Origin of the sequence: Embleya sp. NPDC056575 (assembly GCF_042793325.1) — a bacterium.
Lineage (GTDB): Bacteria > Actinomycetota > Actinomycetes > Streptomycetales > Streptomycetaceae > Embleya.
Genome location: NZ_JBHTVA010000063.1, coordinates 1 through 57671, shown reverse-complemented (window position 1 = coordinate 57671; position 57671 = coordinate 1). Strand labels below are relative to the sequence as shown.

Sequence of the window (57671 nt, the reverse complement as noted above, 5' to 3'; positions counted from 1 at the left end):
CCGGTCGGTAATCTTGTTCCGAGCGTGCGGTTACCGGATGATTACCCCGGGCGAGAGAAACCGTGCCAGGCTGCCGACACCCAGTCGCGTCCGCTTTCCGGTACGGAGGCAACTCGTTGTCGGGCTATTCGATATCGCAGGCCACCATTCCCGCGCCACGACAGATAACGTCCACCTATTCCCTGCTCCACCTACTTCAACCCGTCGACGATTCCGTACTCCACTTACCGGCGACGAACCCGCAGCTGATCGAGGAGGTCGTCGCCCGCGTCGGCTCCGGGGCGACCGGTTGGGCCATCGAGAACAGTCGGCTGTTACTCGCCGAATTGTCCGAGGAACCGTTCGCCCGCTTCGATCGCAAGCCGTGCGGCGAAACCCGGTTGGTCGAGGCAATCGCGCTGTGGGTCGTCCTGCGACTCAGCGGCGTGCGGGCCATCACCGGCCTGCTTTCCGCCGAACTCACCAACGCCATCCGGGAACGGATCGCCGACAACACGACCGTCGACCTCCTGCTCCGCTACGTCCGGGCCACGCACGCGAGCTTCACCCGCGAGTTGTTCGAGTTCCGCGAGACGATGATCCCCGCCGAGGACCAGCCGGCCATGATGCGCTCCATCTCGGCCGATCTGTTCGAGGGCATGGAGACCCTGTCCGCCTCGGTGACCGAGAAGTTCGCCGCCGAACGCAACCGCTGGTTCGCCGGATCCGTCGGCGAGCGCTTCGAGTTGGTCCGCGCGATCCTCAAGGGCAAGCCGATCGACACCCGCAAGGCGCTGCACCAGCTGCGTTACGACCTGACGCTGCATCACGTCGCGCTGATCCTGTGGCAGGACGAGATCACCCCGGACAGCAGACGCGACCTGGAGACCACCGCGCTGCGCCTGCTCGACCAGGTGGGCTGCTCCTCGATGTTGCTGCTCCCGGCGGGTCCTGGACGCCTGTGGGCGTGGGGTGGGCGCGCCACCGATCATCCGGGCGAACTGCGGCGCTCCGCCAAGCCGATGGACCTGCCCGCACACGTGCATGTCGCCTCGGGGCTGCCCGGCGACGGCATCGCGGGTTTCCGGCGCTCGCACCAGCAGGCGATCACCGCCGAGCGGGTCGGCCGCATCACCGAGCCCGGCCCGTCGAGGTTGTGCGACTACGGCGACCTGGAACTGGTCATCCTGCTCGGCAACGACGCCGATGCCACCGCCGACTTCGTGCGCCGCGAACTCGGACCGCTCGCCGCCGACAACCGCACCATGGCCGCGTTGCGCGAGACCGTGCGGTGCCTGCTGGACAACGAGCGGGGCGTGGCGACCACGGCCAAACACCTGCACATCGCGAAGAACACCGTGGTGTATCGGGTCAAGAAGGCGGAGCAGCTGCTCGGGCGGTCGTTGCGCGAGGACCACCTGCGCCTGCACTTCGCGCTGTACCTGGCGGAGCGGCTCGGCTCGTCCGTACTGGTCAGGCAGGGCCCTGCGGCGGGACTGGAGCACTCGATTCGGGCGGTGTCCTCATGAGCGGTGGTGGGCGTGGGATGAACGGCGGTCGGGACATGAACAAGGACGAGAAGCTGCTCGACTATCTCAAGTGGGTCACCACGGACCTGCACAAGGCCCGAAGCCGGGTCGAGGAGTTGGAGTCGAGCCGGACCGAACCCATCGCCATCGTGGGCATGGGCTGTCGCTACCCCGGGAGCGTGTCCACGCCCGAGGAGTTGTGGCGCCTGGCCGCCGAAGGCGTCGACGCGATCTCGGGTTTTCCCACCGATCGCGACTGGGACGTCGAGGGCGGTTACGACCCGGACCCCGACGCCATGGGCAAGTTCTACGCGCGGGAGGGTGGATTCCTCGACGACGTGAAGGGATTCGACGCGGCCTTCTTCGGCATCTCGCCGCGCGAGGCACTGGCGATGGACCCCCAGCAGCGACTGCTCCTGGAGACCACCTGGGAGGCCGTCGAACGGGCCCGGATGGACCCGCGGTCCCTGCGCGGCACCGACACCGGGGTGTTCGTCGGCGTGATGTACACCGGCTACGCCTCGACGGTCAGCGCGTCGGCGACCGGCATCGAGGGCTACGCGATGACCGGAATGTTGACCAGTGTCGCGTCCGGTCGGCTCTCCTACGTCCTGGGCCTGGAGGGGCCGACGGTCAGCATGGACACGGCCTGCTCGTCGTCCCTGGTGTCCATCCACCACGCCGTCACCGCGCTGCGCAACGGCGAGTGCTCGCTCGCGCTCACGGGCGGCGCGATGGTGATCCCGGTACCGGACGGCTTCGTCGAGTTCTCCCGGCAGCGCGGACTGGCGCCCGACGGCCGCTGCAAGGCGTTCGCGGCGGCGGCGGACGGCACCGGGTTCTCCGAGGGTGTCGGAATGCTGGTGCTGGCCCGACTGTCCGACGCGCGGCGGCTCGGCCATCCGGTGCTCGCGGTGATCCGGGGCAGCGCGGTGAACTCCGACGGCGCGTCCAACGGCCTGACCGCGCCGAGCGGTCCGGCGCAGCAACGGGTGATCCGTCGTGCACTGGCGAACGCCGGCCTCTCCCCCGCCGAGGTCGACGTCATCGACGCACACGGCACGGGCACGATGCTCGGCGATCCGATCGAGGCGCAGGCGCTGTTGGCGACGTATGGGCAGTCGCGACCGGCGGGCGAGCCGCTGTTGTTGGGCTCGTTGAAGTCGAACATCGGACACACGCAGGCCGCCGCGGGGGTGGCCGGGGTGATCAAGATGGTCATGGCCATGCGCCACGGGGTGGTGCCGAAGACGCTGCATGTGGACGCGCCGACACCCGCGGTGGACTGGTCGTCCGGGGCGATCGAGCTGGTCACGGAGCGGCGCGCGTGGCCGTCGACCGGGCGGCCGCGGCGGGCGGCGGTGTCGTCGTTCGGGGTGAGCGGGACGAACGCGCATCTTGTCGTCGAGCAGGCGCCCGTCGACGACCCGGAGCGGGTGGAGCCGGTGGCCGGGTCGGTGTTGCCGGTGGTTCCGGTGGTGTTGTCGGCGCGGTCCGCCGGGGCGTTGCGGGCGCAGGCGGAGCGGTTGGTGTCCGTGGTGGACGGCGTCGACGGCGCGTCGTTGCCGGATGTGGGTTTGTCGGCGGCGGTGTCGCGGTCGACGTTCGAGCACCGTGCGGTCGTGGTGGCCGGGGATCGTGACGAACTCGTCGCGGGGTTGCGGGCGTTGACCGCCGGTGAGTCGGCGGCGGGGCTGGTGTCCGGGCCGGTGGGCGAGGGGCGCCTGGCGTTCCTGTTCACCGGTCAGGGGGCACAACGTGTCGGCATGGGCCGGGAGTTGTACGAGACGTTCCCGGTGTTCGCGGCGGCGTTCGACGAGGTCTGTGGTCACTTCGACGCCGTGTTGCCCGCGATGGTGAAGGACGTCGTCTTCGGGGACGGCGAGGGGCTGGATCGGACCGGGTGGACGCAGCCGGCGTTGTTCGCGGTCGAGGTGGCGATGTTCCGGCTGCTGGAAGCGTGGGGCGTACGGCCCGACTTCGTGACCGGGCACTCGATCGGGGAGTTGGCCGCCGCGCATGTCGCCGGTGTGCTGGGCTTGGCCGACGCGTGCCGGGTCGTCGCCGCTCGTGGTCGGTTGATGCAGGCGTTGCCCGCCGGCGGGGCGATGGTCGCGGTGCGGGCCACCGAGGCCGAGGTGCGCGATCTGTTGCGCGGGCGTGAGGACCGGGCCGACATCGCGGCGGTCAACGGGCCGACGTCGGTGGTGGTCTCCGGCGCCGAGGACGTGGTCCTGGCCGTCGCCGAAACGCTGCGCGAGCGCGGCCACAAGACGAACCGGCTCACCGTGAGCCACGCCTTCCACTCGCCGGCGATGGATGCGATCCTCGACGAGTTCGCCGGTGTCCTGGACACGGTCGAACTGGGCGAGCCCGGCATTCCCATGGCGGCCGACCCGGCCGATGTGCGCTCGGCGCGGTATTGGGTCGACCACGTCCGCGAGCCGGTGCGCTTCGCGGAGCACATCGCGCGCCTGCGAGAGCAGGGCGTCACGCGGTTCCTGGAGATCGGCCCCGACGGTGTGCTCACGGCCCTGGGCCCGGAGACCGCGCCGGACGGGTTGTTCGTCGCCCTCCAGCACCGCGACCGCTCGCAGGCCCGCACGGCTCTCACCGCGCTCGCCCGCCTGCACACCCACGGGCACACCGTCGACTGGCGACGCCTGTTCGCCGGCACGAACGCCTCGCTCGTCGATCTGCCCACCTACCCCTTCGAGCACCGGCCGTACTGGCTGGACGGCACCTCCCCCGGCGGACGCCGGACCACCGGCCTCGGGCCGATCACGCCGGAGCACCCGCTGCTGACGACCGCCATCGAACTCGCGGGCGGCGCCGGGCTCGTGCTCACCGGTCGGATCTCCCTGCGCACCCATCCCTGGCTCGCCGACCACCGCGTCGACGACACCGTGACGCTGCCCCCGGCGGCCCTGGTCGAGTTGGCGGTCCGGGCCGGTGACGAGGTGGGCTGCTCCGGCGTCGCGGATCTGACGACGCATGCCCCCCTGGCCGTCCCGGAGAGCGGCGGAGTGCAGGTCCAGGTGACGCTGGGTCCGCCCGACGAGGACGGTTGTCGACCGATCACGATCGGCTCTCGGCCGGATCGGGACGATCCGGGCGCCGAGTGGCTCGTGCACGCCGGCGGGCTGCTCACCGAGCCGGCGCCGGCGCCGCTCATCTCCCTGGCCGCCTGGCCCCCGCCCGACGCGGTCCCGGTCGGGCTCGACGACCTCTACGCGCGGCTCGACGGGGAGGGTCGTGCGTACGGGCCGGTGTTCCGGGGGCTGCGGGCCCTGTGGCGGCAGGGGGCGGATCTGTTCGCCGAGGTGCGGCTCCCCGACGACACGGACCCGGACACGTTCGGGATCCATCCGGCGCTGCTCGACGCCGCGCTGCACGCGTTGCTCGCGGTGGGGCGGGACGCCGCCGAGCTGTCGTGGCGCGGGTTCGACCTGTACGCCGCCGGTTCGCGTGCGCTCAGGGTTCGGATCAGGCCCGGGGAGCGGGACGGATTCCGGGTGTGGCTGGCCGACGAGGCGGGTGAACCGGTCGCCGAGGTGCGTGCGTTGCGGCGTCGGCGGGCTCCCGTCACCCGCCGGCACGACAGGGTGATGGCGAACTCCCTGTTCCACACGGCCTGGTCGCCGATCACCCTCCCCGATCCGGACGACCTCGACCCCACCGGCTGGGCCGTGCTCGGGGATTCACCGCCCGTCGGGCACGCGCGACGCGTCGGGCGGGTCGCGGAGGCCGCCGGGGACGTCCTCGTCGCGATGATCGACGAACCGGCCGGGGCCGATCTCGCGGACGCGGCGCACCGGGCCACCGTTCGCGCGCTGGAACTGGTCCGGGAGGGCCTGGCGTTCGGCACCTCCCGTCTCGTTGTGGTCACGCGCAACGCGGTCGCCACGCACGAGTACGCGGACGTCGAACTCGGCTCGGCCCCGGTCTGGGGTCTGGTCAGGTCGGCCCAGGTGGAGAACCCGGGGCGGATCACGCTGATCGACGTCGACGACAGCCCGGCCAGCGCCGCGCGGCTCGGCGCGGCGATCGTGTCCGGGCACGAGCAGGTGGCCATCCGCGGCGGGCACGCGAGTACTCCCCGGCTGGCCAGGGTGTGCCCGGAGGCCGTGGCCGGGCCGGAGTTGAAGCCCGACGGAACGGTCCTGGTCACCGGCGGAACGGGCGCGCTGGGCGCGCTGTTCGCCCGCCACCTGGTCACCGAGTACGGCGTGCGGAACCTGGTCCTGACCAGTCGACGCGGGCCAAACGCGCCCGGGGCCCGGGAGTTGCGGGACGAACTCGCCGCGCTCGGGGCCCGGGTCACCGTCGTCGCGGCCGATATCACTGACCGCGACGCCGTGGACCGGGTGCTCGCCGCGATCCCCTCGGAGCACGCGCTGACCGGCATCGTGCACACCGCCGGGGTCATCGACGACGGCATCCTCACCGCGCTCACGCGCGAGCGTGTCGCCTTCGTACTGCGGCCCAAGGTCGACGCCGCGCTGCATCTGCACGAGGCGACCCTCGACGACGACCTGGCCATGTTCGTGCTGTTCTCCTCCGTCGCCGGTGTGGTCGGGTCGCCGGGGCAGGCGAACTACTCGGCCGCCAACCAGTTCCTGGACGCGCTCGCGCAGCACCGTCGGGCCAATGGGCTGCCGGCCCACTCGCTCGCCTGGGCGGCATGGGCGCAGGAGCACGGCATGGCGTCCCGGCTGTCCGAGGTGGACCGGAGTCGGGCGACGCAGGCCGGGCTGCGTCCGATCGAACCGGCCGAGGGCCCCGACCTGTTCGACGCGGCGCTGGTGACCGTGCACCCGACGACGGTGCCGATGCATCTCGACATCGCCCGGATCGAGCGGCAACCCGGCCCGGTCATGCCCGTGTTGCGCGGCCTGGTGCGCACGTCGGCCCGGCGGGTGATCACCGCGACGACCCGGGACACCGGGCACCTCGCGGAGCGCTTGGCGCCGCTCGACGACGCCGGTCGACGCGAACTCCTGCTCGATCTGGTGCGCGCCGCCGTGGCCGCGATCCTGGGTCACCGCGGCACCGACCACATCACCCCCGGCGTCGTCTTCACCGAGTTGGGATTCGACTCGCTGACCGCGGTCGAGTTGCGCAACCGGCTGGAGGGCGAGACGGGGCTGCGCCTGCCGCCGACCCTGCTGTTCGACCACGACACCCCGGCGGCGCTGATCGATCACCTTCTCACCGAACTCTCCAGCCGTGCCGATTCCCCGGCGCGCTCCGGCGTGGACTTCGCGGCCGAGGTGCGGCTGGCCGAGGATGTGGTCCCGGCCGCGGAGGTGGTCGAGGTGGTCGCCGATCCGGGGCGGGTGTTCCTCACCGGAGCGACCGGGTTCGTCGGCGCCTTTCTGCTCCGGGACCTGATGCGCGAGACCGGAGCCGTCGTGCACTGCCTGGTCCGGGGTGCCGACGAGGCGTCCGCGCTGGAGCGGCTGCGGGCGAATCTGAGCTGGTACGGCATCTGGGACGAGATCGACCGGGACCGGCTTGCGGTGGTCACCGGTGACCTCGCCGAGCCGCGCTTCGGGTTGGACGCCGAGCGGTACGAGCGCCTGGCCCGCGAGGTCGACGTGGTGTACCACGCGGGCGCGACGGTGAACTGGCTGCACCCGTACACGTCGTTGAAGGCGGCCAACGTGACCGGTACGGAGGAGGCGCTGCGGCTCGCCGCGCTGTACCGCACGGTGCCGCTGCACTACGTGTCCAGCACGGGCGTCTTCGCTCGGCCGGCACCCGGCGGCGCCGGGTTGACCCCGCAGGATCCCACCGGGCCGCCGGAGGAGTTGACCAACGGGTACCGGCAGAGCAAGTACGTCGCCGAGAAGGTGATCGGACTTGCTCGGGAGCGCGGCCTGCCCGTGTCGATCTATCGCGCCGACGTGGTCTCGGGCGCGCGGACCAACGGCGCCTGCCAGACCCGCGACTTCGTCTGGTTGAGCCTGAAGGGCAGCCTCCAGGCCCGGGCGGTGCCGGTGGGGGCGAACGCACTGTTCCCGATGGTGCCGGTGGACTACGTCGCCGCGGCCGTACTCGCCCTGTCCCGCACGACGACCGGGCGCACGTTCCACCTGTTCAATCCCGTGGCGATCGGATTCGCCGACATGGTGGGGCGGTTGCGGGAGTTGGGCCACGTCCTGGACGAGGTGTCCTGGGACGAGTTCGTCGCCGGTGTGCGTGCCGATCGGGACAACGCGCTGTTCCCGACGATCGACATCTTCCGGAGCTACATGACGGCGGGCGAGGCGCTGTACATGCGGATGGATGTGGCCGCGACGGAGGCCGCGTTGGCCGGTACCGGCATCTCCTGCCCGGAGATCGACGCGGAACTGTTCGGCAGGTACGCGCGGTTCTTCGCCGGGGTCGGCTACTTCCCGACGCCGGCGCGGGTCGGGTAGGTCGGTCGGGCCGCCTGCCGCGGCGCGCATGCCGAAGGGTCCGCCGGGGCGACGAAGCCCCGGCGGACCCTTGGTCGTTCGGTGCTACCGGCCGTCGAGGAACTGGAAGAGTTCCTCGTCCGTCGCGGCGGTGACGTCCAGCTTGGCGTCGGTGCGGTCGGCGGACTCGCGGAACGTGCGCAGCTTCAGGAGCAGGCCCTCGACGCGTTCGGCGATCTCGTCGCCCTCGGGACCGGTCGCCGAGTCCATGGTGAGCGCCGATTCGACCCGGTCCAACTCGACCAGTACCGACCCCGTCGGTGCCTGGCCGCGGGCCGCTGACGTGCGGGCCAGTTCGCGGGCCACCGCGGCGGCCGTGGGGTGGTCGAACACCAGCGTTTGGGCCAGCCGCAGGCCCGTCTCGGCGCCGAGCCGGTTGCGGAACTCGACGGCGGACACCGAGTCGACGCCGAGGTCGGAGAAAGCCCGGTCGGGGTCGACCGTGCGGCCCGCCGCGTACTGCAACACCTCGGCCATCCGGGTGCACACCAGGTCGAGCAGCACCTCGTACCGGGCGTCCTCCGGCAGGCCGGCCAGGCGGTCGGCCACCGGAACGGGGCCCGAGCCGACCGGGGCCCGTCGCGGTGTTCGGGCCACGGCCTCGCGCCCGGCCAGGCGGCGCAGCAGCGGCGGTACGTCCGCCTGGGCGCGTACCTGGGCCAGGTCGAGGGCGACCGGGACCAGCATCGGCTCGTCCAGGCCCAGCGCGGCGTCCAGCAGCGCGACGCCCTCCGCCGAGGAGGACAGGGTCACCCCGAGCCGGGCCAGTCGGGCCAGGTCGACGTCGGTCAGCCCCTCGGTCATCGTGCTGCGCTCGGCCCACATGCCCCAGGCCAGGGACACCGCGGGCAGCCCCCGGGCCCGTCGGTGTTGCGCGAGGGCGTCCAGGTAGGTGTTGCCCGCCGCGTAGTTCGCCTGACCGGCCGGGCCGATCAGGCCGGACATCGAGGAGAACAGCACGAACGCGGACAGGTCGAGGTCACGGGTCGCCTCGTGCAGGTTCCGGGCGGCGACGATCTTGGGGTTCAGTGCCGCGTCGAGCCGCTGCGGGGTCAGTTCGGTGAGGATCCCGTCGTCCAGGACGCCGGCCGCGTGCACGACCGCGGTCAGCGGGACCTCGGCCGGGATGTCGGCCAGGACCCGGGACAGCGCGGCGCGGTCGGTCGTGTCGCAGGCGGCCAACACGACCTCGGCGCCCGCCGCGGTCAGTTCGGCCGCGAGTTCCGCACCCCTCGGGGAGTCCGCGCCGGCGCGGCTGACCAGCACCAACCGCCGCACCCCGTGGGTGGCGACCAGGTGGCGGGCGACGATCACGCCGAGTGTGCCGGTCCCGCCGGTGACGAGTACCGTCCCGGACCCGAACGCCGTTGCCGGCGCGGTGCCGGAGCCGACCTCCGCGCGGACGAGCCTGGGTACCAGGACCCGGCCGGACCGCACGGCCAGTTGTGGCTCCTGCGGAATCAGCGCGGCGAGGGTGTCCCACGGCGGCGACGCGGAGTCCGTGGCCGTGTTCGTATCCGTCATCGCGTCGGCGTCGACGTCGACCAGACCGAATCGACCCGGGTTCTCGGTCTGCGCGGACCGTACGAGACCCCACACGCCCGCCTGGGCGAGCCCGTCGACCGGATCCTTCGCGTCGGCGCCCACCGCTCCCCGGGTCACCGGGACGAGCGTCGCGGAGGCGTACCGCTCGTCGGCCAGCCACTCCTGCATGACCGCGAGCACCGCGCCGGTGACCTCCCGGGCGTCCGGTCCGACCGGACAGCGCAGGAACACCACGCCCGGGTCGGCGGGCACCTCCGCCAGGGCGGAAACGAGCGTCCACCGGGCGGGCCGCGTCAATGGCGTCGGCCGCGTCGGCGCCGGTGACCAGTCCACCCGGAACATCGACTCCGCGGGCGTGCCCCGGCCGCCGGCCGGCATCCGCCGAAAGCGCAGGCCCTCGACCGACGCCACCGGCGCGCCGGTCGGGTCGGCGAGCACGATCGAGACCGTGTCCGGGCCGGCCGCCGACATCCGCAGGCGCAGCGCCGACGCGCCGACCGCCGACAGGGACACACCGGACCAGGCGAACGGGAGCACGGCGCCGTCCATGCCGGCCAGGAACGAGCCGTACCAGACCGCATGCAGCGCCGCGTCGAGCAGCGCCGGATGCAGGCCGAATCGCTCCGCGTCCCCCATCGACTCCACCGGCGGGGCGATCTCGGCGAAGACCTCGTCCTCGCGCCGCCACACCGCCGTAAGCCCCCGGAACGCCGGGCCGTAGTCGTAGCCGCGTGCGGCGAGGTCCGCGTACACATCGCCGATCGCGACCTCCTCCGCCCCCTCCGGCGGCCACTCGGCCGCGTCGAACAGCGCCGGTTCGGCCCGCTCGATGAGCGAACCGGCGGCGTGCCGGACCCACTCGCCGCCGTCCTCGTGCCGGGCGTACACCGACACCGCCCGCCGGCCCGACTCGTCGGCGTCCTCCACCACGACCTGGACCCGGACCCCGTCCCGCTCGCCCAGGACCAGCGGGGTGTGCAGGGTCAGCTCGTCGAGCAGGTCGCAGTGCACCTCGCGGGCGGCGCGCAGCGCCATCTCCACGAACGCCGCACCGGGGACGATCACCCGGCCGAGGATCGCGTGGTCGGCCAGCCAGGGGTGGGTCGCCAGGGACAGTCGACCGGTCAACACCGCACCGCCGGCCTCCGGGCGGGCCAACACCGCACCCAGCAACGGGTGTTCGCCGGCGGACAGGCCGACCGACCGCAGGTCGCCCGGCGACGCGGACGCGTCCATCCAGTAGCGGTCGTGCCGGAAGGCGTAGGTCGGCAGGGTCACGGTGGTCGCGCCGGTACCGGCGAACACCCGGTGCCAGTCCACCTCCACGCCGTGCACGTGTGCCGTGGTCAGCGCGGTCAGCGCGGTGTGCGGTTCCGGGCGGTCGGCACGCAGCACCGGCACCGCGAAGGGGGCCGGGTCCGGTTCGGGGGACGTGGTGAAGCAGCCCTCGGCCATCGTGCTCACCGCGGCGTCGGGGCCGATGCCGACGAAGCGGGTGACGCCGTCGTGCCGCAGCCGGCGGATCGCGGCGGCGAATCGCACCGGCTCGCGGACCTGGCGCACCCAGTACTCGGGCGCGCACACCGTCCGCGCCGCCAACGGCTCGCCGGTGACGGTCGACACGATCGGCAACACGGGTTCGTGATAGGTGACTTCGGCGAGAACCTTCCGGTAGGACGCCAACATCGGGTCCATCAGGGGCGAGTGGAACGCGTGGCTGACCCGAAGGCGCCTGGTGCGGCGGCCGAGGGAGGCGAAGTGTTCGGCGAGGCGCAGTACGGCGTCGCACTCGCCGGAGACGACCACCGACTCGGGTCCGTTCACGGCGGCGATGCCGGCCGGGCCGTCCGCCGAGGCCGCCGCGACCTCGTCCTCCGTGGCCTGGATCGACACCATCGCGCCGCCCTCGGGCAGCCGTTCCATCAGCAGTCCGCGCGCCGCCACGACGCGGCAGGCGTCCTCGAGCGTCCACAGGCCCGCGACGAAGGCCGCGGACAGTTCGCCGATGGAGTGCCCGGCCAGTACCTCCGGGCGTACGCCCCACGAGCCGAGCAGCCGGGTCAGCGCCACCTCGATCGCGAACAGCGCGGGTTGCGCCCAGCCGGTGCGGTCCAGCAACTCCGCCGCGTTCTCCGGTGGTTCGATCAGGAGTTCGCGCAGCGGACGGTCGAGGTGGCCGTCGAAGCCGGTACACACCTCGTCCAGGGCCGTCGCAAAGGCCGGGAAGGCCGCGTACAACTCGCGCCCCATGCCGAGCCGTTGGGTGCCCTGGCCGGCGAAGACGAACGCGGTGCGGCCGGGGTGGGCGACTCCCCGCAGGACGCCGGGGCCGGATCCGCCGACGGCGATCTCCCGGAGACCGGCGCGCATCTCGTCACGATCCCCGGCCATGATCGCGGCCCGATACTCGAACGCCGTCCGGGTGGTGGCCAGCGAGAAGCCGGCGTCGAGCGGATCGATGGCGTCGGCCGTGGACAGCAGCCGCGCGGCCTGGCGGGCGAGCGCTTCGGGGGTGGGGCCGGAGAGGATCAGCGGGACGAGCGGCAACTCGGCGCGGGTCCGCGGCGCGGCCGGTTCGGGCTCCGGGGCCTGCTCCAGGATCAGGTGTGCGTTGGTGCCGCTGATCCCGAACGAGGACACCGCGGCCCGTCTCGGCGCGCCCGTCACCGGCCATTCCCGACGCTCCGTCAGCAGCCGTACCGGGCCCGTCGACCAGTCCACGTGCGAGGACGGGGTGTCCACGTGCAGCGTCCTCGGCAACACGCCCTGGCGCAGCGCGAGCACCATCTTGATCACGCCGCCGATCCCGGCGGCGGCCTGGGTGTGGCCGATGTTGGACTTCAACGAGCCCAGCCAAAGCGGGCGTTCGCGGTCGAGGCCGTAGGTGTCCAGGACGGCCTGGGCCTCGATCGGGTCGCCGAGGCCGGTACCGGTGCCGTGTGCCTCGACCGCGTCCACGTCGGACGGCGACAGGTCGGCGTCGTCGAGCGCCTGGCGGATCACCCGTTGCTGGGCCGGGCCGTTCGGGGCGGTCAGTCCGTTCGAGGCGCCGTCCTGGTTGACCGCGCTGCCGCGGAGCACGGCCAGCACCGGGTGCCCGAGCCGTCGGGCGTCGGAGAGGCGTTCCACCAGAAGCATCCCGACGCCCTCGGCCCAGCCCGTGCCGTCGGCCGCGTCGGCGAACGACTTGCACCGCCCGTCGGCGGCCAGTCCGCGGTGTCGGCTGAACGCGACGAGCATGCCCGGCGTGGACATCACGGTGGCGCCGCCGGCGAGGGCCATGGTGCACTCGCCCCGGCGCAGGGAACGCATCGCCAGGTGCAGGGCGACCAGCGACGACGAGCACGCGGTGTCGACGGTGACGGCGGGGCCCTCGAATCCGAGGGTGTACGCGATGCGGCCGGACGCGGCGCTGTTGGCGGTACCGGTGAGCAGGTGCGCCTCCGCGCCGCCGACGGCCTGGTGCAGCCGGGGGCCGTAGTCCGGGGCCATCGCCCCGGCGAACACCCCCACTCCGGCGCCGCGCAGCGAGGCGGGGCGGATCCCGGCGCGCTCCAGCGCCTCCCAGGAGGTTTCCAGGAGCAGGCGCTGCTGTGGGTCCATGGCTGTCGCCTCGCGAGGCGAGATGCCGAAGAACTCGGGGTCGAACTCGGTTGCGCCGCGCAGGAATCCGCCGCGCCGCGTGTAGGTGCGGCCGGGGGTGTCGGGGTTCGGGTCGTAGAGCGCGTCCAGGTCCCAGCCCCGGTCTGCGGGGAAATCGCCGATCGCGTCGCCGCCGGCGTCGAGCAGCCGCCACAGGTCCTCGGGGGAGCCGATGTCGCCGGGGAATCGGCAGGCCATGCCGACCACGGCGATCGGCTCGCGGGTCGCCTGTTCGGCGTCGCGCAGCCGCTGCTTGGTCTGCTGCAACTCGGCCGTGACCCGCTTGAGGTATTCCACCAATTTCTCTTCGTTGCTCACAAGCGCTCCGTTCGGGACGGGCCGAGTTCTCAGGACAGCCCGAGTTCGCTGTCGATGAGGTCGAACAGTTCGTCGAGTTCCAGCCCGCTCAACTCGGGTGCCGGCCGGCCGGATTGCTCGGGTTGATCGGGTTGCCCGGATTGCGCGAGTTGCACGGGTTGCCCGAGTCGCGCGGCCGGCTTCGCCGGGGCGAGTGCCGTGCCGAGGTGGCCGGCGAGGGCCGACGGGGTCGGGTAGTCGAAGACCAGCGTGGCGCGCAGCCGCAGTCCGGTGGCCGCGCCGAGTCGGTTGCGCAGGTCCACCGCCGTCAGCGAGTCGAACCCGAGTTCCTTGAAGGTGCGGCCGGGGGCGATCGTGCCCGGGGTGCCGTGGGCCAGCACGGTGGCCGTGTGTTCGCGGACCAGGTCGAGCAGCGCCTCGGCGCGGTCCGCGTCGGGCATTCCCGCCAGGCGGTCGGCCAGGGGGGCGACGTCGGCGGTCGTGCCGCCGGCCGCCTCCGCCCGCCGGACCCGTTCGCGGATCACGCCGCGCAGCAGCGCCGGTACCGGGCCCTGCGCGTGGATCGCGGCCTGGTCGATCCGGGCCGGGACGAGCAGGGCGGCGCCGGAGGAGATCGCCGCGTCGAACAGGGCCAGGCCGTCGGCCGAGGTCAGCGGGGCCACTCCGGCGCGGCGCAGCCGGCTCAGGTCGGTGTCGGCGAGGCGGCCGGTCATCCCGCCGGGTTGTGCCCACAGTCCCCAGGCGAGTGAGAGGGCGGGCAGGCCGTGGGCGGCGCGGTGTTGGGCGAGGGTGTCCAGGAAGGTGTTGGCGGCGGCGTAGTTGGCCTGCCCTGGCAGTCCGAGGATGCCGGCGACCGAGGAGAACAGCACGAACATGGACAGGTCGAGTTCGCGGGTCAGTTCGTGCAGGTTCAGCGCGGCATCGACCTTCGGTCGTAGTACGCGGGCCAGTTGCTCGGGTCGCAGGGCCTCGATCACGCTGTCGTCGAGCAGGCCGGCGGCGTGCACGACGCCGGTCAGCGGGTGTTCGGCGGGGATCGACGCCAGCAGCGCGGCCAGTGCGTCCCGGTCGGCGATGTCGCAGCCGACCACGGTGGCGGTGGCGCCCGACGCGGCCAGGTCGGCGACGAGTTCGGCGGCGCCGGGGGTGTTCGGCCCGCGTCGGCCCGCCAGCAGGAGGCGGGTCACGCCGTAGTGGGCGACCAGGTGGCGGGCGAACAGGGCGCCGAGCGTGCCGGTGCCGCCGGTGATCAGTACGGTGCCCGCCGCGAGGTCGGGGCGCGGCGCGGCCGTCCCGGTGACCCGGGCCAGCCGGGGGATCAGCGAACGCCCCTTGCGCAGGGCCAGTTGCGGCTCCGTGCCGGCCAGGGCCAGGGGCAGGGCGGTGGTCGACGCCTCGTGGCCGTCCAGGTCGACGACGACGAAGCGGTCCGGGTGTTCGCGCTGGGCCGAGCGGACCAGGCCCCACACGCCGGCGCCCGCCATCCCCGTCGCGCCCGCCTCGGCGGACTCCACGACCATCGTGTCGCGGGTGAGCAGGACCAGCCTCGACGCGGCACAACGTTCGTCGGCGAGCCAGTCCTGGATCAGGCGCAGCGCGCGGCCGGCCACGGCGTGCGCACCGGCCGCGGTGGGCTCGCCGGTCAGCGGGGCGAGCACCAGATCCGGGACGGGGCCGGCAGCGGCCAGCGTGTCCAGGTCGGGGTGGGTGGGTGCGCCGAGCCCGAGGTCGTCGGCGCCGATCAGTGCCCACGGGCCGGTTTCGGGGGCGGCCTCCGGCAGGCGGGCCTCGATCCAGTCCACGCGAAACAGCGCGTCGGCCGGGCCGGTGATGGGTGTACCGGCCGGGATCGGCCGCAGGGCCAGCGATTCCACCGAGGCAACCGGCGCTCCGGTGGCGTCGGCGAGACGCAGTGTGACCGTGTCCTCGCCGTCGGGCGTGATCCACACCCGCAGGGCCGCCGCGCCGCCGGCCCGCAACGACACGCCCTGCCAGGCGAACGGCAGGCGGGGGTCAGGGGCGTCGCCGACCGCGGCGTGCAGTGCGGCGTCCAGCAGCGCCGGGTGCAGCGCGAACCGGCCCGCGTCCGCCTCGATTCCCGGCGGCAGCGCGACCTCGGCGAAGATCTCCGTACCGCGTCGCCACCAGGCGCGCAGGCCCTGGAACGCCGGACCGTAGTGGTAACCCAGCGCGGCCCAACGCGCGTAGTCGCCGTCCCAGTCGACCGCGACCGCCCCGGGCGGCGGCCAGGCGGTGAGGTCGAACTCCTCGGTGGGGCCGTGGTCGAGCAGCCCGCTCGCGTGCCGGGTCCAGTCGCCGGAACCGTCGGCCGGGCGGGCGTGGACGGCCAACGGCCGGCGTCCGGACCCGTCCGGCTCGGCGACCGTGACCCGAAGGTCCACCCCGCCGTGCGCCGGCAGCACCAGCGGGACCTCGCAGGTGAGTTCGGCCAGGCGCTCGCACCCGACCTCGTCGCCCGCGCGGATCGCCAGTTCGACGAACGCGGTGCCGGGCAGCAGGACCGTGTCGCCGAGGCCGTGGTCGAGCAGCCAGGGGTGGGTCCGGCGGGAGAGCTGCCCCGTGAGCAGCAGACCGCCGGAATCCGGCAGTTCGACCACGGCGCCCAGCAGCGGGTGCCCCGCGACGGCCAGCCCGGCCGCCGTGACGTCGGCCGTGCCGCCGTCGGGCGTCGGTTCGAGCCAGAACCGGCGCCGGCGGAACACCGTGGTCGGCACGTCGATCCGCCGTGCGTCGGGGAAGACGGCCCGCCAGTCGGGGGCCGCTCCGCGTACGTACGCCTCGGCCAGCGAGGTCAGGAAACGCGCGATGCCGCCCTCGTCGCGGCGCAACGAGCCGACGGCCGACGCGTGTTCCGCCACATCCTCGATCGCCGCCGTGAGCACCGGGTGCGCGCTGACCTCGACGAACAGCGAGTGTCCGCGCTCGGCCAGCACGTCGACCGTCTCGGCGAAGCGGACCTGTTCGCGGAGGTTGCGGTACCAGTAGCCGGCGTCGAGGGCGGTGGTGTCCAGGGGACCGGCGGTCACCGTCGAGTAGAAGGGAATCGCGGACGGACGCGGTGCGGTATCGGCCAGCACCTCGGCCAATTCATCGGCTATTGCGACGACTTGCCGCGAGTGGGACGCATAGTCGACCGGCAGTCGTTTGACCCGCACCTCGGCGGCCTCGCACTCGGCGATCAGCTCCTCCAGCGCGTCCACGTCGCCGGAGACCACGACCGACCCCGGGCCGTTGACCACCGCCGTCGAGAGCCGACCGGCGTGGCGGCGCAGGCGTTCGGCCACCTCGTCCTCGGACAGCGCGACCGAGACCATGCCGCCCGCGCCGGACAGCGCCAGGATGGCCCTGCTGCGCAGCGCGACGATCCTGGCCGCGTCCGCCAGGTCCAGCGCACCGGCGACGCACGCGGCGGCGATCTCGCCCTGCGAATGGCCCACCACGGCGGCCGGTTCGATCCCGTACGAGCGCCAGAGCGCGGCCAGCGACACCATCACCGCGAACAACACGGGCTGGACCACGTCCACCCGCTCCAGCGCGGCCGGGTCGCGCAACACGTCGAACAGGTCCCAGTCCACGTGGGACGCGAACGCATCCGAGCAGGCCCGCATCGACCGGGCGAACACGGGTGCCTCGTCCAGGAGTTCGGTGGCCATGCCGACCCATTGGGAGCCTTGGCCGGGGAAGACGAACACCACGCCGCCCGATGCCCGCGCGCTGCCGCGCACGAGGGTTGGCGTGTCCGCGTCGGTGGCGAGTGTGCTCAGGCCCCGGCGGCGCGCGGCCGGGTCGGCGGTGACCACCGCGGCGCGGTACGGCAGGCCGGAGCGGGTGGTGGCCAGGGAGAAGCCGACATCCGCCGGGTTCGCGTCGGGATCGGCGTCCAGAAAGGACAACAGCGCATCGGCCTGCGCCGCCAGCGCGTCCTCACTGCTCGCGGAGAGCACCCACGGGAGCACGGGTACACGGGAGCCGCCCGGCGCATCGCACCCGGGTCGCGCCGACTCGGCCCCCGGCCGCGACTCCGGCTCCGACTCCGGCTCCGGGTCGCCCTGTTCGAGGATCACGTGGGCATTGGTCCCGCTGATCCCGAACGACGACACCGCGGCTCGGCGCGGCCGTCCGGTCGACGGCCACTCGCGCGTCGCGCTCGCGAGCTCCAGTCCCCCGCCGGCCCAGTCCACGTGCGGACTCGGCTCGTCGGCGTGCAGCGTCCTCGGCACCACGCCGTGCCGCAGCGCCTGCACCGTCTTGATCACGCCCGCCACCCCGGCGGCGGCCTGGGCGTGGCCGATGTTGGACTTCAGCGAGCCCAGGAGCAGCGGGCCGTCGGCGGCCCGGCCGCGCCCGTACGTGGCCGCGAGGGCTTCGGCCTCGATCGGGTCGCCGAGGGTAGTCCCGGTCCCGTGTGCCTCGACCAGGTCGACGTCCGTCGCGGCCAACCCCGCGCCGGCGAGGGCCCGGCGGATCACCCGCTCCTGGGCGCGCCCGTTCGGCGCGGTCAGCCCGTTCGACGCACCGTCCTGATTGATCGCGCTGCCCCGGACCACGGCCAACACCCGGTGTCCGTCGCGCCGCGCGTCCGACAGCCGCTGCAGCACCACGATCCCGGCACCCTCGGCCCACCCGGTACCGTCCGCGCCGGCCGCGAACGCCTTGCATCGGCCGTCCTCGGCCAACCCGCGCTGCCGGCTGAACTCCACGAACATCCCGGGACCGGACATCACCGCGACCCCGCCGGCCAGCGCCAACGAGCACTCCCCCGCCCGCAACGCCTGCGCCGCCAGGTGCAGCGCCACCAATGACGACGAGCACGCGGTGTCCACGGTGACCGCCGGCCCCTGGAGGCCCAGCGTGTAGGCGATCCGGCCGGACGCGACGCTGATCGTGCTGCCGGTGAGCCGATACCCGTCCGACTCGGCGTGCGCGGCGTGCAGCGGGGGGCCGTAGTCCTGCGCCATCGCCCCGACGAAGACCCCCACGGATGTGCCGCGCCGGCCGACGGGATCGATGCCGGCCCGCTCCAGCGCCTCCCAGGACGTCTCCAGGAGCAGGCGCTGCTGTGGATCCATCGCCAGCGCCTCCCTCGGCGAGATGCCGAAGAACTCCGGGTCGAACAGGTCCGCGTCGTGCAGGAATCCGCCGTGCCGGGTGTAGGACGTGCCCGCCCGGTCCGGATCGAAGTCGTGGAGCCGGTCGAGGTCCCAGCCCCGGTTGCTCGGGAACTTTGTGACGGCGTCGATCCCTTCCGTCACCAGCCGCCACAGGTCCTCCGGCGACGTGACCTCGCCGGGCAGCCGGCAGGCCATTCCGACGATGGCGATCGGCTCGTCGCCGTCGGACACGGTTTCGCCGGCATCGCTCGACCGCTCGCCGCCGGAGGCCAACGTCCGCAAGTGTGCGGCGAGTTCGGTCGGCGACGGGTGCCCGAACAACAACCCCGCCGGCAGCACGAGCCCCGTCGCCGCGCCCAACCGGTCCCGCAGTTCCACGGACGACAACGAGTCAACCCCGAGGTCCTTGAACGTACTGTCCGGATCCACCGCGTCGCCGCCCGGGTATCCGAGCACGACCGCGACGATCGACCGCACCAGGCCGAGCATTTCCGGTCCGGCCGGGATCACGGCCGTGACCCCGGTCGGACCGGTCACCGAAGGCTCCGCGTCGGGTGCGACGGCCCGAACCGCGGACTCGGTGAGCCAGTGGCGCTCGCGCTGGAAGGCGTAGGTGGGCAGGGCCACCGTACGCGCGTCGCGCAGCGCGAACACGCGGGGCCAGTCCACCTCGACCCCGCTCACGTGCACCTCGGCGAGCGAGGTCAGGAACCGCGCCGGCCCGCCCTCGCCCCGGCGCAGCGAGCCGGCGACCACCCCGGAGCCGGTCCCGCCCTGCTCCATCGTGTCCCGCAGCGCGGGCAGCAGCACGGGGTGCGGGCTGCATTCGACGAGCACGCCGTGCCCGTCCCGGATCAGCGCCCGGGTCGCCCGTTCCAGCTCCACGGTCCGCCGCAGGTTGCGGTACCAGTACGCGGCGTCCAGTTCGGTGGTGTCGAGCAGGTCGCCGGTCACCGTCGAGTAGAACGGCACCGACGAGGGCATCGGCCGGATCCCGTCGAGCACGGTGTGCAGCCGCTCGCGGATCTGCTCCACCTGCGCCGAATGGGACGCGTAGTCGACCGCGATCCTTCGGGTCTCCACGCCCTCCTCGGTCCACCGCGCGATCAGCGCGTCCAGCGCGTCCGGGTCGCCGGAAAGCACCACCGACGACGGGCCGTTCGCCGCCGCGATCGACACGGCGCCGCCGTACTCGGCGATCCGCTCGCGCACCGCGTCGGCCGACCGCGGCACCGACACCATCGCACCGCCGCCGGAGAGCTCGCGCAGCGCCCGGCTGCGCAGCGTCACCACCCGCGCGGCGTCGTCGAGCGAGAGCGCCCCCGCCACACACGCGGCGGCGATCTCGCCCTGGCTGTGTCCGACCACGGCGGCCGGCTCGACCCCGCACGAGCGCCACAACCGGGCCAGCGACACCATCACCGCGAACAACGCGGGCTGGACCACATCCACCCGTTCCAGCGCGGTCGGATCGCCCAGCACCTCACGCAACGACCAGTCGACGTGCGGCGCGAACGCCCGCTCGCAGTCCCGGATCGAGGCGGCGAACTCCGTTACCGACGCGATGAGTTCGAGGGCCATTCCGGCCCACTGCGCACCCTGCCCGGGGAAGACGAACACGACCTTCCCGGTCGCCGCGGCCTGCCCCTCGACCACACCCGCGACGGCCGCGCCGGCGGCGAACTCGCGCAGGCGCCGCCGCAGTTCCGCCGGGTCGGCGCCGACGACGACCGCGCGGTGCCGGAAGGCGGTCCGGGTGGTGGCCAGCGAGCGGCCGATGTCGGCGGCGGACGACACCTCCTCGGCGAGGAACGCGGACAGCCGGTCGGCCTGACCCCGGAGCGCGCCGGCGGTACGGCCCGCGATCGGCCACGCCACCGCGCCCGCCTCCACCGGCCGGCCGATGGACAAGCCCACCTTCGAGACCGGGAGCGGCGCTTCCGTCAGCACCAGATGGCAGTTGGTGCCGCCCATTCCGAACGAGCTGACGCCCGCCACCAGCGGCCGGTCCGGCCGCGGCCACGGTGTCGGCGCGGTCTGCACCCGCAGGCCGAGGTCGTCGAGGGGGATCTCCGGGGGCGGCGCGACGAAGTGCAGGCTGGGCGGCAACATCCGGTGCCGGATGCTCAATGCCACCTTGAGCAGCCCGGCGATCCCGCCCGCGCCCTCCAGGTGGCCGATGTTGGTCTTGACCGAGCCCACCCGCAGCGGCGCGCCGGGCCGGCGGACCCGGCCGCCCAGTGCGGCGCCGAGCGCGGCGGCCTCGATCGGGTCGCCCACCTTCGTACCGCTGCCGTGCAGTTCCACGTACTGCACGGCGCGCCGGGCGATGCCGGCTCGCCGGTACGCCTGGCGCACGACCTCCTCCTGGGCGGATCGGCTCGGCACGGTGAGGCCGGTGTGTTCGCCCTCGCCCGCGCCGTCGTTGTTCATCGCGCCGCCGGAGACGACGCAGTAGATGTCGTCGCCGTCGGCGAGCGCGGCGTCCAGCGGTTTGAGCACCACCGCGCCGCCGCCCTCGCCGCGGACGAAGCCGTTGGCGCGGGCGTCGAAGGTGTGGCACCGGCCGTCGGGGGAAAGGCCGCCGAACCGTGCCGCGCCCAGTGTGGTCTCGGCCAGGATGTTCAGGTTCACCCCGCCGGCGACGGCCGTCGTGCACTCGCCGCGCCGCAGGCTCTCGCAGGCCAGGTGTACCGCCACCAGCGAGGAGGACTGCGCGGTGTCCACGGCCAGGCTCGGGCCGCGCAGGCCCAGGTGGTGGGAGACACGGTTGGCGATGATGGAGCGGCGGGTGCCGGTCATGGTGTGCCGGTCGATCCCGGCCGTGCCGAGCCGGTCCTGCAGTGCCGCGTAGTCGTCCCACATGACGCCGACGAACACCCCGGTGTCGCCGCCGGCCAGGTGCGCGGGCACGATCCGCGCGTCCTCCAGGGCCTCCCAGGCCAGTTCCAGCATCAGCCGCTGCTGCGGGTCCATCGCCGCCGCCTCGCGCGGCGAGATGCCGAAGAAGGCGGCGTCGAACCGGTCGATGTCGGCGACGAACCCGCCGATGCGGTGCGGAGGTTCCGCGCCGCGCAGGCGGTCCTCGGGGGCCTCGCGTATCGCGTCCGTCCCGTTCCGCAACAACCGCCAGAAAGCGCGGCCGTCGCCGGCCCCAGGCAACCGACAAGCCAACCCGACCACGGCGATCCGTCTCATAATCCCCAGTCAACGCCGTGTGCCCGCAAACGGCTTGTCCCTCCGGCCCAAAGTGCGCCGGCGAATCTGGTGAGCGAAACCAACAAGGGAATTCCGGAAGGAGCACATTCCCAAAGACAACGTCGGTATTGCCCGACGGCCACCGGACCTTCCCGGTCGCCGAGCAATACCGACGCATTCGATATCCGCTTCGGTGGAATCCGAATCCCTGGGTGAATCCCTCAGTAGAGCAGGGTGACCGCCGGGTGGATGTCCAGCGCCGCGCGGCTGTAGTCCTCCAGGATGATCGGCGCGTTGAGCGCGGTGTGCCGGCTCATCACCGAGATGTCCCGCCACAGCCGCTGGAGCGGGTTCGACAGGGCGAACGAGCTGCCGCCGACCACGTCGAGCATGCGCTCCACGGCCGCGCGCGACTTCTCCTGGGCGGAGCGCTGGTGCATGCGCAGCCGGGCCCGCTCGGCCCACGGCATCGGCGCGGTCTCCGGAATCCCGTCGAGCGAGCGGCCGATCTCGCGCAGGTGCAACTCGGCGGTCTCCACCAGGTGGGTGGCCTCGCCGAACCACATCTGTACCGACGGCGCGTCCATGGCCGCCTCGTAGTTCACGTAGGTGATCGGCCGCTTCTTGTCCAGCGCGCCCCGGGTGACCTCGAGGGCGCCCCGTGCCGCACCGACGATCGCGGCGAGCGACTGCGCGCTGCCCTGGACGAGCATGCTGTCCCGCTCGTCCTCGCCGACGAGGTCGGTGAGGCTGAACGCGGCGGCGTGCCGCTCCGGGAGGAACACGTCCTCGGCGAGGACCGTATGCGTGCCGGAGCCGCCCAGGCCGGCCGAGTGCCAGGTGCGCTCGATCCTCAGGTCGCTCATCGGCACGACACCGCCGACCAGGTCCGCGGTCTGCTCGTCGCCGTCGTACACGTGCACGACCGGGATGTAGGCCCAGTCGGCGATCTCACAGCCCGAACTCCACGGGAAGGTGCCGGTGATCCGCCACCCGCCGTCGGTCTTCCACGCCTTGGTGGTGCTCAGGTGGGCCGTGGAGATCACGTACGCGTCGGGGTTGCCCTCGAACATGTCGGACAACGCGGTCTCCGGCATCCCGTTCAGCGCGAACCGGGTGGAGGCGGTGTCGATGGACAGGTTCCAACCGGCCGAGCCGCACGCCCGGCCGACCTCGGCCACGATCGTCAGCAGGTCCGGCATGCGCAGGTCGTAGCCGCCGAACCGGGTCGGCGTGGTGAGCCGGAACAGCCCGGCGTCGCGCAGCGCCACGACGACCTCCTCGGCGAGCCGACGGTCCTCCTCGGTCTTCGCCGCGTGCTCGCGGATCAGCGGGGCGAGTTCGCGGGCACGGGTCACGAGTTCGGCCGGGTCGACCGCGGGCGCGGCCGTCTCCTCCGCCCGCTCACTGGTCACGGTTGTCACGAAATCCTCCTGCGATGGGGGTCGCCGGCGGGCCCGGGCCCCGATCGGGGCGGGCTCACGCACCGCGTCTCACGGTCGAGTCAATCCCCTGCGGCCGGCCGATCCCAGCGCCCCCGAAACCAAAAACCGGTCGCCCCGCTGGTACTGGGAACCAGTACCGCAGGACGACCGGTGCGTCGAAACCGATCAGGCGCCGACCGGTGTGGCCGGCTCCTCGATCTCCGGGTCGGTCTGCGCCGTCACGAAGCGGTCGAACAGCAGGCCGCAGACGATCGCCCCGCCGAGGAAGACCATCGCGCCCCAGAAGAAGGCGGTCGTATAACTCTCCACGGACGCCTCGGCGGCCAGTTTCGCCGTCTTCTCCTTGCCCTCGACGAACGAGTCGGCCGCGGTGATCGCCAGCGTGCTCAGCAGCGCGGTACCGATCGAACCACCCACCTGCTGCACGGTGTTCACCAGTGCCGACGCGGCGCCGGCGTCCTGCGGTTCGACCCCGACCGTGGCCACCGCGGCGCCGAGCGAGACCACCAGGCCGAAGCCGATGCCGGCGATGAAGGACGGGGCGAGCACGCCGGCGGCGTACGAGCTGTCCGTGCTCAGCCGGCTGAGCCAGAACGACCCGACCGCGGCCAGGAGCAGGCCCGCCGGGATCAGGATGCGCGCGCCGAGCTTGGGTTCGAGCACCGGCGGGACGGTGGTCGCGCCGATCGCGATGCCGAAGATCATCGGCAGGAACGCGAGGCCGCTCTCGATCGCGGTGAACTTCAGGATCAATTGCAGGTAGTAGGTCAGGAACAGGAACTGCACGAACAACCCGACGCCGAGCAGGAACATCGCCAGGTAGGCGCTGCCCCGGTTGCGGTGCAGCACGATCCGGATCGGCAACAGCGGGGTGCGCGACCGCAGTTCGAACACCACGAACGCGACGAGCAGGATCGCGCTCCCGATCAGGTAGCCCCACACGTCGGCGCCGCCCCATTCGCCGTCGGCGGCGTTGGACAGACCGTAGGCGAGGCAGAACAGGCCGACCGAGGCGGTCACCGTGCCGGGCAGGTCGAGCCGTTCCGGGCGCTGTGCGGCCTGTCGGTTCTGCATCGTCAGCAGCGCCCCGACGAAGACGACCGCGGTCAGGATCACGTTGACGTACAGGCACCAGCGCCAGTCCAGCCAGTCGGTCAGCGCGCCGCCCAGGATCAGGCCGAGTGCGAGCCCGCCGCTGCCCAGTGCGCCGTAGACCCCGAACGCGGTGACCCGCTCCTTCGGATCCTTGAACACGGTCAGCAGAAAGGACAGTGCCGCCGGCGCCACGAGCGCGGCGAACGCCCCCTGCAACGCGCGCGCGGTCACCAGCATCGCGAAGCCGTTGGCCGCGCCGCCCAGCACCGACATCACGCCGAAGCCGACGATCGAGATCATCAGCGAGCGTTTGGCCCCCACGAGGTCGACCAGTCGGCCGCCGAGCAGGAGCAGGCTGCCGAAGGCGAGCGCGTAGGCCGTGACGACCCACTGGCGGTCCCCGTCGGCGAAGCCCAGATCCGCCTGCGCCGACGGCAGCGCGATGTTGACGACCGTCGTGTCCAGGAAGATCGTCATCTGGGCGAGACCGATCACCGCCAGGATCAACCAGCGGTTGGTGTAGTGGAGATCCGGCGTGCCCTCCGCCGCCACTTTCGACTCGGAATCTGCTGACTCTGACATTCCGCGTACCTTCTGTTGATCGGGCCGGACCATCGGCCGATGGTCCGGCGAGCCGTGTCCGGCGGTTCTCAGGGGGTGACGGTCTCGAAGCCGTGAAGGCGCGCGAGGTCGACCATGGCCTGCACCCGCTCACCGGTGAGAGCGCCGGCGCCGCCGCGTACTCCGTCGCCCGCGGGTCCGCCGTCGCCGGACAACGCGAGCGTGATGGCCTCGACCACGCCCGCGAGCAGCTCACCGGTGTTCGGCGAGATGCCCAGGGCACGCGGCACTTCGGTCCCGTCGGATACGGAGAGCACGCCGGCGCGTACGTATCGCAGGTCGTCGCGGGCGACCGTCGCGGCGCATTCGGCGCCGGTGCCGAAGAAGGACACGTCGCCGAGCACGGCGCCGTCCGCGAGGTGTTTCCCCTCGAGCACGGGGACCGGGCTCGAATGAGCTGCGAAGACCACCTGGGCCCGGCGCACCGACAGCAGGTCGTCGGTGACCACGACGTACGGGTTCACGTCGTGCGTTTCGGCGAGGTGGGCGGCGATGGCCGCCCCGCTCGGCTCGTCGGCGGTGCGTCCCTCGGCCAGCCAGCCGGTGATCAGCGGCTCCGCGGACAGCGCCGCCGCCAGGCCCGTCGACGCGTCGCCGGCGGCGATCCGCGCCCACGCCTCCTGGTAGATCCACTGCTCCGTGGCCCGGAGTCGATCGGCAGAGCCGGATCGGCCGCTGCCCACGAGCACGATCACGGCGGCCTCGCGTGCGCTCAGTACGGCGAGCGCCGAGCCGATCCGGCCGCCGGCGCCGACGACCGCCACCGTCGATCCGGCGAACCCGCCCAGGCGCTCCGTCGCGGCGTGTCGGACGGCGGCCAGCGCCGAGCCGACCGCGAGCGCGCTGCCGGCGGTCACCGTGATCCCGGGAACGCGCAGCGCGCGACCGTGGCCGGCGACCGCGCCGAGCCCGAATCCGAGGCCGACGGTGTCGCAGCCGTCCGCCTTCGCCGCGCGCACCCGGCGGTCGAGGTCCAGGCCGATCAGGAAGGTCTGCCCGAAGACCTGGTACTCCCGCAACTGCTCCGAGGACACCAGCAGCGGGTGGACGGTCAGGTCCACCGACGTGCCCTGCGGCGAGTCGAAGCGGATCGGCGCGAACGCCGGAAGGTCCTTGAGCAGTTCGGACCGTCGGGAGTAGCCGAGCAGGTGTTCGTCGTCCAGGTCGGCGAGCGAGGGGTCGGCCTCCCGCAGCAGGTCCGGGGTCAGCGGGTAGCCGATCAGCGCGACGCGGCGGTCGGCCGGTTCGGCCGGCGTGGCCTGTACGCCCGACTCGGCCTGCACGACCGAATCGCCCCGCCGCGGCTTGAAGTCCGCGCTCTCCACGCGCGGCGGCCGGCCGCCGACGCCGGTCAGCGGGTGTACCAGGGGCAGTGCGTCCTGGTTGCGCAGGATCAGGCAGACCTGGGTGAGGCCGGTCCGCAGCCGATCGATCTCCTCGTCGCTGATGTGGATCGAGGGCTCGATCCGCAACATGGTCGGCGCACTGGCCGTGGGGCCGGTGCGGATGCGGTGCACCGCCTGGAGGTAGCTGCCCAGCTGGAAGACGAGCAGCCCGGCCTGTGCCTTGCCCCGGATGATCGCGGACGACGCGTTGCTCTGGTCGGCGAACTCCAGCCCGATCAGCAGTCCGCGTCCGCGCACGTCGGCCACCACGTCGGGGAATTCGGCGGCCAGTTCGCGCAGCATGCCCAGGATGCGCTCGCCGCGCTCGGCGGCGCGTTCGTACGCGGCTCCGCCGTCGGCCTCCAGGAGGTCGAGGGTGCGCAGCGCGAGGGCCGTGGAGAAGCCGTCCTTGGCGAACGTGGAACTGTGCACCAGCTCGAACTCGGGCCGGTAGCGCGACTGTCGCACGAGGAACGCGGAGGATTTGGCGATGCCGCCGCCGAGCGACTTGCCCAACACGTAGTAGTCGCCCAGCAGTCCGATGTGGCTGCTCGCGAAGAACCGGCCCGTGCGCCCCATCCCGGTCTGGATCTCGTCGACCACGATCGGGCACTCGACCTCGTCGCAGATCCGGCGTACGCGGGCGACGAACTCCTCGGTCAGTTCGTGGATTCCGCCCTCGCCCTGGATCGGCTCGACGATCAGTCCGGCGATCACCGGGAAGGCCCGCTCGACGAGGGTGACCCGGCCGTTGACCACCTCCACGTCGAGCACGGTGACCCGGTGCTCGGCGACGGCCTTCTCGAACGCCGCCGCGTCGTTGGGCGGCACGAAGGTGACCGCCGAGCCGAGTGTCGCGAACGCCGCGCGGAACAGGGGGTTGTAGGTGAACTGGGTGCTGCCCATCAGCTTTCCGTGGAAGGCCCGCTCCAGGGCGAAGAACACCGGGCCGGTGGCCGCGCGCGAGAGGTTGTGCGCGGCCATCGCGCCGAGCACGCCGGCGAACTCCTCGACGGTGGTGGGCACCGGCACGTCGCCGGGCAACAGCGACGTGTCGTCGGGTAGCGCCGCGCTTTTGTCGCTCACCGCGCGAAGCGCGACGTCGGCGTGCCACTCGATCTCCTGGACCAGGCTCTGGATCCGCAACACCCGGTCGAACTCACAGTGTTTGACCGCCGCTTCGACCGCCTCGGCACCGCTGTTCGCGAAGCCGATCGAATACGGCTCGGCGCCGGGGAACTCGCGGCCCAGGATGCCGTTGAGCACCGCGCCGACCTGGTCGGCGACCGGGTGCGCGGAGTGCTGGGAGTGCACCGGCCAACCGGTGTCCAGGAGTTCCTTCGCGTACGCCACGATCTCCGGGTGGTTGTGCCCGAGCATCAGCGAGCCCCAGCCCCCGATCAGGTCGAGCACGGGCACCTCGGTGCCGGTGTCGTCCAGGTAGTACAGCGAGTTGCGCTCCGCCCGGACGTACTGGACGTCCAGACCGAAGGTGCCGAGCATTCCGGTCAGCAGGGCCTCGGCGTAGCGGGTGGGTGCGTTCACCGTGTCTCCTTGTGGTCAGCGTTGCGGGTGGGTGGCGGAGCGGCCCAGTTCCCGGTCGATGAAGTCGAAGATCTCGTTCTCGGTCGCGGTCTCGATCGCGGTGGCCGGGTCGATCACGCCGCCGCCGGGGGCGTGCGAACGGGAGTCGGTCCGGGCCCTGTTCCAGCGGGTGAGGATGGTGTTCAGGCGGGCGGCGATCTCGGTGTGTCCGGTGTCCTCGTCGTCTGTCGGCTCGACCGGCACGGCCATCAACACCGCCTCCAGGCGGTCCAGTTCGGCCAGTGCCGCGCGGCGGTCCACTCCGTCGGTGACGGCGAGCCGTTCGAGGAGGTGGTCCACCAGTACGTCCGGTGAGGCGTAGTCGAAGACCAGCGTGGTGGGCAGCGACAGGCCGGTGCGCTCCCCCAGCCGGTTGCGGAACTGCACGGCGGACAACGAGTCGAAGCCGGAGTCCCGGAAGGACACCTCCCACTGCAATCGGTCCGGCGCCGCGTGGCCGAGTACGGCCGCGGCCTCGGTGCGCACCAGGTCCCGCAGGAACGCCTCGGCCTCGGCCCGGCTCATCGCGGCGAACCGGTCGGCCGGCGGCTCGGTGTTCGCCGTCCGGCGCTCGTCGCGCGGCGCCAGGTGCCGCAACACCGCCGGGACCTGCGCACCGTCGCGGCGCAGCGCGGCAAGGTCGAGCGGGGCGGGGGCGAGCACGGTGTGTCCGTCGGCGAGCGCGGCGTCGAACAGCGCGCACGCCTCGTCCTCGGCGATCACCCGCAGGCCGGATTGCGCGCTCGCCACCATCCGGCCCCACGCGAGCGACACGGCCGGCAGTCCGGCGGCCCGGCGGCGGGTCGCCAGCGCGTCCAGGTAGGCGTTCGCCGAGGCGAAGTTGGCCTGGCCCGGGCTGCCGAGCATGCCGACCACCGACGAGCACAGCACGAACAGCGCGGGCGGGGCGTCCACGGTCAGCTCGTGCAGGTGCCGGGCGCCGTCCACCTTGGGCCGTGACACGGCCGCCACGCGCGCCGGGGTCAGCGCGGTGAACACGCCGTCGTCCAGCACGTTCTCGGTGTGCACGATCCCGGTCAGCGGGTGCTCGGCCGGGATGTCCGCGAGCATCGCCCGGACCGCCTCGCGGTCGGCCGGGTCGCAGGCGACCACGGTGGCCGCGGCGCCGAGCGTGGCCAGTTCGTCCCGCAGTCGGGTGGCGGGCGAGTCGGGTCCGTTCGGGTCGGCCAGCACCAGGTGTTCCACCCCGTACGCGGTGACCAGGTGTCGCGCGAACAGCGCGCCGAGCGGCCCGCCGGCGCCGGTGACCAGCACGGTGCCGTCCGTCACCGGGGTCGGCGGGACCACGTCCGGCACGGACGTCGACGGCACCAGCCGCGGGGCGAGCAACCGTCCGGCGCGCACCGCGAGTTGGGGCTCCCCGGTCTGGGCCGCCACGAACAGCAGGTCGGTCGAGGCCGGATCGTCGTCCAGGTCGACCAGCACGATCCGATCCGGGTGCTCCGCCTGGGCCGATCGCAGCAGGCCCCACACGGCGGCGCCGGCCGGGTCGGGCACGTCCTCCCCGGCCTCGGCGGCCATCGCGCCCCGGGTCACCACGATCAGGCGGTTGTCCGGCAGGTTCTCCCGGGCCAGCCACGACTGCGCCACGTCGAGCGCCCGAGCCACCGCACGATGTACCTCGGCCGGGCCGTCGTCGACGGCGGGATCCTCCGGGGTCGACGGTTGCACCAGCAGTACGTCCCACGGGGTGAAGGCCGTCGCGGCCTCCTCGACGTCGCCGAAGCGCAGCGGCGCCATCGCGGCCAGGCCAGCGGGGTCGTCGCCGAGCAGGGCGAGCAGGCTCTCCGGCTCGTCGTCCGCCGGCGCCGCGACCGGGGTCCAGCGCAGCTCGAACAGCGAGGCGGTGTCGGCGTCGGCGCCTTCGGCGGGTTCGGGCGCGGCCGGCCAGTACCGCTCGTGTTGGAAGGGATAGGTGGGCAGGGCGATGCGGCGCGCCCCGGTGCCGGCGAACACGGCCGACCAGTCGACGGGCGCGCCGGCCACGAACAGTTCGCCGATCCCGTCGAGCACGGCGCGCACCTGCGGCCGGTCGTCCGGGAGCAGCGCCACCGAGCGCCGGAACACCGGTTCGGGGCCGCCCGATTCGACGACGCGGGTCACGCGCTGCTCGGCCATCCACCGCTCGGCGGCGGCGGCGCCCTCGGTTCCGGGTGATCCCGGCGCGTCGGCGGCGGCCGGCGGCCTGCCGGTGCGCAACGACACCACGGGGATGCGCGGCTCCCCGAAGGTCACCTCGGCCCGTTGCCCATCGGCCCGTTGCCCGTCGACCAACAACCGGCGCACGTCGGGCGTCGAGAGCGCCCCGGCGACGTACGCCGCGGCCAGCTCGCCGACGCCGGTCCCGGCGACGCAGCCGAAGCTCATGCCCCAGGACTCGACCAGGCGGAACAGCGCCACCTCGGCGGCGAACCGGTCCGCACCGTCGACCTCGGCGAGCGTGGCGTCGAACGCTCGGGCGTACACCGGCCACGTCTCGTACAGGGCCCGATCCGGGCCGGGCGCGGGGCGGTCGGTGAAGAGGTACGCCGTGCGCCCGTCCGCGGTGGCGAGCGCGTCCCGCCCGGGCCCGTTCTCGCGCTCGGGCTCGGGCTCGGCGATCGCCCGCAGTCCGGCCCGTGCCTCCGCGACCTCCCCGACCACGAGCACCGCGCGGTACTCGAACCCGGACCGGGCCGCCAGCGAGAACCCGACGTCGAGCGGACTCGGCGTGGCGGCGTCGGCGTCGTCCGCGGCGTGCAACAGCGACGACAGCCGATCGGCCAGCGCCCGCAGCGCCTGCGGCGACTTGGCCGACAACACCCACGGCACCGCCGGCAGGGACACCTCGGCCTCCGCCGGCACCGGCTCCTCGGGGGCCTGCTCCAGCACGACATGCGCGTTCGTACCGCTCATCCCGAACGCCGACACCGCGGCCCGACGCGGTCCGTCCACGTCCGGCCACGGGCGCGCCTCGGTCAACAACCGCATCGCCCCGGACGACCAGTCCACCGCCGACGTCGGCTCGTCCACGTGCAGCGTCTTCGGCATCAGGCCGTCGCGCATGGCCAGGATCGCCTTGATCAACCCACCTGCTCCGGCGGCGTGTTGGGTGTGCCCGATGTTGGATTTGACCGAACCCAGCCACAGGGGGCGATCCGCCGGCCGGTCCCGGCCGTAGGTGGCCAACAGGGCCTGGGCCTCGATCGGGTCGCCGAGCCTGGTTCCCGTCCCGTGCGCCTCCACCAGGTCCACGTCGGCCCCGGCGAGGCCCGCGTTCGCCAACGCCTGCCGAATCACTCGCTGTTGCGACGGCCCGTTGGGGGCGGTCAGGCCGTTGGACGCGCCGTCGGAGTTGACCGCGCTGCCCCGGATCAGCGCGAGCACCGGGTGCCCGTTGCGGCGGGCGTCGGACAGGCGTTCCAGGACGAACATGCCCACGCCCTCGGACCAACCGGTGCCGTCGGCGGACTCGGCGAACGCCTTGGCCCGGCCGTCGGGGGACAACGTGCGCTGCCGGGAGAACTCGATGAAGCCGATGGGCTGCGCCATCACCGTCGCGCCGCCCGCCAGGGCGAGCGCGCACTCGCCGCCGCGCACCGCGTTGGCGGCGAGGTGCAGGGAAACCAGCACCGACGAGCACGCCGTGTCGATCGACATCGTCGGGCCCTCGAGGCCCAGGACGTAGGAGATCCGGCCGGATCCGAAGGACGTGGTCGAGCCGGTCAGTCGATACCCTTCGACGCCCTCCTCGACCGTCCCGGCGCCCGCCTCGTACTGCTGTGCGGTCAGGCCGGTGTAGACACCCGTACCGCTGCCGCGCAACGAGTGCGGGTCGATGCCGCCGCTTTCCAGGGCCTCCCAGGAGGTCTCCAGCAACAACCGCTGCTGGGGGTCCATCGCCAGCGCCTCGCGCGGCGAGATGCCGAAGAAACCGGCGTCGAACCCGGCTGGTTCGTCGATGAATCCGCCGGCGCGCGGATAGAACGTGCCGGGTTTGTCCGGATCCGGATCCCACAACCGTGCGATGTCCCAACCCCGGTCGTCCGGTATGTCGGACATCGCATCGACGCCGTCCACGACCAGTCGCCACAACTCCTCGGGTGTGCCGGCCCCGCCCGGGAAGCGGCACGCCATGCCGACGATCGCGATCGGTTCGTTCGCGCCGCCGGGCCCGGGAACCGACGCCGCGACGGCCGTGGCCGAGGCGGGCACATCGCCGCTCAGCTCGGACACCACGTGCTCCGCGAGCGTCGCGACCGTCGGATAGTCGAACACCACCCCGGGCGACAGGCGCAGTCCCGTGGTCGCGGACAGCCGGTCCCGCAACTCGACGGCGGTCAACGAGTCGAAGCCCAGGTCCCGGAACGGCACGCTCTCGCCGACTCGTTCGCCCGCGCCGAACCCGAGCACCGCGGCCACCTCGGTCCGGACCAGGTCGACGACCCGCTCCTGCCGCTCCCGGAGCGACAATGCGGCCAGCCGCTCGGCCAGGGCCCGTTGGTCGGCCACGCCCGGCCGCACCACCCGGCGCGCCGGGCGCCCGACCAGGCTCCGCAACATCGACACGATCGGCACCGACCCGGCCCGCAACGCGCGCAGGTCGAATCGGGCGGGCAGGGTCACCGCACGGTTCGCCGCCAGGGCCCGGTCGAACAGCGCACACCCGGCCTCCGGCGTGATCGCCCGCAGGCCGCTTCGTCGCACCCGATCGGCGCCGCCGGCCCGCATGCCGCCCTCGGTGTCCCACAGCCCCCAGCCCAGCGAGACCGCGGGCAGGTCGTGGGCCCGGCGGTGGTGCGCGAGCGCGTCGAGAAAGTGGTTGGCCGCCGAGTAGTTGGCCTGTCCGGCGTTGCCCAGCGTGCCGGCCAGCGAGGAGAACACCACGAACATCGTCAGCGGGTGCTCGCGGGTCAACTCGTGCAGGTGCCAGGCGGCGTCGACCTTGGGCCGAAGCACCGCGTCGACGCGCTCGGGGGTGAGGGCGGTGAGGATGCCGTCGTCGATCACGCCGGCGGTGTGCACGACACCGGTGAGCGGGTGTTCGGCGGGGATCGCATCGAGGATCGCCGCGAGTGCGGCCCGGTCGGCCACGTCACATGCGGCGATCCGTACGGTGGCGCCGAGTTCGGTCAGTGCCTCGACCAACTCTCCGGCGCCCGGCGCGTCTTGCCCCCGGCGGCTGGTGAGGATCAGGTGCCGGACCCCGTACTCGGTGACCAGGTGTCGGGCGAACAACGCGCCCAGCGCACCGGTACCACCGGTAACCAGGACGGTGCCGTCGGGCGCGGGCACCGGCCGGGACGCGTCCGCCGGCGCGGGCCGCCGCACCAGGCGGGGTACCGTCACCGCTCCGGCGCGCACCGCGACCTCGTCGTGGCCGGCCGCCAACACGGCGGGCAGAGCCGCGAGCGAGGCCGGGGCGTCGTCGACGTCCACCAGCACGATCCGGTCGGGGTGTTCCGCCAGCGCGGACCGCAACAGGCCCCACACGGCGGCGCCCACCAGGTCCGGCGCGGCATCGGTCGCCACCGCACCACGGGTGACCACGACCAGGCGGCTCGACAGGAATCCGTCGTCGGCCGACCATTCCCGAAGGAGGTGCAACACCCGGATCGTCGTGTCGTGCACCGATGCGACGACGTCGCCGTCGTCGCCACCCGGGGGTGCGGTGTACGCGGCGACCACCACGTCGGCCCCGGCCGCCTCCCGCAACGTCTCGTGGCGCTCGACGGGCAGTGCGTCCTCGATGGCGCCGTCGGACGCACCGAGCAGAACCCAGCGCCCGGTCGGCTCCGTCGGGGTCGGCTCGATCGGAACCCATTCCACCTCGAAGAGGGAGCCGGCGCCCTCGTCCCGCGCGGCCGACCGGTCGGTCGACACCGGACGGGCCTCGACCGAGCGCACTTCGGCGACCGGTTGCCCTGCCTGGTCCGCGAGTTGCACCCGGCAGGAGGTCCCGTCGGTCGGGTCGTCGATCAGGACCCGTACCCGCAACGCGGTCGCGCCCGTGGCGTAGAGGCTGATCCCGTTCCACACGAACGGCAGCAGGAGCGTGAAGTCCTCACCCGCGTCGGCGATCGCGGCCACGACCCGGGGATGGATCGCCGCGTCGAACAGGGCGGGGTGGATCCCGAACCGGGCCGTTTCGGCGTGTTCCGGCAGCGCGACCTCGGCGAAGAACTCGGCCCCGGCGCCGCCGTCGCGGCGCCACAGCGTGTGCAGCCCGCGAAACAGCGGGCCGTAGACGTAGCCGTGCTCCGCGAGCCGGTCGTAGAACCCGTCCATCGGCACGGGTCGAGCCCCGGTCGGCGGCCATTCGCTCAACTCGAAGTCCGGCTCGAGGGCGGTGGCGGCCAGCAGACCGGTGGCGTGGCAGGTCCATTCCTCGCCGGACGTGCCCTCCGGGCAGGAGTGGATCGCGAACGGCCGCTCCCCGGCGTCCCGCGCCTCGTTCACCACGAGTTGCACCCGCACCCCACCCGACTCGGGGAGGGTCAGCGGCGCGGTGACCACCATCTCGGCCACACCGGCGCAGCCGACCTCGTCGCCGGCCCGGATCGCCATGTCGAGCAACGCGGTTCCGGGCACCAACCCCCGACCGCCCAGCTCGTGTTCGGCCACCCAGGGGTGCGTCCGTACCGACAGGCACCCGGTGAACACCACCTCGTCGGCACCGGCGACCCGCACCACGGCGTCCAACATCGCGTGGCCGGCGGCCACCTGCCCGGCCGCGACGACGTCACCCGACGAGGACTTCGGCAGCCAGTAGTGGCGCTGTTGGAAGGGGTAGGTCGGGAGGTCGACGAGGGTGGCGTCGGTGTCGGCGAACAGGTGTTGCCACTCGACGGTGAGGCCGTGGGTGTGCAGGTGCGCGAGTGCGGTGAGCGCGGTACGGGTCTGGGGGCGGTCGCGGTGTTGGAAGGCGACGAACCTCGCGTCCGGCGCGGTCTCCGGGCCCAGCGCGGTGAGTACGCCGTCGGGGCCGATCTCCAGGAACCGCGTGACGCCCTGCTCCCGCAGGCGCGCGATGTGCTCCGCGAAGCGCACCGGCTCGCGGACGTGGTCGACCCAATACCGCGCCGAGCGCACATCGGTTGTGTCGGCGGCCATCGGAATCAACGGCTCGGCCAACTCCACACCGTCCAGGACCGCGGCGAACGCGTCGAGGACGGGGTCCATCAGGGGCGAGTGGAAGGCGTGGCTCACGGTGAGCCGGTTCGTCTTGTGGCCGTGCTCGCGCAGCGTTTCGGCGACGGCCAGGACCACGTCCTCGGCGCCGGAGACCACCACCGACGTCGCCCCGTTGACCGCCGCGATCCCGGCCCGGTCCTCACGCCCGCGCAGCAGATCGCGCACCTCGGCCTCGGTGGCCCGCACCGCGACCATCGCCCCGCCGGCCGGCAGCGCCTGCATCAAGCGGCCCCGCGCCGCCACGACCGCACAGGCGTCGGCCATATCGAGCACCCCGGCCACGTGCGCCGCGGCCAATTCGCCGATCGAGTGCCCGGTCACGAAGTCGGGCCGTACGCCCCACGCTTCCAGCAGCCGGAACATCGCCACCTCGACCGCGAACAACGCCGGCTGCGTCCACCCGGTCCGATCCAACCGCTCGCCGTCCCCGAACACGACGTCTCGCAGCGACCCGGACAGCAGCGTGTCGAAGTGACCACAAACCTCGTCGAACGCCGCCGCGAACACCGGGAACGTCTCGTACAACTCCCGGCCCATGCCCACGCGCTGCGCGCCCTGACCGGTGAACAGGAACGCCGTGAGTCCCTCGGCGGCGACCCCCGACACCAGGCCCGCGGCCGGCTCACCTGCGGCCAATGCCCGCAAACCGGCCGTGAGTTCATCCACATCGCCCGCCAGCACCACGCCGCGGTACTCGAACGTGGAACGCGACGCCGCCGCCGACAACCCCACGTCCGCCGGCGACGCGCCGCCCGTGACCACGGGCACCAGCCGCTCCGCCTGTGCCCGCAACGCCGCGGCCGACCGCGCCGACACCACCACCGGAACCACCGGCAACGCGGTCCCCGGTGCCTCGGACGGCTCGGTCGCCGCCATCGGCTCGTCCACCGGGGCCTGTTCGAGAATCACGTGCGCGTTGGTCCCGCTGATCCCGAACGACGACACCGCCGACCGCCTCGGCCAGCCCGTCGTCGGCCACGGCCGGGACTCGGTCACCACCTCGACCGTCCCGGCGGACCAGTCCACCGCGGGTGTCGGCTCGTCCACGTGCAGCGTCCTGGGCACCACCCCGTCCCGCATGGCCATGACCATCTTGATCACCCCGGCCACGCCCGCCGCGGCCTGGGTGTGGCCGATGTTCGACTTCACCGAGCCCAGCAGCAACGCCTGTTCGTCGGAGCCCGGCGTACGTGCCCGTCCGTACGTGGCCAGCAGCGCGTCCGCCTCGATCGGGTCTCCCAGCCGTGTTCCCGTGCCATGCCCCTCCACCACATCCACTTCGGCGGGGGACAGACCGGCGTTGGCCAGTGCCTGCCGGATCACCCGCTGCTGGGACGGCCCGTTCGGCGCGGTCAGGCCGTTGGACGCGCCGTCGGAGTTCACCGCACTGCCCCGCACCAGTGCCAATACCGGCAACCCGCGCCGCCGCGCCTCGGACAATCGGGCCAGGACCAACACCCCGACGCCCTCGGAGAACCCGGTGCCGTCCGCCGCCGCGGCGAACGCCTTGCAGCGGCCGTCCGGCGCCAACCCGCGCTGTCGGGAGAACTCCACGAACACGCTCGGACCGGACATCACGGTGGCGCCGCCCGCCAGCGCGAGGTCGCACTCCCCGCTGCGCAGCGACTGTTCCGCCAGGTGCACCGACACCAGCGACGACGAGCACGCCGTATCCAGCGTCACCGCCGGTCCCAACAGGCCGAGCACATAGGCGATCCGGCCCGACGCGACGCTGGTGGTGCCGCCGGTGAGGACGAAGCCCTCCAGGTCCTCGGGCGTCTCCCCCGCGCGCGGCATGTACTCCTGCGGGATCACCCCGACGAAGACGCCGGTGGAGCTGCCCCGCATCGACGCCGGGTCGATGCGGGCGCTCTCCAACGCCTCCCACGAGGTTTCCAACAACACCCGCTGCTGCGGGTCCATCGCCGCCGCCTCACGCGGTGAGATCCCGAAGAACTCGGCATCGAACCGCCCCGCGCCGGCCAGGAAGCCGCCGCGGGTGAGGTAGGTGGTTCCGGGTGTGTCGGGGTCGGGGTCCGACAGCCGATCGAGATCCCACCCTCGGTCGCTCGGGAAATCCGTGAGGGCTTCCCCACCGCCACGGATCAGTTCCCACAGCTCCTCGGGGGCGTTGGCGGCACCGGGGAACCGGGCCGCCATGCCGACGATCGCGATCGGCTCCCGGGCGGCGGCCTCGGCGTCGCGCAGCTCCCGCTGGGCGCGCTGGAGGTCCGTCGTGACGCGCCTCAGATACTCGCGCAGCTTCTGCTCGTTGGACATCCCGGGCAGCCCCCTTCCGTACGGACGCGAATTCATGCGATGTCGAGTTCGCCGTCGATGAAGTCGAAGAGTTCGTCGTCGGAGGCGGCGGTGAAGTCCCTTTCCTCGCCGCCTCCGTCGGTCGGTGCGGCGAGTCGGCGCAACACCTCCTGGAGTCCCCTGGCGAGCAGGTCGCGTTCCTCGTCGTCGAGATCCGCCACGGCGAGTCGATCGAGTTCGGTGACGACGGACCGCACGCCGGTCTCCTGCGCGGGCACGAGCAGTTCGTCCAGGAAGCCGGCCAGTTCGACCGGCGTCGGGTGGTCGAACACGACCGTCGGGGGCAGGCGCAGGCCCGTGCCGTTGCCCAGTCGGTTGCGCAGTTCCACCGCCGTCAGCGAGTCGAACCCGAGTTCCTTGAACGCGCTGTCCGCGTCGACCGCGGCTGCCGTGTCGTGCCCCAGCACGAGGGCCGCGCACTCCCGTACCAGTTCGAGCAGTTCCCGGCGGCGTTGGCGTTCGGGCAGTTCGAGGAGCCGGTCCGCGCGCGAGGTGTCGGTCGTCCGGGCCGCGACGCGGCGCCGGGTCGGGCCGCTCGGGTCCAGCGCCGACAACACGTCGGGCCACGGTCGGCCGCTCTTGCGCAGGCCGGCCGCGTCGATCGGTACCGCCACCGCGACCGGGCGACGCAGGGCGAGGGCGGCGTCGAACAGGGCCGCGCCCTGCTCGTCGGTGATCGCGCCCAGCCCCATCCGGGACAGGCGATCCCGGTCGGTGTCGCTCATGTGGCCCGTCATCGCGCTCTCCCGGGCCCACAGGCCCCACACGATCGACAACCCCGGCAGCCCGAGCCCGCGCCGATGTTCGGCGAGGCCGTCGAGGAAGGCGTTGGCCGCGGCGTATCCGCCCTGACCCGCGTTGCCCAGCACGCCGGCGGCCGAGGAGAACAGCACGAACAGGGACAGGTCGTGATCCCGGGTCAGCTCGTGCAGATCCCATGCCGAGCGGGCCTTGGCCCGCAGCACGGCGTCGAGGTCGTCGCGGGTCAGCGCCTCCAGGACGCCGTCGGAGAGCACTCCGGCGGCATGTACCACCCCGGTCAGTCGGTGCGTCGAACCGATCAGCCCGGCAAGGGACTCGCGGTCGGTGACGTCGTACGCCACCACGTCCACGTCGGCGCCCGCCGCGCGCAGGTCGTCAACCAACGCGCCCGCGCCCTCGGCCGCCGGGCCGCGGCGGCTGGTCAACAGCAGCCGCCGTACCCCGTGTTCGGCCACCAGGTGTCGCGCGATCACCCCGCCGAGCACACCCGTCCCGCCGGTGATCAGCACCGTGCCGTCGGGGTCGAGCGGTGCGGGTACGGTCAGCACGATCTTGCCCACGTGTCGGGCCTGGCGGAGGTATCGGAACGCCTCCGGGGCACGCTGTACCTCGAACGTGGTCAGCGGCATCGGTCGCAGCGCGCCCTCGTCGAACAGGACGCGGATCGCCTCCAGCATCTCGCCGAGGCGGTCGAAGCCGGCCTCCATCACGTCGAACGCCCGGTAGCGCACCCCGGGATGGGTCTTCGCGATCTCCTCGGGATCGCGGATGTCGGTCTTGCCCATCTCCACGAAACGTCCGCCGCTCGACAGCAGGGCCAGCGACTCCTCGACGTGCTCGTGGGCCAACGCGTTGAGCACCACATCCACGCCACGACCACCGGTGGTCCGGCCGAACCGCTCGGCGTAGCCGAGGCTGCGCGAGTCGGCGAGGTGGTCGTCGTCGAAGCCCCACGCGTGCAGCACGTCGCGTTTGCCGGCGCTCGCGGTGCCGAACACCTCGGCGCCCCAGTGCCGCGCCAGTTGCAGGGCCGCGAAGCCCACCCCGCCGGTCGCGGCGTGCAGCAGCAGCGATTCGCCGGATCGCAGCCCGGCCAGGTCCGCGAGGCCGTAGTAGGCGGTCAGGTACACCACCGGAACCCCGGCGGCCTGCGCGAACGACAGATGTTTCGGCATCGGCACGACCAGCCGGTGATCCGAGATGCTGACCGTACCCAGACCTCCGGTGAACAGGCCCATCACCCTGTCCCCCGGGGCCGGTCCGGTGACGTCCGCGCCGACCTCCAGGACGACTCCCGCGCCCTCACCCAGCGAGGACCACTCGTCCCGCGCCACCATGCCCAGTTCGAGGAGCACGGCCTTGAAGTTCAGTCCGCCCGCCCGCAGCGCGACCCGCACCTCGCCGGCCGCCAACGGGCGCAGCATCTCGGGACACGCGGCGAGCGACAACCCGTCGAGATCGCCGCGATGGGTCGGGGCCAGCCGCCACGGCCGCTCGTTCGGCTCGGGCAGGGCGGGCGACGCGGACGCGCGGACCAGGCGCGGCACCGCGCCGATCCCGGCGCGGATCACCAGTTCGGGGTGGTCGACGGCCATCGCGGCCGGCAGTGCGTGCCGGGTGTGCGGGTGCTCGTCGACGTCGATGTGCCGCAGTCGGCCCGGGTGTTCGCTGCGGGCGGTGCGCAGGAGGCCGGCCACCGCGCGGTGTGCGGGCTCGTCCGCCCGGGTGAGCACGACGAGCGGGACGTCGGCGAGGTCCGCGTCGGCGAGCCAGTCCCGGACCACCTCCAGCGTCCGGGCGACGACGTCCTCCAGCTCGCCGGTCGGGCAGGTCCACAACGCGGCCGGTGCGGAAGACGGCGGGCTCGGCCGGTCGTGGCCGGCCGTCGAGAGGGTGAACCACGGGTTCTCGGTGGGTGGTTCGGGAAGGTCGATCGGGACGAGGTCGACGCCGAACAGCGCGGAGGTGTCCACCCGGGGCCGACCGAACGTGCCCGCGTCGACCGGGCGCAGCGACAACTCGCCCACCGATGCGACCGGTTGCCCCGCCTCGTCGGTGACGAGCACGGCGATCGTGTCCGGCCCGGCCGGGGACAGACGTACCCGTACGCTCCGGGCGCCGGTCGCGTACACGTGCACGTCGCTCCAGCCGAACGGCAGGCGCAGGTCGTCGGTCCCGGCGAGACCGGCCGCGTGCAGCGACGCGTCCAACAGGGCGGGGTGCAGCCCGAAGCCGGAGACGTCCAGCTCGTCCGGCAGCGCGACCGCGGCGTGGATCACCTCGCCGTCGCGCCACGCCGCCCGCACGCCGCGAAACGCCGGGCCGTAGGCGTAGCCGCGCTCGGCCAGGTCCTCGTAGAGCCCGTCCACCGGCACGGCCACCGCTCCCGGCGGCGGCCAGGAGGTCGACTCGCCGGCTGCCGGCGGCTCCTCGGCGGTCAGCACGCCCTGTGCGTGCCGGGTCCACTCGTCCCGCCCGCTCGGGCTGGTGTACACCGCCACCGGCCGACCGGCGTCGACCTCCGGGCCGATCAGCACCTGGAGATCGAGGTCGGCGTCGACGACCACCGGTGCCTGCATGGTCAGTTCGGCCAGATGTGCGCGCCCGACCCGGTCGCCGGCCTGGAGGGCGAGTTCGACCAGCGCCGCGCCGGGCAGCAACACCGATTCGCCGATCCCGTGGTCGAGCAGCCACGGTTGCGCGGTATGGGACAACCGGCCGGTGAGGACCAGCGTCTGCGCGTCGGCGGTGCGCATCGCCGCGCCCAGCATCGGGTGATCGGCGCGGCGCAGGCCGAGGGCGGTGATGTCGCCGATCGCGGCGGGCGCTTCGAGCCAGTAGCGCCGGCGTTGGAACGGGTGGGTCGGCAACTCCACGTCGGTCGCCGGCAGTTGCCAAGCGACCTCGATGCCGTGGACATAGGCCCCGGCCAGTCCGGCGGCGAAGCGCGTCGACCCGCCCTCGTCCCGGCGCAGCGACTCCAGGACGACCGTGTCGGGTGTTTCGGCCTCCTCGATCGTCTCGCCGATCGCGGTGGTCAGCACCGGGTGAGCGCTGACCTCGACGAACACCCGGTGTCCCCGGTCGAGCAGCGCCCGGGTGCCGGCGGCGAAACCGACGGTGTGGCGCAGGTTGCGGAACCAGTACTCGGCGTCCAGTTCCGGGCCGGCCAGGATCTCGTTGGTGACAGTGGAGTGGAACGGGACTCGGGTCGGGCGGGGTCGGATACCGGCGAGCGTGCCGAGGATGTCGTCCCGCAGGGCCTCGACGTGCGCCGAGTGGGAGGCGTAGTCCACCGGGATGAGCCGCGCCCGGATCCCGTCGGCCTCGCAGGACTCGACGAGGTCGGTCAGGGCGGCGGGGGTGCCCGAGACGACCGTGCTGCCGGGTCCGTTGACCGCGGCGATCTCGACCGCGCCGGCGTAGCGCTCGATCCGGTGCGCGGTGTCGGCCGTGGGGAGTTGCACGGAGGCCATGCCGCCGGTACCGGCCAGGCGCACGATGGCCTTGCTGCGGGCGGCGACGACGGTGGCCGAGTCGGCGAGGGAGAGGGCGCCGGCGACGTACGCGGCGGCGATCTCGCCCTGGGAGTGGCCCAGTACCGCGTCGGGGACGAGGCCGTGGCTTTGCCACAGCGCGGCGATCGAGATCATCACCGCCCACAGCGCCGGTTGCACCACGTCGACGCCGTCGAGGGGCCCGGCGAGCGCGTCGAGGAGGGTCCAGTCGACGTGCGGTTCGAGGGCGTCGGCGCAGCGGTCCAACCGGGCGCGGAACACCGGGGATTCGCGGTACAGGTCGAGGGCCATGCCGGACCATTGCGAGCCCTGGCCGGGGAAGACGAATACGGTTTTCCCGCGCGGGCGGGCGGTGCCGAGGAGGACGTCCGGGGACGGCCGGCCCTCGGCGAGGGCGCGCAGGCCCGCCGCCGGGTCGGTGCCGAGCACGGCCGCGCGGTGCGACAGTCGTGGCGCCCGCGTGGCCAGGGCGGCGGCCACGGGCGCGCTCGGGTCGGCTGCCGTGAAGTCGTGCAGTTGGCGCGCCCGAGCGGCGAGCGCCGGGGCCGAGGCGGCGGACAGCAGCAGCGGCACCACGGGGGGCTCGGACTCCGGCCCCGGGTCCGGGCTTCGTTCCGACCTCGGTGCCGACCCGGGTTCCGGACCCGCTTCCGGCACCGGTTCCAGCAGCGATTGCGGCTCCGGCTCCGGCGGCTTCGGTGCCTCCTCGATGATCACGTGCGCATTGGTTCCGCTGATCCCGAAGGCCGACACCGCCGCCCGACGGGCCCGGCCCGTCTCGGGCCAGGCGCGCGCCGCGGTCAGCAGTTCGACCGCGCCCGACGCCCAGTCCACGGCGGGGGTCGGCTCGTCCACGTGCAGCGTCCTGGGCAGCAGGCCGTGTCGCAGCGCCTGCACCATCTTGATCACGCCGCCGACGCCGGCCGCGGCCTGGGTGTGGCCGATATTGGATTTCAGCGAGCCCAGCCACAGCGGCCGGTCGTCGGGACGTTCCCGGCCATAGGTCGCCAGCAGGGCCTGTGCCTCGATCGGGTCGCCCAGTCGGGTACCGGTGCCGTGCGCGTCCACCACGTCGACGTCGGCGGCGGTCAGACCCGCGTCGGCCAGTGCCTGGCGGATGACCCGCTGCTGGGACGGGCCGTTCGGCGCGGTCAGGCCGTTGGAGGCGCCGTCGGAGTTGACCGCGCTCCCCCGGATCACCGCGTGCACGGGGTATCCCAGCCGCCGGGCGTCGGACAGCCGGGCCAGGACCACCATGCCCACGCCCTCGGACCACCCGGTACCGTCCGCCGTGGCCGCGAACGCCTTGCAGCGGCCGTCCTCGGCCAGCCCCCGCTGCCGGGAGAAGTCGACGAAGGTGTCCAGCGTCGCCATCACCGAGGCGCCGCCGACCAGTGCCAGCGAGCATTCGCCCTTGCGCAGCGCCCGACTCGCCAGGTGCATCGACACCAGTGACGACGAGCATGCCGTGTCGACGGTCAGGGCCGGACCCTCCAGGCCGAGCAGGTACGCGATCCGCCCGGAGGCGACACTGGCCGCGCTGCCGGTCCCGCCGAAGCCGTCGCCGCCCTGACCGGCCTCCTCGGCGCCGAGCCCGTACCGCTGTCCGCCGTGGCCCATCAGGCCGACGAACACCCCGGTGTCGCTGCCCCGCAACGCCTGCGGGTCCGTCCCGGTGCGTTCCAGTGCCTCCCACGCGGTTTCCAGGAGCAGCCGCTGCTGCGGGTCCATGGCCAACGCCTCGCGCGGCGAGATTCCGAAGAAGTCGGCGTCGAACTCGGCGGCGTCGTACAGGAATCCCCCGCCGCGCGCGTAGTAGCTGCCCGGTACACCGGGGTCGGGGTCGTAGCGGCCGTCGACATCCCAGCCGCGGTCGGTCGGGAACGCGTCGATCGCGTCCCGCTCTTGGGCCACCAACTCCCAGAGTGCGTCGGGTGATTCGACCCCGCCGGGGAAGCGGCAGGCCATGCCGACGATGGCGATCGGCTCGGCGGCGGCCTGCTCCAGTTCCCGCAACCGTTCGCGGGCGTCCTGGAGTTCGCCGACCGCCTGCTTGAGGTAGTTCCGTAGCCTGCCCTCGTTCTCCATGGTCTCGTCACTCCTCCGGCCGAGTACTCAACGGGGCCAGTGAACCCTGCGAGAGCGGCGGGCAACCCGGTTCCAGAACCCCGGACCGGGCGGCGAATCTGGCTCCCCGGACCAAAGAGCGGGGACGAACCCGCCCGGGGACGTGGCAGAGCCTGGGTGCGTCGCGCTCCTCCGGCATCCGGGTGGGCGCCTCGGGTGCGACCGGCTCCAGGGTCATCCGGCTCGCGTGCCGGCGACCGTCGCCCCATCCCGGGCGGCGGCGGAACAGTTCCGGGTGGGCGGCGGCGACCACCAGGAGCGGGGTCGGCTCCGGCTGGTCGAGCAGGTCCTCGACGACACTCAGGACCGTGCTGTCGGCCAGGTGCAGGTCGTCGGCGAACACCACGAGCGGGCGGCACTCGGCGAGTTCGGCCACATTGGGGGTGGTCGCCGGGCCGTGCGGGTCGAGCCGGATCGTCGCGGCGTTTCGCACCCGTCTCTCGAACGCCGCGAGCAACCGCGATTTGCCGATCCCGGGGCCACCGAGGACCAGCACCAGGTGTGGCCGGGCCCGCCGGCGCACGCGTTCGAGCAGGCTGCTCAATACATCCAACTCGGGTTCACGATCGACTGCTTCGGGCATGAGCGGTGAGTCCGGACAGGGTCCTCTGACGGTCCATCGCGGGCGCGGTCCGCCCTCGCGGCCGTAGCGGATCGCCGCGCCGGTCAGGAGGTTGGTGTGGTCGCACACCACGATCTCGGTGTCCTCGGCGAACTGAAGCAGGGACTCACAGTCGACGAGCAACGCACCGTTGACCGGCAGCGGTTCCAGGAATCGTTCGGCGGGCCGCACCGGGATCTCGCCCGTCGACACGGCCACCCGCAGGGCGGGTCGTGCGCCGTCGGGGACGTCGAAGCAGATGCGCCGGCGCAGGGAGATGGCGGCGTGCACGGCGCGTTCGGCGACCCGGTCGTCGTCGTCCTCCCGGGTGTCGGGGCGGAACACGGCCAGGGTGACCGAGCCGGTCGAGCCGGCGACGACGCCGCCGAGGCGTTCGACCTCCTCGCGTACGGTCGTCGCGGTGCGTTCCAGTGCCTCGCCGACATCGGCGACCCGAGAGCCGGCGCCGAAGTCGGCGCGGATCAGTACGGCGCTGACCCGGCTGCGAGCGCCGGCGGCGGGCGGCGCGGCGGCCGGGGCGGTGCGGGCGAGCGGGTATTCGGGCTGTTTCGGCTCCGAAGTGGGCGCGGCGAGCACCACGGGGCGGGCCGGACCGGTGGGCGCGGCGAGGGACGGGTCGTGCACGAGGATCGCGTGTTGCAACATCCGCAGTTCCCGGCCGGGTTCGAGGCCGAACTGCTCGGCGAGGCGCAGTCGGGCCCGGCGGTAGACCGCGAGCGCGTCGGCCTGACGGCCGCTGCGGTACAGCGCGAGCATCAGTTGGTGACACGCCCGCTCGCGCAGCGGCTCGGCCTCGACCATGGTCTCCAACTCGCCAAGCACGCCCTGGTGGTGCCCGTTGGCCAACTCGGCCTCGTAGTAGTCCTCCATCACGTCGAGGCGGGCGTTTTGCAGTGCGGTCAGTTCCGTCCAGGAGTGTCCGGCCTCGACCAGGTCGGCCAGGGCCGGCCCGCGCCACAGCTCCAGCACCTCGCGCAGGGTGTCCGCGGCGGCGGCGGGACGGCCGACCGCCAGTTCCGCGCGACCGGCCTGGGCGAGACGGTGGAAGCGGAACATGTCGACCCGTTCGGGGTCGACCTGCAACTGGTATCCGTGCGAGCAGGTCAGCAGCGCGGGCGGGCGGGTGTCGCCGCGCGTGTGCTCGGCGAACATCACCCGCAGGCCGCGCACCGCGTTCTGCAGGATCTTGCGTGCGGTCGGCGGCGTCTCCTCGGTGTCCCACAGACCCTCGAGGAGTTTGCTGGTCGCCACCTCTCGGTTGGCGTTGAGCAGCAGCAGGCCGAGTGTCGCCCGCCGCCGGTCGCCGCCGAGCGCGATCGGTTTCTCGTCGTCCATCAGTTTTAACGGGCCAAGCACCATGAACTGCAAGAGATCCCCCGTAGATCGTTCGTGCTCTGCGTCATCCGTCGGATCGATACGCGGATTCGGATCGATACGCGACCTCGGATCGATGCGCGGTCAGGGCTCGAGGAAACGCCCTACGCCCATTCCGCTTCCCGACCGCCGGCCTGCGGGTCGGGGGCGGTGACCCGCATGGTCGTCGGCGGCTCCTGGCGGACCGGTTCCAGATGCAGGACCTCGGTGCCCTCGGTGGGCGGGAAGGAGGCGAGGCAGGTACAGTCCGCGTCGGCGAATCCCGCGAAGCGGTAGGCCACTTCCATCATTCGGTTGCGCTCGGTGCGGCGGAAGTCGGCGGCCAGGTGCACCCGGGCCCGGGCGGCGGCGTCGGTGAGCCAGCGCAGCAGTACCGCGCCCGCGCCGAAGGAGACGACCCGGCAGGAGGTCGCCAGCAGTTTGATGTGCCAGGTCTGCGGGGTCTTCTCGATCAGCATCACCCCGACCGCCCCGTGCGGCCCGAAGCGGTCGCTCATCGAGACCACCAGCACGTCGTGGTCCTCGTCGCGGGCCAGGGCGCGCAGAGCCGCGTCCGAGTAGTGCACGCCGGTGGCGTTCATCTGGCTGGTGCGCAGGGTCAGTTCCTCGACCCGGGTGATCTCCTCGTCCCGGGCCTCGGCGATCCGCATCACCAGGTCGAGCGAGCGCAGGAACTCCTCGTCGGCGCCGCTGTATTGCTCCCGTTCCCGGTCCCGCTCGAACCCGGCCCGATACATCATCCGGCGGCGACGCGCGTCGACGGTGACCACCGGCGGGCTGAACTCGGGCAGGTCGAGCAGCGCCTCGGCCTGCTCGGCCGGGTAGCACCGTACGTCGGGCAGGTGGTAGGCGACCTCGGCGCGCTCGGTCGGCAGGTCGTCGATGAACGCGATCGTCTTGGTCGCGAAGTTCAGCCGCTCGGCGATCCGGCGCACGGACTCCGACTTCGGACCCCAACCGATCTGGGGCAGAACAAAGTATTCGGCCAGGCCCAGTTCCTCGAGCCGTGCCCATGCCTCGTCGTGGTCGTTGCGGCTGGAGACGGCCTGCAATACCCCACGCGCGTCGAGTTCCACCACGACCTTGCGTACGGCCTCGTCCACCTCGACGTGGCCGTCCTCGATCAGTGTGCCGCGCCACAGCGTGTTGTCGAGGTCCCAGATCAGGCACTTCACGACCGGTTGTGCTTCGGACATGTCAGCTCCCCGTTTCGTACGACGGTTCAGCCCGCCGACGACGCCGCGTGCTCGGCGAGGATCAGCTGGCAGATCTCGTTGCTGCCTTCGATGACTTCCATCAACTTGGCGTCGCGGTAGGCACGTTCGACCACGTGTCCGCTCGCCGCCCCCGCGGAGGCGAGCACTTGGAGCGCGGTCGCCGCGCCGCGTGCGGCATGGCCGGCCGCGACGTGCTTGGCCAGGACCGACGCGGGCACCTGTTCGGGCGATCCCTCGTCGCGGCTGCCGCTCGCCCGCTCGCAGGCGAACGTCGCGGTGCGTTCCGCGGCGTACAGCTCGGCCAGGTGTCGGGCGACGAGTTGGTGTTGGAGGAGGGGTTTGCCGAACTGCTCTCGGGTCGCGGCGTGTCGGGCGACCGCCGTCAGGCACGCGCGCAGGATGCCGACGCAGCCCCAGGCCACCGACAACCGGCCGTAGGTCAGCGCGATGGTGGTGAGCATGACGATCGGCTGGCCGGCCACGGCGAGCAGGTGCTCCGCGGGCAGCCGTACGTGGTCGAGTTCCACCGTGGCGTGTCCGGCCGCGCGACAGCCCATCGGGTGGGCCACCCGGGTCACCCGCACCCCGGGCGCCGTCGCCGGCACCACGGCGACCGCGCCGCCGCCCTCGTACCGGCCGAACACCACGATCCAGTCGGCGTAGTCGGCGGCCGTGATCCACGTCTTGGTGCCGTGGACCACGATGTCGGCACCCTCGCGCCGGATCCCGGTGCCCATCGCGGCCAGGTCGCTGCCGGCGGCGGGTTCGCTGAACGCGACCGCGGCCAGTTCGCCGCCGGTGAGTCGGCCCAGGTATTCCTCGCGCTGTGCCCGGTCCCCGAAGCGTCGAACCGTCCACGCGGCCATGCCCTGGGAGGTCATCACGCTGCGCAGCGAGCTGCACAAGGCACCGGTGTGCGCGGTGAGTTCGCCGTTGTCGGTACAGGACAGGCCAAGCCCGCCGAACCTCTGCTCGGTCTCGGCGCACAACACACCCTTCGCGCCCAGTGCGCGCAGGACGGCGATCGGGATCTCGCCGGCCACGTCCCAGCCGCTCGCGGCGTCGGCGACCGTCTCGGTGACCAGCGCGTTCAGGTGGTCAGGCACCGTCGCCCCCACCGCGCAGTCGGATCACCAGCGCGCTCATCGAGCGCAGGGTGCGGAAGTTGTCCAGGGCCAGGTCGGGGCCCTCCACCTCGATGTCGAAGGTGCTCTCCACGAACACCACCAGTTCCATCGCGAAGAGCGAGGACACCGCGCCCGAGGCGAACAGGTCCACCTCGCGCTCCCAGGTCGTCTTGGTCTTGGCCGTCAGGAACGCGCCGATGCGCTCCTCGATGGCGGCGACCGGCAGATCCGCGGTCGAGTCGGCCCGCGGATCCGTGGTCGAGTCCACCGTCGAGCGTGTTGTCGAGTCCGTCATGGGAGAGTCCCTTTCTCATCGCACCTTGTTCTTGCGGGCGAGCGTGATCCCGTCCGCCATGACGAGCATCGACAGCTCCACCCGGGCGTCGGCGAACAGCGCCGCGTTGAGTTCGCGGATCGCCCTGGTGTCCGCGTCGTCCGCCTCCGGGTCGGCGACCCGGCCGAAGTAGAGGGTGTTGTCGAGCACGATCAGGCCGCCGGGCCGCAGGTGGGTCAGCGCGTCCTCGTAGTAACGCGCGTATCCGGTCTTGTCGGCGTCGATGAACACCAGGTCGTAGGTTTCGGGGCCGTGCTCGGCGAGCAGGGCCGCCATGGTCTCCGTACCGTCCCCGAGCCGCAGTTCGATCCGGTCCGAGACGCCGGCACGGTCCCAGTAGCGCCGGGCGATCCGGGTCCAGCGCTCGTTGATGTCGCAGGTGACGACGCGTCCGTCGGGCGGCAGCGCCCGGGCCATGCACAGCGTGCCGTAGCCGGTGAACGTGCCGATTTCCAACACCCGGTGGGCACCGGTCAACCCGACCAGCAGGGCCAGGAGTTGCCCCTCCTCGGGCATGGTGACCATGGCGTCGAGCATGGGCATGGACGCGGTCTCGGCGACCAGGTCGCGCAGGATGTCGTCGTCGCGCAGGGACACCGAGCGCACGTACGCGAGCAGGCGCTCGTCCAACTCCACCTGGCCGGCCATCACGACGCTCCGTACTGGTAGAAACCACGCCCGGTCTTGCGGCCGTGCTCGCCCTCGGCGACCTTGCGCAGCAGCAGTTCGCTGGGGCGGCAACCCTCGTCGCCGGTGCGCTCGTGCAGCACCCACAACGAGTCGACGAGGTTGTCGATACCGATCAGGTCGGCCGTGCGCAGCGGTCCGGTCGGGTGCCCGAGGCAGCCCTCCATCAGAGCGTCGACGTCCTCGACGCTCGCCCGGCCCTCCTCGACCAGGTTCGCCGCGTCGTTGATCATGCGGTGCAGCAGCCGGCTGGTGACGAAGCCGGGACCGTCGCCGACCACGATGCCCTTGCGGTCCAGCGTGGACAGCAGGTCCCGTACGGCGGACATCGCCCGCTCGCCGGTGCGCGGCCCGCGCACGATCTCCAACGTGCCGATCAGGTACGGCGGATTCATGAAGTGGATGCCGACCAGGTCCTCGGGGGACGGAACCTGGTCGGCGAGTTCGTCGACGGGGATCGACGAAGTGTTGGTGACCCGCAGGGTGCCGGGCGCGACCACGGCGGCGATCTCCTTGTGGACGTCGGCCTTGAGCCCGGCGAGTTCGGTGATCGCCTCGATCACCCAGGTAGCGTCCGCGGCCGCCGCCGCCGCGTCGGCGAGGTGCAGGTCGCCGATCGCCGCATCCGGGGAGAGCGCTCCCATCATCCGCGCGAGCCGGAGTTCGTGACGTAACCGCGCGCGTGCCGTGTCCAGTCGCGCCCGGTCCACGTCCACGAGCGTGACCGCCACTCCCCGCGCGACGGCGAGGGTGGCGATGCCGAGGCCCATCACGCCGGCGCCGAACACCGCGAGCCGCGGTGCGCGCCCGTTGCCGGTCATCGGCCGACCACTTCCGACCATGCCGCGACGGCGCGAGGCCCGGGCGATCCCCGGCCGATGTCACGAACGACAGACCCGCTCATCATCACCCCAGCTTGTGCGTTGTGCGTGCGGAAGCATTTCCGGAGGAAGGTTGTCCGAAGTCGAAAAGGAAAAAGGAGTGCGCGCAAAAGCGCACGCCGAATACGGGCATGGATCGTCACCTCGACCGAGTCGCATCGTCGCGACGCCGACTGCAAGGCCGTTCTCTGCGATGACTGTTACGAAATCCGCTTCCGGGACGACCGCCCGGATCCGGTGCGTGCACATCCGGTCAGGCGCGGTCCACCGCGCCACCGGAGCTCGGAATATCGTCCCCCTGGTGGTTCCACGAGAATCTGCGCGATCGCATTGTTCTCACGGCTTACAAGTCTGAGCCGCAGGACCGGCGGACTCCAGCCCGCGACCTGCTCATCAAGCTGCACTTCCACTTGATGAAGCTCTCCCGCCGCCACTCGACGAAGCCCACTCGTAGTGCGAACGCGCAGATCGGGGGCTATACGTCCTCCGCGAGGTTGGCCTCCTTCACCAGGTAGCCGAACTGGAAGCGGCTCGTCGCACCGAACATCTGCATGACCTGACCGATGTGTTTGCGACAGGTGCGCACCGACACACCGAGGCGTCGGGCGATGGCCTCGTCCTTGGCACCGGAGATCAACATCCTGACGATCTCCTTTTTCATGTCGTTGCTGATCAGGTCGGTTTCCGCACGCCCGGTGTCGAACTCCTTGGCTGTCGCCCAGACATGCTCGAAACACGAGTACAGGAAGTCGATCAGCGAACGTTCCTGTACCACCAGGGCACCGCCGTCCTCGCCGCTCGCCAGGATGTACGCGGCGGTGCGGTCGAAGATGAACATCGTGCCGAACAGCGCCCCGGCCGTACGCACCTCCACACCGGATTCGACCAGCTTTCCGGCGTGTTCGCGGGTCGGTGTGTCGAATCGGGCGGCGTGCTGGTAAAGGACGCGCATGGGCACGCCCGTGTCGGGCCGGTGGAGGTCCCGGGTGCGGGCCTCGACCAGATTCGCGGCCGGCCACTCGCTCCGGGGTTGCATGCAGACGATTTCGTCGGAACTGTTCGCCGCCGACTCGGACAACAACAGCTCGATCGTCTCGGGTACTTGCACGATGTCGAACGAATTCGAGTACTGGCTGCCGAACTTGCTCGACCGGAACAACAGCGAAAGCCGCGCCAGGTCGTTGCGCAACCGCCCCGTCGCCTGTTTTTGTTCCAGCAGTTCCAGTTCGCTCCTGGTCAGGAGATTCGCGGACGCGATGCTCGGATCCGCGGGAACGAACCAGGCGTCCCGATCGTGGGACGGTCGAATGAGCTGGAGCCCCAGGAGGGTGGCGACGATCGCCTCGCTCGCGTCGGGGTCCGTGAAGCCGAATGCGTGGGCGATGTCGTCGACCGCGAATCCGTCCCGGCTCAGGCTCCATTCGTAGACTTCGAACAATCCGGCATCCGGTTCGGGAAACAAGGGCACTCCAAGTGAACTATGTATTCCGTACGGACGACGGGGTCCGACCGTTGGTACCGGCCCCCGACCGGGGCGGGACCCCGGTTGCCGCAAGCGGTTCCACCGTCTCATGGAACGACCCGAACCTGCCCCGGTGGAACACCAACGGCGCGGGCTCGTCCCGGTTCGCCCGTAGTGCGTCCACCCTGCCGACGATGATCACGTGATCACCGGCGGCATGTTCGACGTCGATCGTGCACGCCAACCAGGCGAGCGCGTCCGACAGTTCCGGTCCGGCCGGCGCCTCGGTCCAGCGCACATCGGCGAACCGATCGATGTCCTTGACCGAGAACTGCCGGCACAACCGTCCCTGGTCGCTACCGAGGACGTTGACGCAGAACGTGCCGCTGCGTCGAAGATCGATCAGTGTCGACGACTCGTTGCCCACGCAGAACATCACCAGCGGGGGCGTCAACGACACAGATGCGAAGGAATTGCACGCCATACCGACGGGACCGCCGAACGGTCCGGTGGTGGTGATCACCGTGACGCCGGTCGGCAGATGTCCGAGTGTGCGTCGGAATTCCGTCATGTCGAACGGGACAACCATCACCGAACTCCTCGATTGGCCACACGTCGAAGCATAATGAGCGGCCCGAACGCGGCGTTGGCACGAGCCACCAAGACCTCCGGCCGGATTTGGCCCCGGGCGCAGTTGCGTGCCGGCCTTCGGAGGTTTTCGCCTCGATAACGCCGAATCGCGATGTGCCCGGGCCGATCGGCACGGCCGAAATCAGCGCACGACCAGTGCCAACAATGCTTCGCGCAGGTCGTCGCGGCGACCGGCGAACAATTCCTCGAGGCTGATGTCGAAGACCATCGCGACGAGCAGGTGGGCCATCGCGTCCGGGGGATCCCAACCCAGCGCGGCGAGTTCGGGCCGGAGCAGCTCCCGGGTGCGGGCGTTGCGGGCGCGCGTCTCCTCGAACAGGTCGGGGTCGGTGCGGGCCTGGACCAGCAGTGCGCGGGTGCCGGTCGTGGCCAACCCGGCGTCCAGGTAGCCGTGCACGCCGGCGATCACCCGTTCGGGGCCGGGCACGAGTCCGGCCACGGCGGCGAGCACCCGCTCCTCCATCTCGCCGTGGTATCTGCGGTGCAGCGCCACCAGATAGCCGCGACGATCCGCGAAGTGCTGGTAGAAGCTGCCCTTGGCCATGCCCGCCGCGGCCACCACGGCGTTCACCGACATCCTGGACAGTCCGCATGTGTCGGCGACTTCGAGCCCCGCGCGCAACAGCGCCTCGCGTCCCGGTCCGGCCGGCCGCGCCATCGCCCACCTCGACTTCCCGACGCCGAACCGGCTGGTCGTCTTGACAGTTGTACCCGTCACGCCCACCTTATGACCGACCGGCCGGTCATAAAAGCAACAGGCTTCGATTTCCCACCTGTTCGAGAGGACGTGGAGCACTTCATGTATCTACGACGCACGTTACGCGACAGGTTCACCACACTGGTGGGCGTACTCGGGCTCACCGCCGCCGCGTTGTTCGCGGCCCCGGCGACCGCCCGCGCCGACGACGCCCCGGTCGAACTGCCGCGCCTGGTCACGGGCGATCCGGCCAGTCACGCGGGCATGTTGCAGACCGAGGTGAACTGGTGGAACCTGGCGCGGATCGCCGAGTACGGCCTCAACGCCGACGGCGCCGACGCCTTCCCGCCGCCCGGCGGGTGGGACGACCTCAGCCGGCCCTGGGCCGGGCAGGGCACGGTGTCGCGGACCACCGGCAAGTTGCTGATGGTGTACCGCAACTCCTTCGACCCGAGCCAGTACGTGCCCTCCGCGTGCTCGGCGAACGTGATCACCGCCGCCAACCGGAGCACCATCGTCACCGCGGGCCACTGCTTCAAGGTGACGGCCAATCTGCGCGGCGCGCTCGGCGACGACGTCGTGGTCAACGCGGTGTTCATCCCCGGCTTCAACGGCGCGAACGTGCCTCGCTTCACCGGCACCGACGACTCCACCGCGCCCCCGCCCGGCAGGGACGTCGCCCCGTTCGGCGTCTGGGGTGTCACGCGCGCCTGGATCACCCCCACCTGGGACGGTGACAGCACCTTCCGGTCCGGCGGCGACGTGGCCATGGCCACCGTCGAACGCCCCGGCGACCCCACCCCGATCCAGCAGATCACCGGCGGCCAGAACATCGCGTTCGGCGTGGCCGCCAACCCGCTGACGTTGCACCAGTTCGGCTACCCGACCGACAACAACCGCAACTGGTACTGGTCGAAGAACAGCGACGGCAGCACCGCCGCCGACTTCGGCGTCGCCCCCTCACTGCGACGCGGATTCGACGGCCGGACCCTGATGTACGCGCGCGGCGACACCATCGCCGACTCGACCGTGAGCCTCGCCCACGACATGGCCTCGGCGATGTCACCCGGTTCCAGCGGCGGCCCGTGGCTGATGAACTTCGACCCGGCCACCGGCACCGGCACCCAGATCGCGGTCACCTCGCGGTTCACCGACTCCACCGGCACCTCCCCCTGGTGGGACGCGGCCTGGGCGATCGTGCACGGCGGCACCCCGAACTGGGCCTACGGCCCGTACCTGATGTCCAACGGCTTCGGTGACCTGACCCAGGCGATGTACGACGTCGCACGGAACGCGACCGTCTGACCCGCACACCGAGCGTGCCCCCGGCCGCACGGCCGGGGGATCCGGGTGGACCTCGCCGCCGATCACGAGATCGCGAGCCTCGGGCATCTGCTGTGAGCGGATCCGCTCACGGCAGATCCGGTCGTCGCCACCCGGCCCGAGGGCTCAGGGTGGAGACATGAGCGATGACCCGAAGAGCCCCATCCTCCTCGAACACACCCGACGCGACCTGTACACGCAGCGCGTGTTGCTGCTCGACGGGCCGTTGGACGACGACAATGGCACGCTGCTCACCACGCAGTTGCTGACCCTGGCGGCAGAGGACCCGAAGGCCGACATCGCGCTGTGGATCCATTCGCCCGGTGGCTCGGTGCCGGCGATGCTCGCGATCCGCGACGTCATGCGGGTGATCCCGTGCGATGTGTCCACGCTGGTGCTCGGAATCGCTTACAGCGCGGGCCAGTTCCTGCTCTCGGCGGGCACGCACGGCAAACGCCGGGCGCTCCCGCACTCCCGGGTGCTGATGCACCAGGGCTCTGCGGGCATCGGCGGCACGGCCGTCGACATCGAGTTGCAGGCCAACGACCTTCGGCACACCCGCGACACGGTACTCGGCCTGATCGCGGAGGACACCGGGCAGCCGGCCGAGCGCATCTTCGAGGACTCCCTCCACGACCGCTGGTACACCGCGCGCGAAGCGCTCGACTACGGCTTCATCGACACGATCGTGGCGGACTTCGCCGAGATCGCGCCGCGCGGCCCGCGCCGCCTCACCACCAACGCCGGCTTCCAGGGGGCCCCGTCATGAGCACCTACGCCATTCCGAACGTGATCACCCGCGACTCGCGCGGCGAACGCATCATGGACGTGTATTCGCATCTGCTCGCGGAGCGCGTCGTCTACCTCGGCACCGCGATCGACGCGGGCGTGGCCAACGCGCTCGTGGCGCAGTTGTTGTTCCTGGAAGCGGACAACCAAGACCGCGAGATCCAGTTCTACATCAACTGCGAGGGCGGCGACCCCAGCGCGATGCTGGCGATCTACGACACGATGCGGTACGTGCGGTCCGAGATCGCCACCACGTGTGTCGGCCAGGCGGTCGCGGTCGGCGCGGTGTTGCTCGCGGCCGGCGCGCCGGGCAAGCGCGCCGCACTGCCGCACGCGCGGGTGGTGCTGCACCAGCCCGCCGCGCAGGGTCGCGGCACCATCCCGGATCTGATCCTGCAGGCCGACGAAGTGGTACGGGTGCGGGCGGACATCGAGCAGATCCTGTCCCGGCACACCGGCAACAGCACGGCCACCCTTCGCGCGGACACCGACCACGATCGGGTCTTCACCGCCGAGGGCGCGAAGGAGTACGGCCTGATCGACATGGTGCTGGAGGAGCGGTGACACGCTGACCCCGACGTGCCCGGCGCGCCGGCGCGTCTTCGAATCCCCGTCGGGCTCCGCGGCGTGAGCGCGGCGAGGTGCGGTGCCGGGCGTCGTGGAACTCGGGGGATTCGAAGACACGCACCTGCTCCGTGACGGCGTGCGGTCAGGCCGCCAGGCCGAACGCGGCGCGGCACACCGGGGCGGAACGACCCGTCGGGCGGGCGCGCGTCAGGATGTCGGCGACGGCGATGGTCAGGTCGCCGAGGGTCACGTCGAGCGCGCCGCCGAGGGCCGCGATCATCTCGCTCGACGGCTCCTTGATGCCACGCTCCACCTCGGAGAGGTATTGCGGCGACAGGCCGGCCCGGCCGGCCGTCTCGGCGAGGGTTTCGCCGCGTTCGTGGCGCAGCGATCGCAGATGCTCGCCGAGCACGTGTCGCCACAGCGGCTCGCGGTCCGGAACGGGGGCCGGGCGGCGAGGCGCGGCCGTCGGCGCGGGCGCGGCGGGCGCGGCGGGCGCGGGCGCCGGCGCGAGGCGCGTCTTGTCGTCGGTGCGGGGCGAAAGCGGTGGAGCGGTCTCGGCCATGGTTCATCGTAGGCCGCGACCCCGCGCCGTTTCCGCGTTGTCCGCCGCGGGCGAAATCGGCGAGCCACGCGGGGTGTCCGCCGGTTGGTCCCCGGCGGGCCGCTCGATGGGTGTGCCGGCCGCCGATTTATCTCAACGTTCATTAAGTTGACGTTCACTGAGTTTCATGGTTTTCTCTTAGCGCTAAGACACACCAGGCGCTCAGAGGGAGCCCGTCATGACCACCGCCCAAAGCGACTCGACCACCACCACCCCGACGGTTTCGCTCAAGCGCCGGCTCGCCGTCGTCGCCCTCGCGGTCGGCACGTTCTCCGTGGTGACCGTCGAACAACTCCCGGTCGGCCTGCTGACCTCCGTCGGCGGATCACTCGGGGTGTCCGAGGGCCTGGCCGGCCTCATGGTCACCGTCCCGGGCCTGGTCGCCGCCGCGACCGCGCCGATACTTCCCGTCCTGATCGGCCGACTCGATCGCCGGTTGGTCCTCCTGGCCCTGATCACCCTCATGGTCGTGGCCACCCTCGGCTCGGCGTTCGCCCCGAACTTCGCCGTCCTGCTGGTCACCCGGTTCCTGGTCGGCATCGGCATCGGCGGGTTCTGGGCCCTCGCGGCCGGCCTCGCCGTCCGCCTCGTGCCCGAGGCGTACATCCCCCGCGCCGTCGCGATCACCTTCGGCGGGGCCACCGCCGCCAACGTCCTCGGCGTGCCCGCCGGAACCCTGATCGGCAACCTCGCCACCTGGCGCGTGGCCTTCCTGTCCGTCGCCGCGCTCGGCCTGCTCGTGATCACCGCGCTGGTCTTCCTGGTCCCGCCGATCCCGGCCGGCGAACCGGTGCGACTGCGCGCCCTGCCCGCCCAGTTCCGCAACCCGGCCGTGCGTACCGGCGTGCTGGCCACCTTCCTCCTGGTCAGCGGCCACTTCGCCGCCTTCACCTTCGTCGGTCCGGTCCTGGAGGACGTCTCCGGTCTGGACAAGGGCATGGTCGGCCCCCTGCTGCTCGGCTTCGGCATCGCCGGCATCGTGGGCAACTTCCTCGCCGGCACCGCCGCGGCCCGCAACCTGCGCGGCACGATCGTGGCGATCAGCGCGGTACTGGCCGGTGTCCTGGCCCTGTTCCCGCTCCTGGGCACCACCCGGGTCAGCGGCGCGGTGATGCTCCTGTTGTGGGGCCTGGCCTTCGGCGGCGTGCCGGTGAGCGTGCAGACCTGGATCCTGCGCTCCTCGGCCGCCGAGGACACCGAGGCCGCGACCGCCCTCAACACCTCGATGTTCAACCTGGCCATCGCCCTCGGCGCGCTGCTCGGCGGCATCGTGGTCGACGCCATCTCCCCCACGGGCATCCTGCTCGCCGGCGCCGTCCTGACCGCGCTGACCTCCCTGGCCATATGGCGCACGAGGCGCAGCTGAACGCCCGGGAGGGCGGTTGCGGTCCAACCCCCCGCCCACTCACCGAAGCGCCGTGGGGGGCCCCCCAAAACACAGCGGGGCCCCCCCCCGGTAAAACCCCGCCCCAAAAAAGG

The 57671-nt window shown here is 72.3% G+C and carries 21 protein-coding genes and 2 pseudogenes; 6 read left to right on the top strand and 17 right to left on the bottom strand.

Features of this window, described 5'->3' with window-relative positions:
- The first annotated feature begins 116 nt into the window (after positions 1 to 116).
- Complete coding sequence (locus ACFRCG_RS36850) at positions 117 to 1508, top strand: PucR family transcriptional regulator (protein WP_380039679.1); 1392 nt, start codon at positions 117 to 119, stop codon at positions 1506 to 1508.
- Entirely contained in the window at positions 1505 to 7933 is a 6429-nt protein-coding gene (locus tag ACFRCG_RS36845; RefSeq protein WP_380039677.1) for a type I polyketide synthase, read from the top strand. The genes ACFRCG_RS36850 and ACFRCG_RS36845 overlap by 4 nt, the downstream gene beginning before the upstream one ends.
- Positions 7934 to 8017: 84 nt before the next feature.
- Here the strand turns inward: ACFRCG_RS36845 and ACFRCG_RS36840 are convergent.
- The 16 genes and pseudogenes from ACFRCG_RS36840 to ACFRCG_RS36765 all read right to left on the bottom strand — a co-directional run.
- Positions 8018 to 13441, bottom strand: a pseudogene (locus ACFRCG_RS36840) (SDR family NAD(P)-dependent oxidoreductase); the annotation flags it as partial.
- Between the two features lie 65 nt (positions 13442 to 13506).
- Positions 13507 to 21807, bottom strand: coding sequence for an SDR family NAD(P)-dependent oxidoreductase (locus ACFRCG_RS36835; protein WP_380039675.1), 8301 nt, complete (start codon positions 21805 to 21807; stop codon positions 13507 to 13509).
- Between the two features lie 221 nt (positions 21808 to 22028).
- Positions 22029 to 23231 carry an acyl-CoA dehydrogenase family protein gene (locus tag ACFRCG_RS36830; RefSeq protein ID WP_380039673.1) on the bottom strand — a complete coding sequence of 401 codons (1203 nt, stop codon included), beginning with the start codon at positions 23229 to 23231 and terminating at the stop codon, positions 22029 to 22031.
- A gap of 186 nt (positions 23232 to 23417) precedes the next feature.
- Positions 23418 to 24929 carry a DHA2 family efflux MFS transporter permease subunit gene (locus tag ACFRCG_RS36825; RefSeq protein ID WP_380039671.1) on the bottom strand — a complete coding sequence of 504 codons (1512 nt, stop codon included), beginning with the start codon at positions 24927 to 24929 and terminating at the stop codon, positions 23418 to 23420.
- Positions 24930 to 24997: 68 nt separating this feature from the next.
- On the bottom strand, positions 24998 to 27898 hold the full coding sequence (locus tag ACFRCG_RS36820; protein ID WP_380039669.1) for an aminotransferase class III-fold pyridoxal phosphate-dependent enzyme: 2901 nt from the start codon (positions 27896 to 27898) through the stop codon (positions 24998 to 25000).
- A gap of 15 nt (positions 27899 to 27913) precedes the next feature.
- A complete protein-coding gene (locus ACFRCG_RS36815; protein WP_380039690.1) occupies positions 27914 to 34642 on the bottom strand; it encodes an SDR family NAD(P)-dependent oxidoreductase in 6729 nt (2242 codons plus the stop codon).
- A 99-nt stretch (positions 34643 to 34741) separates the two neighbouring features.
- A pseudogene (locus tag ACFRCG_RS36810) lies at positions 34742 to 43776 on the bottom strand (beta-ketoacyl synthase N-terminal-like domain-containing protein); the annotation flags it as partial.
- Between the two features lie 49 nt (positions 43777 to 43825).
- Positions 43826 to 45814 (bottom strand): BTAD domain-containing putative transcriptional regulator, encoded by a 1989-nt coding sequence (locus ACFRCG_RS36805; protein ID WP_380039667.1) that lies wholly within the window; start codon positions 45812 to 45814, stop codon positions 43826 to 43828.
- A 143-nt stretch (positions 45815 to 45957) separates the two neighbouring features.
- Complete coding sequence (locus ACFRCG_RS36800) at positions 45958 to 47049, bottom strand: HAD-IIIC family phosphatase (protein ID WP_380039665.1); 1092 nt, start codon at positions 47047 to 47049, stop codon at positions 45958 to 45960.
- 26 nt (positions 47050 to 47075) lie between these two features.
- On the bottom strand, positions 47076 to 48176 hold the full coding sequence (locus ACFRCG_RS36795) for an acyl-CoA dehydrogenase family protein (protein WP_380039663.1): 1101 nt from the start codon (positions 48174 to 48176) through the stop codon (positions 47076 to 47078).
- Positions 48169 to 48492 (bottom strand): acyl carrier protein, encoded by a 324-nt coding sequence (locus ACFRCG_RS36790; protein ID WP_380039661.1) that lies wholly within the window; start codon positions 48490 to 48492, stop codon positions 48169 to 48171. Before ACFRCG_RS36790 ends, ACFRCG_RS36795 begins: the two co-directional genes overlap by 8 nt.
- 15 nt (positions 48493 to 48507) lie before the next feature.
- Complete coding sequence (locus ACFRCG_RS36785) at positions 48508 to 49179, bottom strand: O-methyltransferase (RefSeq protein WP_380039659.1); 672 nt, start codon at positions 49177 to 49179, stop codon at positions 48508 to 48510.
- On the bottom strand, positions 49179 to 50039 hold the full coding sequence (locus tag ACFRCG_RS36780) for a 3-hydroxyacyl-CoA dehydrogenase family protein (RefSeq protein WP_380039657.1): 861 nt from the start codon (positions 50037 to 50039) through the stop codon (positions 49179 to 49181). The genes ACFRCG_RS36785 and ACFRCG_RS36780 overlap by 1 nt, the downstream gene beginning before the upstream one ends.
- 535 nt (positions 50040 to 50574) lie before the next feature.
- Entirely contained in the window at positions 50575 to 51537 is a 963-nt protein-coding gene (locus ACFRCG_RS36775) for a LuxR C-terminal-related transcriptional regulator (RefSeq protein WP_380039655.1), read from the bottom strand.
- 40 nt (positions 51538 to 51577) lie between these two features.
- The gene (locus ACFRCG_RS36770) at positions 51578 to 52150 is read right to left on the bottom strand and encodes a flavin reductase family protein (protein ID WP_380039653.1); all 573 of its coding nucleotides are present in this window, start codon (positions 52148 to 52150) and stop codon (positions 51578 to 51580) included.
- A gap of 183 nt (positions 52151 to 52333) precedes the next feature.
- Positions 52334 to 52930, bottom strand: coding sequence for a TetR/AcrR family transcriptional regulator (locus ACFRCG_RS36765; RefSeq protein WP_380039651.1), 597 nt, complete (start codon positions 52928 to 52930; stop codon positions 52334 to 52336).
- 81 nt (positions 52931 to 53011) lie between these two features.
- Here ACFRCG_RS36765 and ACFRCG_RS36760 point away from each other — a divergent pair, with 81 nt between their 5' ends.
- From ACFRCG_RS36760 to ACFRCG_RS36750, 3 genes are all read left to right on the top strand, one after another.
- Positions 53012 to 54214 carry a trypsin-like serine peptidase gene (locus ACFRCG_RS36760; protein WP_380039649.1) on the top strand — a complete coding sequence of 401 codons (1203 nt, stop codon included), beginning with the start codon at positions 53012 to 53014 and terminating at the stop codon, positions 54212 to 54214.
- A 157-nt stretch (positions 54215 to 54371) separates the two neighbouring features.
- Positions 54372 to 55001 carry a ClpP family protease gene (locus ACFRCG_RS36755; protein ID WP_380039647.1) on the top strand — a complete coding sequence of 210 codons (630 nt, stop codon included), beginning with the start codon at positions 54372 to 54374 and terminating at the stop codon, positions 54999 to 55001.
- Positions 54998 to 55585, top strand: a complete 588-nt coding sequence (locus ACFRCG_RS36750) for a ClpP family protease (protein WP_380000358.1) — start codon at positions 54998 to 55000, stop codon at positions 55583 to 55585. Before ACFRCG_RS36755 ends, ACFRCG_RS36750 begins: the two co-directional genes overlap by 4 nt.
- Before the next feature lie 145 nt (positions 55586 to 55730).
- On the opposite strand, the gene ACFRCG_RS36745 is transcribed toward ACFRCG_RS36750, so the two are convergent.
- Complete coding sequence (locus ACFRCG_RS36745) at positions 55731 to 56153, bottom strand: helix-turn-helix domain-containing protein (RefSeq protein ID WP_380039645.1); 423 nt, start codon at positions 56151 to 56153, stop codon at positions 55731 to 55733.
- Between the two features lie 217 nt (positions 56154 to 56370).
- Between ACFRCG_RS36745 and ACFRCG_RS36740 the strand changes: the two genes are divergently transcribed.
- Positions 56371 to 57558 carry an MFS transporter gene (locus tag ACFRCG_RS36740; protein WP_380039643.1) on the top strand — a complete coding sequence of 396 codons (1188 nt, stop codon included), beginning with the start codon at positions 56371 to 56373 and terminating at the stop codon, positions 57556 to 57558.
- The last annotated feature ends 113 nt before the right edge of the window (positions 57559 to 57671 follow it).

Bases quoted from the DNA above. Each gene is read 5' to 3' on its own strand.
- ACFRCG_RS36845 (WP_380039677.1), top strand. From the start codon at position 1,505: ATGAGCGGTGGTGGGCGTGGGATGAACGGCGGTCGGGACATGAACAAG.
- ACFRCG_RS36835 (WP_380039675.1), bottom strand. From the start codon at position 21,807: ATGAGACGGATCGCCGTGGTCGGGTTGGCTTGTCGGTTGCCTGGGGCC.
- ACFRCG_RS36825 (WP_380039671.1), bottom strand. From the start codon at position 24,929: ATGTCAGAGTCAGCAGATTCCGAGTCGAAAGTGGCGGCGGAGGGCACG.
- ACFRCG_RS36815 (WP_380039690.1), bottom strand. From the start codon at position 34,642: ATGTTGGACGCCGTGGTGCGGGTCGCCGGTGCCGACGAGGTGGTGTTC.
- ACFRCG_RS36805 (WP_380039667.1), bottom strand. From the start codon at position 45,814: ATGGACGACGAGAAACCGATCGCGCTCGGCGGCGACCGGCGGCGGGCG.
- ACFRCG_RS36800 (WP_380039665.1), bottom strand. From the start codon at position 47,049: ATGTCCGAAGCACAACCGGTCGTGAAGTGCCTGATCTGGGACCTCGAC.
- ACFRCG_RS36790 (WP_380039661.1), bottom strand. From the start codon at position 48,492: ATGACGGACTCGACAACACGCTCGACGGTGGACTCGACCACGGATCCG.
- ACFRCG_RS36785 (WP_380039659.1), bottom strand. From the start codon at position 49,179: ATGGCCGGCCAGGTGGAGTTGGACGAGCGCCTGCTCGCGTACGTGCGC.
- ACFRCG_RS36780 (WP_380039657.1), bottom strand. From the start codon at position 50,039: ATGACCGGCAACGGGCGCGCACCGCGGCTCGCGGTGTTCGGCGCCGGC.
- ACFRCG_RS36770 (WP_380039653.1), bottom strand. From the start codon at position 52,150: ATGGTTGTCCCGTTCGACATGACGGAATTCCGACGCACACTCGGACAT.
- ACFRCG_RS36760 (WP_380039649.1), top strand. From the start codon at position 53,012: ATGTATCTACGACGCACGTTACGCGACAGGTTCACCACACTGGTGGGC.
- ACFRCG_RS36755 (WP_380039647.1), top strand. From the start codon at position 54,372: ATGAGCGATGACCCGAAGAGCCCCATCCTCCTCGAACACACCCGACGC.
- ACFRCG_RS36750 (WP_380000358.1), top strand. From the start codon at position 54,998: ATGAGCACCTACGCCATTCCGAACGTGATCACCCGCGACTCGCGCGGC.
- ACFRCG_RS36745 (WP_380039645.1), bottom strand. From the start codon at position 56,153: ATGGCCGAGACCGCTCCACCGCTTTCGCCCCGCACCGACGACAAGACG.
- ACFRCG_RS36740 (WP_380039643.1), top strand. From the start codon at position 56,371: ATGACCACCGCCCAAAGCGACTCGACCACCACCACCCCGACGGTTTCG.